Genomic DNA, 56,017 nt, shown 5'->3' with positions numbered 1-56,017 from the left:
GTGCTGGGCAAATGTACGGCCCTTGACCCCATTGAGCAGGGCGATGCGCCGATGCCCCAGATCGAGCAGATGGCTGGTGGCGCGTTCGAGCGCGCTGGTGTTGTCGATGTCGAGCCAGGCCACAGGGTGCCCGATATTTGTCCGTCCATGCAGCACGAAGGGGATCTTGAGGTCCATCAGCAGTTCGGCCCGCTCGTCGCTGATGGTGGGAGAATGCAGGATCACCGCATCCACCTTCTGGCTGGCGGCGAGACGGCGATAGGCGGCCAGCTCCTCTTGATGGCTGGCAACGGTGGAGACCAGCATATCGATTTCCTGGCTGGCCATATAGCTGCCGACGCCAGAGAGAAATTCGGACATGTGCGGGCCCAGCTCGTCGGCGCCGCGCAGCACAAGGCCGACGGCACCGGCCCGTCCGGTGGCCAGGCGCAGGGCGCTGGCATTGGGGCGATAGCCGAGCAGATTGGCGGCCTCGGCAACACGGCGGCGGGTGGCCTCGTTGACTTCAGGATAGCCGTTGAGCGCACGGCTGACCGTGGTTTGCGACAGACCGAGATGCTCGGCGAGGTCTTTCAGTCTCATTGCGGCGTTACGGCCCATAGGGTTTTGAGCTCCGGTCGCTTGTCCGCATTGGTGCGGAAAAGCCGGTCGCTACAGCCATTAGGGCAGGCTAGTCCCTTTGAACAGGGAACTTTGCCATTCTCCTCCCAAAGCCATTCAAAGCGATTTCAAATTTTGAGGCAAGCCCTGGAAATCGTTTCAGAAAGTTGAGGTTCGTACATCAACGTTTCAGGCGGTGATTTTTGCCGTTGGAAAGAGTTGGCTCTGTTAATCCTATGAATCAGAAAGGTATTTTTTGTTACCGACGGAAAAGTTCTGAAAATCAACGAGGGCGACGCTTGACAGTTTTTCAAGCCTCTGTTTCCTTAACTTCCAAAGCGCTTTCAAACTGAACGGCAAAAACGGTTCGGTAAGGTGCTTTTGAGGGGGAGGAGATTTGATCCGGCGCTTTGGCGCGGGGTCGATTCAATGCGCCTCCTTCGCCACATGTTTTTCGGGAGGATTTCCAATGAAGATGAAGTTATTGCTCGCCGGCCTGCTGACGAGCGTGACCTTGGTCGGTGGGGCTGCTCAAGCGGCCGAGCTGTCCATTGTCTCCGGCGACACAGGCAGCGGCCTGGCTTTCCTGCGCAGCCAGCTTGATCGTTTCGAGGCAGACACCGGTCACACTGTTACCGTAGTGCCCATGCCTTCTTCGACTACCGACCAGTTCGGCCAGTATCGCCTCTGGCTCGCAGCGGGCAATTCAGACATCGACGTATATCAGACCGACGTGATCTGGGCGCCGCAACTTGCCGATCAGTTTCTTGATCTGAGCGAGGCTGCGGCTGATGTTGTCGGCAACCACTTCCCCTCGATCATCGAGTCGCAGACGGTAGATGGCAAGCTGGTTGCTCTTCCCGCCTTTACCGATGCTCCAGCGCTCTATTACCGGACGGACCTGCTTGAGAAACATGGCAAGTCGGTCCCGGAGACGTGGGCCGAGCTTGAAACGACTGCCATGGAGATCATGGAAGCCGAACGTGCAGAGGGTAATTCGGAGATCTGGGGCTTCGTGTTCCAAGGCAACGCCTATGAGGGCCTGACATGCGATGCCCTGGAATGGGTCATGTCCAATGGCGGCGGCCAGATCGTCGAGCCTGATGGGACCATTTCGATCAACAACGACCAGGCCGCTGCTGCGATTGATCGTGCCGCCGGCTGGGTCGGAACCATCGCGCCTGAAGGCGTGCTGGCCTATATGGAAGAAGAAAGCCGTGGCGTCTGGCAGCTCGGCAATGCCGTGTTCATGCGCAACTGGCCCTATGCCTACGCACTGGGCAATGGCGACGACTCGGCAGTGAAGGGCAAGTTTGACGTTGCTCCGCTGCCTGCCGGCGACGGCGAGGGTGCCCGCTCTGCCGCTACCCTGGGCGGATGGAACGTCGCGGTGTCGAAATATTCGCCCGATCCAGAAGCTGCGATCGAGCTGGCCAAGTTCCTGGCGTCAGAAGAGGTCCAGAAGGAGCGCGCGATCCAACAGTCAAACCTGCCGACCATCCCCTCGCTTTACGAAGACGCCGATGTGCTCGAAGCGTCGCCGTTCATGGAAAACTGGAAGGCAATCTTCGAGCAGGCCGTGCCACGTCCGTCCGCTCCGACCAAGACCGACTATAACGAGGTTTCCTCGTTATTCTGGAGCGCCGTCCATGACACGCTTTCCGGCAACGGCTCTGCCGCAGAAAACCTCGAAATTCTTGAGGCCGATCTGCAAGACCTGAAGGGCGACGCCTGGTAGTCCTCCCGGCGGCCTGAGCAGGGCGGATGGCTGGGTTCCCGGCCGTCCGCCCTGCACTTTTAGAATTTGTTGTGGGAGGAGAACGAGTATGGCGACCGACGCCATGGCCCCTGTAGGGACGGCGGCCACACCCAAGATCAGGTCGGAGCTGATGCTGCAGCGGGTTCGCGCTGCGCGCTGGTTCCTGGTTCCGATGATGATTGCCCTGGCGATCGTGGCTGGATGGCCGCTGACGCGCTCGATCTGGTTCTCTTTCACCGATGCTACGCTCAACGACCTGTACGGTGCCGAGTGGGTTGGTTTCGGCAACTACCTGCGCTGGCAGGTGCTGGAAAGCGGCACCGTGCGTTATCGTGGCGTGCTCGCCGATCCGGATTGGTGGAATGCCGTCTGGAATACGGTGCGCTTCGCGTTCTGGTCCGTGCTCTGGGAAACCGTTCTCGGCATGATCGTGGCTTTGGTGCTCAACGCCGAGTTCCGTGGCCGTGGCATCGTCCGGGCCGCTATTCTCATTCCCTGGGCCATTCCCACCATTGTTTCTGCCCGCATGTGGGGCTGGATGCTCAATGACCAGTTCGGCATCATCAATGATCTGGGCATGAAACTGGGTTTGCTCTCCGCTCCGGTGGCCTGGACGGCCTCGGCGGATACCGCAATGACGGCGGTGCTAATCGTTGATATCTGGAAGACCACTCCGTTTATGGCGCTCCTGATCCTGGCCGGCCTGCAGATGATCCCCAAGGATATCTATGAAGCCGCCGACATCGACGGTGTGCATCCGGTCAAGCAGTTTTTCAGGATCACACTGCCGTTGGTGCGACCGGCGCTGATGGTGGCGATCATCTTCCGCGTCCTAGACGCGCTGCGCATCTTCGACCTGATCTATGTGCTGACGCCCAATTCGCGCTCGACCAAGACCATGTCGGTACTGGCACAGGAGAACCTGTTCCAGTTCAACAATTTCGCTGAAGGGTCGACCCAGTCGACGCTGTTGTTCCTGCTGATCGCAATCTTCACCATCCTCTATATCTGGATCGGCAAGGTGAACTTCGAGGGGGGAGACCGCTGATGGGCGCGACCTTCGACTATTGGAAACTGACCAAGACGGTGCTGTTTTATGCGCTGGTGCTGGTCATCGTGGTGGTCTCGGTATTCCCGTTCTACTACGCGATCCTGACCAGCCTGAAATCAGGTACGGACTTGTTCCGGGTTACCTATTGGCCGACCTCGATCAGCTTCGATAACTTCCGGCAAGTGTTCAGCCAGGGCGCTTTCCCGCGCAATCTGCTCAATTCGGTCTTCGTGGCTTCGGTCACCGTGATCCTTGCTCTGTTCCTGGCGGTGACGGCCTCGTTCGCCTTAAGCCGGGTTCGCTTCCGTGGCCGTGGCCTGTTGCTGATGACGATCCTGGCCGTTTCCATGTTCCCGCAGATTGCTGTGCTCGCAGGCCTGTTCGAGGTGATCCGGTTCCTGGGCATCTACAACACCCCTTGGGCACTTATCTTCGCCTATACGATCTTTACCCTGCCGTTCACTGTATGGGTACTGACCACCTTCATGCGTGACCTGCCGGTTGAAATCGAAGAGGCCGCTATCGTCGATGGGGCCACGCCCTGGGTCATCATCACGCAGGTGTTCATGCCACTGATGTGGCCAGCACTGGTGACAACCGGCCTACTGGCCTTCATCGCGGCGTGGAATGAGTTCCTCTTCGCGCTAACGTTCACCGTGTCGAACGAGACCCGCACCGTGCCGGTGGCCATCGCGCTGCTTTCGGGCGGCTCACAATATGAAATTCCCTGGGGCATCATCATGGCGGCATCGGTCGTTGTGACCGTTCCGCTGGTTGCCCTGGTGCTGGTGTTCCAGCGTAAGATTGTTTCCGGCCTCACCGCCGGCGGCGTCAAAGGATAAGGAGAAGCCAAAATGGCATCAATCGAACTTCGCAATATCCGTAAGTCCTTCGGCGCTGTGAACGTCATCAAGGGCGTCGACCTGGAAGTACGCAAGGGCGAGTTCATGGTCTTTGTCGGGCCTTCGGGTTGCGGCAAGTCCACATTGCTGCGCCTGATCTCCGGACTTGAGGACATCACGTCGGGCGAAATGCTGTTCGACGGCAAGGTGGTCAACGCCCTGACCCCGTCAAAGCGTGGCATCGCCATGGTGTTTCAGTCCTATGCGCTCTATCCGCATATGACAGTCTATGAAAACATGGCGTTCGGGCTGAAGCTGGAGAAGGGCAACAGCAAGGAAGCTATCCGGGAGCGCGTGGAGAAGGCGGCTGATATGCTGCAGATCCGGCAGTATCTCGATCGGCTGCCCAAGCAGCTTTCGGGCGGTCAGCGGCAACGCGTCGCCATTGGCCGGGCCATTACCCGGGACCCGAAAGTCTTTCTGTTCGACGAGCCACTGTCAAACCTGGATGCTGCCCTGCGTGTGGCGACCCGCATCGAGATTGCCAAACTGCATGAGGGCATGCACGATGTCACCATGATCTATGTGACACATGATCAGGTGGAGGCGATGACGCTGGCCGACCGCATCTGTGTGTTGCGCGATGGCCTTGTCGAGCAAGTGGGAACGCCCATGGAGCTCTACGAGAAACCCGACAGCATCTTTGTTGCCGGCTTTATCGGTTCACCCAAAATGAACTTTCTGACCGGTGAGAAAGCTGAAGCCTTCAAGTGCGCGACATTGGGCGTGCGTGGCGAGCACATGCTGGTCAAGCCTGATGGCATCTGGGAAGGCGAAGTGATCCATACCGAAAATCTTGGCGCGGATACCTATGTCTATCTCGAAATGGGCCAGGAGGAGCCCATCGTGGTTCGTCTCGAAGGCGCCATGCAGCATCCGAGCGGCTCGAAGCTGCGCGTTTCCCCGATGGAAGATCGCGTACACCGCTTCGATGAAGCAGGAAAGCCGATTCGATAGGGGCAATTTCAATGCGTGGCGGCCCCGTTGCCGTCACCTTTTCCCAACACCGTGTCCCTCCTGGCGGGAACCTCAGTTGAGCAAACAGGGGTTCCCGATTTTGCGGGAATGACGCAGAACCCAGAAACACCCGGCGCCTCCCTGCCGGGATATTGATATTAGGAGACTGTCATGCCGATCCGTACCCTGGTGTGGGGCGAAAACGTTCACGAACAGAAGAACAAGGTTGTCGCCGAAAACTACCCAAATGGCATGCATAACCAGATTGCCGCGCTGCTGCGGCAGGATGCCAATCTCGAGGTCAAGACCACTACCTTGCAAGAGCCCGAGCATGGCTGCACTGAAGAGGCGTTGGCCAATACCGATGTGTTGCTGTGGTGGGGCCATGCGGCCCATGACAAGGTCGACGACGCTGTGGTCAAGCGCGTGATGGAGCATGTCTGGCAGGGCATGGGGTTGATCGTGCTGCATTCGGGCCACCACTCCAAGCTGTTCAAGGGCCTGATGGGGGCGCCCGCAAACTTGCACTGGCGTGAAGCAGGCGAACGCGAACGCCTGTGGGTGGTCAACCCCGGGCATCCGATCGCCAAGGGACTGCCAGCATATTTCGAGCTGGAATATGAAGAGATGTATGGCGAGCCCTTCACGGTGCCGGAGCCGCTTGAGACAGTATTCGTCTCCTGGTTCCAGGGTGGCGAAGTGTTCCGCTCGGGCCTCACTTATCGGCGTGGCGCGGGCAATATCTTCTATTTCCGTCCCGGCCATGAAACCTACCCGACCTACCACGACGCCAATGTCGGTCAGGTGTTGCGCAATGCCGTCAACTGGGCCTATCAGGGCGATCGTCACGCGCACCTGATGAAGGCGCCGAACACGCCGGTTGCCGAGGCGATCGAGAAGATCGAGGAACGCGGTGCCAAGCTGAGCGCCGCCGACCATGCGGGTGAAGTGAAGAGCTAACCGACCTGCGGCGCTGGTCCCGCCAAAGCAGGATGCGCCGTTTCAGACACAAAGGCATTCCCGCCGTGAACGGGAGTGACCTGCACAGAAAACAGACGAGCGGCCGTCGGCGACGGCCAAGGATTTGACATATGCGTATCCTCATCCTGGGTACCGGCGGCATGGCCAATACGCATGCCAAGAGTTTTGCGAGCATTGAAGGGGTCACTCTGGCCGGCGGGGTTGATGTCGACCCTTCGCGGGTCGAGGCCTTCTGTGCGGCACACAATATCGAGCGGGGCTTTGGTTCGCTCGATGCGGCCCTGGGCTGGGGGCAGTTCGATGCCGTGGCCAATGTGACGCCCGACAGTGTGCACTATCCCACGACCATGGCTGCTCTGGCTGCAGGCAAGCACGTATTCTGTGAAAAGCCCTTGGCGACCGATCACGCGCGGGCCATGGAAATGACCGAGACGGCTGAACGGCTGGGTCTGGTCAACATGGTCAACCTGACCTATCGCAATGTTGCCCAGCTGCAGAAAGCCCGTGAAATCGTGCAGTCGGGTCAGGTTGGCACGGTCAAGCATTTCGAGGCCAGTTATTTGCAGAGCTGGCTGGTGTCTCGCGCCTGGGGCGACTGGCGGACGGAGAGCCAGTGGCTGTGGCGCCTGTCCAAGAAGCACGGCTCAAACGGCGTGCTCGGCGATATCGGCGTGCACATTCTCGACTTTGCCGCCTATGGCGCCGGCAGTGACTTTTCCAAAGTGTTCTGCCGGCTGGAAACCTTCGACAAGGCACCGGGCAACAAAATTGGCGAATACGACCTGGACGCCAATGACAGCTTCGCCATGACGGCGCAGCTTGAGAACGGCGCGCTGGGGGTGGTGCATGCCTCGCGCTGGGCGACGGGGCACTTCAACGAACTTCGCTTAAGGGTTTATGGCGAACTCGGCTCGATCGAGGTGCAACATCGCCACGATTGGTCAAAGCTCTATACCTGCCTGGGTCAGGATGCCGAAACCGGGACCTGGACCGAGGTCGAAGTCGATCCGGTGCCCACCAATTACCAGCGCTTCGTTGATGCGTGCCGTCAGGGCCAGAACCTGGAGCCAAGCTTCCGGCATGCCACCAACATCCAGAAGGTGCTCGATATGGCGACCGTGACCGAGCGGGAACGCGCTGAGCATGCCGTCTAGCGGCAAGGAAGGGCCCCGGCTGTAGCCGGGGCCCACCAGGGGTTCTCTTCAGTAAACAATCAACCGCGATCGTCGACATAAATGATGACCGAACCGTCAGCCTTTGTCTTTACGCTGACGACGTCCTCGATCGCATGGCCTTCAGCTTCAAGCTTGGCCGAGATCGCCGCATTTCCTTCAAGTCGGGAGTGCAGGCCAGCCTGCGCGTCGGCGTTGGCCGACAGCTCAGCGTCGAGCGAAGCACTTTCAGTGGCTGCATCGCCCTGAAGGGACGAGAGCAGCACGATGCTGATCTGGGACTCATCAGTAATGCTGGAGAGGTCCAGATTAGCTGAACTCTTGATGGACGCCATTACCGAGCCATAGGTGTTGTCGGCCATGTCGCCGGCATTGGCGTTGGCGTTTGCGCCGGCATTGGCGCTCGCCTTGCCATTGGCGCCGGTATTGGTGTCGGCACCTGCATCAACGTTGGTGTCGGTGCTTGCGCCAGCGTCGAGGCTTGGGGCGTCCACAGACGCACCCGCGCCTGCGTCAACGCCGACAGTGGCGTCCTGAGCAATTGCGGTGGAAGCGAGAAGTGCGGTAACTGCAGTTGCGATAATGGTCTTTTTCATTTCAGTACTCCGTTTGTGGGATGTGCCCCCCACTTGGACAGCCACACAACGAAGCTTTTTGCTTTGGGTTGCGCAGTTCCAGATCACAAACGGCGATCAAATTTTTCGCCCCTGTTGCAACCGGCTGAGGTGATGCCAATTTCTTTGTGAAAGCAGGAGCGTGATATGAGCATTGTCTGGGCCGTGGTGGTCGGTTTCTTCGCTGGACTGATCGCAAAATGGATTACGCCGGGGGACCGAAAGCCCTCGGGTTTCATCCTGACGACAGTCCTGGGCATCGTCGGTTCGGTTCTGGCGACCTGGCTCGGACAGCAGATCGGTTGGTTCGGACCCGACGACAATGCCAATTTCATCGGCGCTATCGTTGGTGCGGTCATTATTTTGCTGGCCTGGGGTCAGTTGGCTCGTCGCACCTGATTGAATATGGCAAAGAAAAAGGGCGCCCGAGAGCGCCCTTTGCTGTGGTCTGGCTCTCACACCTACTCGATAACGGTGATGCGGCCATCGGTGTAAGGGGTGTATTCGCCACCAAGGGCGGCGATGTAGTCGGCAACGACCTGTTCCAGCGGCGGGCCGAAATCGTAAGCGTTGTCGCCTTCGGCGAAGGTGCCGTAACCGTCGCCACCGCCACGCATGTAGTTGTTGGTGACGATGGTGTAGGTGGCCTCTTCGTCGATCGGCACCCACTCGTCGCCTTCACCCCTGACCAGCACATCGCTGATGCGATCACCGACCGGGTTGGCGAGGGTATAGGAGTACTTCAGACCGGCAACCTGCGGGAAACGGCCTGCGCCGTTCTCGATGTCGGACACACCATTTTCCAGCGCGTCGATAACATCGGCGCCGGAGATATCAACGGTGGCCAGGGTGTTGGAGAAGGGCAGCACGGTCAGCACTTCACCCATGGTGATTTCACCGGCATCGATGGATGAGCGGAGCCCGCCGCCATTTTGGATGGCGATTGTCGCACCGGAGGAAGACGCGGCATCAAGAATGGCGTCCGCAACCAGGTTGCCCATGGAACACTCGACCACGCGGCAGACTTCACGCGAGCCTTCAATGGCTTCGGTCGCGGTGCCGATGACTTCTTCCATCAGCGCGTTGATCGGCTCCTGAAGCTCAGCCAGGCGGGCAACATAGCCTTCGTCGGGGGTGACCGATGCGTCCATGATGATCGGAGCGCCTTCGGCCGAGATGACATTGCCCTCGTCATCCCAGGTGACAACGAGGTCACCGAGATATTTCGCATAGGCGCCGGCGGTGACGACAGGCACTTCATTGCCGGCGGGCCCATTGACCATTGTGGGGTATGGGCCCACAGCGTTTTCGTCAGTGTTGGAAAGCAGCGAGTGGGAGTGGCCGCCCACGACCACGTCAATGTTGGGAACATTGGCAGCGACCTGCAGGTCCTGCGAGTAGCCAATATGTGTCAGCGCGATGATCTTGTTCACACCGGCCGAGGTCAAGGCTTCGGCCTGAGTGGTGAGGCTGGTGATGGTATCTTCGAACTCGACATTGTCACCGGGAGACGAAGTTTCGTCGGTGTCTTCCGCCAATGCTGAAACAAAACCAATCTTCTCGCCGCCAATCTCCAGAACCAGCGTGCCCGGCACGCGACCGGCCAGCAGGGGTTCGTTCTCGACATTGGTATTGCCCGAAATAATCGGGAAATTCACCGCATCGAGCAGCTTGGCAAGTTCTTCGGGGCCGTCGTCGAACTCGTGGTTGCCCACGGCCATCACTTCAATGCCCAGATCATTGGCGAATTCGGCAATGATCTCGCTACGATACTGGGTGTAGAAAAGTGACCCCTGGAACTGATCACCTGCATCGACCAGTACGACGTTTTCGCCCTCAAGGGCGGCGCGCTTGGCGTCGATTGCGGTCTTGAGACGGGCAATGCCGCCAAAGCACTCGCCAGCGGCATCGTCTTCTGCGCTGCAGTTAGAGTCCGTGCCAGTGATCGGACCAAATCGGGAGTGGAAGTCGTTGATGTGCAGAATGTTCAGGCTGAACTCTGCATGAGCGGCTGTTGAGAAGCCGGCGCAGAGTGTGAGCGCGGTTGCGCCCAGAAGCAGTTTCTTCATCCCTGATGTCCCTTGTACTTGTTGCAGTCGTCAGTGCATCTGCCAATCAGCCCGACGCCTGAAGGGCCGCCAGCAGTGTCATAAAACAACTAATCAGCTAATTGTGACAGTGGAAAGTGGACCTTTTGGTCAAATTTCTGACCGCGTTTCTTCGGGTGGGGTTCGCGGCTGGGACTGTAACGCGGTTGCAAGGGTTTAAATGTAAAGCTGGGTAATCGACCCGCCTGCAAGAACCGCTGCTAATGAGTGTTGCCCTGGAAAGTCTGATGCATGTGAACCCTGAGCAGCGGGCAACGCGCCCGGCCGGTGGTGGGGTCCTGATGTTCTTCGTGATCGGCGCCTGCGCTGCTGCCAGCTTTGTGGTGGCAAGCACGGCTTTGATCTGGGTGCTGCCCATGGTTGAAAGCTGGCTTCTCAGCACGTTCTGCTATGCAGCATGCATCGTCCCGGTCTACCTGCTGCACCGGCGCTTCAGCTTCTGTTCCGAAGCGCCGCATGGGCTGGCGCTCCCGCGATATGCGGCGGTGCAGATAATGGCACTGGCGCTGGCCAGCGTGTTCAGTTTCCTGCTCCATGGGACGTTCGCCCTGCCCAGCCTGATGGCGGCAATCCTGGTGATCGCGCTGACCTCCGGACTCAATTACCTTGTGCTGCGCAAATGGGCCTTCGGCCGAGACCGGCGGCTCGACGTTAAAGCGGCATGAGCATGCAGTCCTGGAGCAAGCGCCTGCTTAACACTGTCCACGGTGCTTTGATCTTCAGGCGGCGCGTCGAGGCGCTGGCGGATAGTCTGGCTATTGCCATTCCGAGCGATGCCATCCGGGTGCTCGATCTCGGGTGCGGCGACGGGCAGGTGGCCAAGGCAGTTATGCGACGGCGCCCTGAGCTCGTGATCGAGGGTGTCGATGTGCTGGTGCGACCGGTGACGCATATTCCAGTCACCGCTTATGACGGGGTCAGGTTGCCATTTGCCGACCGGCAGTTCGATTGTGTCACTATCGTCGATGTCCTGCACCACACTGAAGCCCCCAGCCGCGTGCTTGCAGAGGCGGCGCGGGTGGCTTCCGGCAGCGTGGTGATCAAAGACCATTTGCGTGAGGGCATATTGGCTGGACTTACGTTGCGATTGATGGATTGGGTCGGGAATCGTGGGCACGATGTACGGCTCAACTACAATTATCTCGATGCCAATCAATGGACCGAGCTCTTTGCTATGGCGGCGCTCAAAGAGACGTACAGGCAGGCAAAACTTGGACTTTATGGCCCGCCGTTGAGTTGGGCGTTCGGGCGGCGTCTGCACTTCGTGAACAGGCTTGCCCACATCAATCGCGCCTGATGGGCTTTCAATACCAGCCCAGTCGGGTATTCTCCGCGCCGTTTGATTTGCAGGGGAAATGCTCATGCGCAGTGCTTTGATTGTCTATGGTGGCTGGGAAGGTCACGACCCGGAGGAATGCGCCACCATCTATCGCCGCTGGCTGCATGAGGACGGCTACTCGGTGCGGACTGCGACCGAGACCAGCGCCTTCGCCGATCCTTCGATCGCTGATCTGTCGCTGATCATTCCGATCTACACGATGAGCAAGATCGAGAAGGAGGAGGCCGAGAACCTCGCCAATGCCGTACGCGGTGGCGTCGGTCTCGCCGGTCATCACGGTGGAATGTCCGACGCCTTTCGCGAGTCAGTCGTCTACCAGTTCATGATCGGTGGGCAGTGGGTGGCGCATCCTGGCGACATTCTCGATTATACCGTCGATGTAACCAAGCCAGATGATCCGATCATGGCAGGGATCAAGTCCAGCTTCCCCTATACGTCCGAGCAGTATTACATGCATGTCGATCCGATGATCGATGTGCTGGCAACCACAACGTTTAGTGGTGAGCATGCGCCCTGGATCGAGGGTGCCGTAGTACCCGTGGTGTGGAAACACCGATACGGTCAGGGACGAGTCTTCCACTCGACCTTGGGGCATTCGGCCAAGGAGTTCGAGAACCCCAACTTCGCTACCATCATGCGCCGTGGCATTAACTGGGCAGCGCGGGACGAGTAGTCCCGCCCGCTACCAGCGGAGCAGGTATCGCCCGATGATCGCGCCCAGGAGCGCGGTCAGGGCCACGCCCAGAGAATACCAGGTTGCCATGAACATCATGCTGGTTTCGCCGCAATAGAACGCATAGGTCGCTGCACCAAAGCCCCCCGACAGCAGGCCTGCGGCCAAGCCCGCCATTGTTGGCGAAGAGGGCGCAAAGCGGCGCATCACGCTGAGTAGTACCGCCAGCAACGGCGCCGACGTGACGATAATCAGCCAAGGGCACACCATGGCAGTGCCGCCCATCAGTACGGGCATGGCCCAATCCGACTGCATCCAGCCCAAGGTGCCGACAATCAGGGCCAGCACAGCCAGCGCACTGGCAAGCAGCAGCGGCCAGATGCGATACTGGTCGGGACGGGACAAAGCCGGCACGGCGATCAGCCCAAGACTGCCCAAGCCCATGGTATAGCCCAGCTTGCTCCAGAACATGGAGTTGCCCCAGGCGCCGCCAAAGGGGCGGCCGACCAAGAGGTCGAGCACCAACGGGCCGACGAGGATAGTGGCGAACAGCCCGATGGCCAGAGCCAGCCAAATTCGCTTCTCCAGCGCCCGCAACGGTATCGGCTTGAGGTCGGAGGTCAGGCGGTCGATCAGTTCATTGGTCATTTGCTGCCTCCCGCAAACCTGTTCATCAGGGATTTGAGGCCTCGGTGGATCGAGACCTTTGCAGCAGTTTCACTCATGCCGTGGCGAGCGGCCGCCTCGGCGATGCTGGCACCCTCGATACGGGTCTGGCGGATGAGATCGGCGGTTCGTTCGGGCACCTCGGTCAGCACCGCATCGACATCTCGGCGGTCGGCAGCGTGGGCGCTGTCGTCGAACGCAAATATAGGCGCGTCGTCATCAAGGTGGACGGTGGGACGGATCGCGTGGCGACGGACATGGTCGACAAACTTGTGATGTGCAACAGCGTGCAGCCAGGCGGTGAAGGGCCGGCTGCGGTCGTAGGTCGAGCGTTTGGTGTGCAAGGCTAGTAAAGTTTCCTGCACCAGATCCTCCGCGTGCGAAGCATGGGACGGGCTCAGGCGTCTTGCGAACCAGGGTCGCAAATAGCGCGTGAGTTCGGCCAGCAGCCGGCGATAGGCGGCTGCGTCGCCGTCGAGTGCGGCGAGCATCAACTCGCGCATCCGTTTCTCGGTCGCATCCGCCTGCATTGGTTCTCCATTCGCGCCGCCTGTTCAGGAGGTTACACAGCGGGAACAAAAAAGCGAGCGTCGAACACGGCTGCGTGAACAGGTAACCCGGTATGAGGCTGACGCGAATATGTTGATGTCGGCAGTGCGGGCCTAGAATACTGTGCTGACCACAATAACATCGACGTGATGGCGACCCTCTGCCCGATGCGCTACCGTTACTGAAGGCAGGAATGAATTTTATCCGCCGAGGGGAAAACATGACAGAAGACGAGGGCCTGCCGCCCGCAAAAGGTCCGCTGATCTATCGCCAGTCCATCTGGACGCGGCTGACCCATTGGGTCTGGGCGATATGCCTGTTCTTCCTGCTTCTCTCCGGTCTTCAGATCTTCAATGCCCACCCCACCCTTTATATCGGCAAACAATCCGGCTTCGAATTCGACAATTCAGTGCTCAGCATTGGTGCTGTCAACACGCCAGATGGGCCACGCGGGCAAACCACAGTGTTCGGGCAGACCTTCGACACGACCGGCGTTCTAGGCATGAGCGGACCGGCCGCCAATCCAAGCTTTGTCGGCTTTCCCGGCGCGGTAACGATCCCGTCCTTCCGCGACCTCGCGACAGGGCGGGTCGTGCATTTCTTCTTCGGCTGGATTTTTGTCGCGGCCTTGTTCATCTGGTTTCTGGCCAGTTTCATCAATGGCCATTTGCGGCGGGATATCCTGCCCAAGGGCCGTGACTTTACGGGATTGCCACGGGATGCCCTGGACCATGCGCGGCTGCGTCTGCACCACGGCCGGACCTATTCGCCGCTACAAAAGCTGAGCTATTTCGCGGTCTTCTTTGTTCTGTTTCCGCTGATCATTCTGACGGGTTTGACGATGAGCCCTGGCATGGATGCTGCCTGGCCCTGGCTGCTGGATATTTTCGGGGGGCGGCAGACCGCGCGCACTATCCATTTCGTTGTGATGGTGCTGCTGGTGCTGTTCTTTGTCGTTCACATCATCATGGTGCTGCTGGCAGGACCGCTTAACGAGCTCCGCTCCATGATTACCGGCTGGTATCGCACCAGCCCAGGCACGCCCAGCGAACAGGGAGACAAGCCATGAGCCGCCTGATCGTCAATCGCCGCAAGTTTTTGGTGGGTTCGGTGGCGCTGGGGTCATCCCTGGCCATGTCGGGCTGCAGCCAGTTCGACTTTCTCGGGCAGCGCGGCAATCCGGTGCGCCAGGCGTTGGAGCAGGCCAATGTGCTGACCTATCGGGCGCAGCGTGCGTTGATCGGCGATCAGGTGCTGGCACGCGAATATGCGGAAAGCGAAATCCGCCAGGGACAGCGCCCCAATGGCTCGACTGATCCCACAACCGCAGAATACTTGTTCCTCAAGCAGGCCAATTTCGAGCCTTACCGGCTGACCATCAAGGGCATGGTGGATCGTGAGATCAGCTTCTCACTTGCCGAGTTGCGCAATATGCCGGCGCGCACGCAGATCACCCGGCACGATTGTGTCGAAGGCTGGAGCTGCATTGCCAAGTGGACCGGAACACCCTTGGGGCCGGTCCTCGACCAGGCCGGAGTGAAGCCGGCTGCGCGCTATTGCGTCTATCACTGCTACGACAACATTCAGCGCGGTCTGTCCGGGGACATTCTGTACTATACCAGCTCGGATCTAGTGGATGCCTATCATCCACAGACCATCCTGTCTTATGGGCTTAACGACGCGGTCTTGCCGGTGAGCAATGGTGCCCCGGTTCGCCTGAGGATCGAGCGGGCGCTGGGCTACAAGCAGCCGAAGTATCTGCATACCATCGAGTTGGTGGACGACTTATCCCCATTTGGCGGCGGCAAGGGTGGCTATTGGGAGGACAATGGCTATGACTGGTATGGCGGCATCTGAGAAAGGGCAGCGGCGCAGCACACCACCCATGCGTCCAGCACGCTTGCCTTTTTCCGCCAATTCCCCCATATGAACGCGACGTCACGGCAAAATGGCCGTGGATGGACTTCCCTTCTTACTCAAGCGGTGAGCGGCGAAGTCGACCCGGATACCCCCTGAATGTGCGGTCCGGGTTTGAGCCAGCACCCGCGCGATAATCCCATCGCCCGATTGCAAAGTTGATAGAAGCGCCACCCGCGTTGCGGCTTGGCGCATGCGCGGTTTTGCGCAAGATGAAAGATAAGAGTTTGAACGATTTTACCTCGCTCGGCCTGCCGACACTGATCACCGACAGCCTGACTGCCGGCGGCTTTACCGAGCCCACCAAGATTCAGGCCCAGGCCATTCCCAAGCTGCTTGAGGGCCGGGACATGATGGGCATTGCCCAGACCGGTTCTGGCAAGACGGCAGCCTTTGGCCTGCCGATCCTGGCTGGCCTTCTCGAGCTGACCGGTCGTCCCCGGCCGATGACGACCCGTGCGCTGATCCTGGCACCGACGCGCGAACTGGCCGTGCAGATCGACGAGAATATCCGCAAGTTTGCTGGCTCGAAGATGAAGCTCGATACGGTTCTCGTGCTGGGTGGTGTGTCGCGCTACCACCAAGTGCAGAAGATCGCCAAGGGTGTCGATGTGATCGTGGCCACACCGGGTCGTCTGAAGGATTTGCTAGACGACAATAAGATCCGCCTCAACGAAACGCGCTGGTTGGTTCTGGACGAGGCCGACCGCATGCTCGATATGGGCTTTATCGCGCCGGTGCGGGCTATTGCCAAGGCAATTGGCCTGCGTCGCCAGACCATGCTGTTTTCTGCCACCATGGCGGCGGAGGTCGAGGACCTGGCAAAATCGCTGCTGAAGGAGCCAATCAAGGTCGAGGCAGCGCCGCAGGGCTCTACCGTGGTCAAGATCGACCAGCGGGTGATCATGTCCGGATCCAAGGCCAAGCGCGGCGTGCTCAACGATCTGCTCGGCGATGAAGCTGAAGGTATGGAGCGGGTTATTGTCTTTGCCCGCACCAAGCATGGCGCCGACCGGGTGGCCAAGAACCTTGCCATTGATGGGCATGATGCCGCTGCCATTCACGGTAATAAAAGCCAGAATGCCCGCCAGGCGGCGCTCAAAGGCTTTGCGAGCGGCGGCGTGCGCATCTTGGTTGCGACCGATATCGCGGCGCGCGGCATCGACGTCAAGGACATCACCCATGTGGTCAATTATGACCTGCCGGATGATCCGGAAAACTATGTGCACCGCATTGGCCGAACGGGCCGTAACGGCGCCTCGGGCATTGCCATTACGCTGTGTGATGGTACGGAAAAGTCCAAGCTACGCGATGTCGAACGGCTGATCCGCCGGACACTTCCGGTGTCGGGCGATCTCAACCTGGTTGAAGAAGCGGCAGCGCCGCGTCAGCAGCGCAGCAATGCCGGTGCTCCGGGTGGCGCCCGCACGGCCCGCAACCCGAAGTCCAAGAACCCGCGCAAGTTCAACACGCCGCGTCCGGGAGGCGAGCGCAGCAAGACTGGCGAAGGCATGCCACATTCCGCCCGGCCAGCGGGCAGCAAGCCGGCCGGCGCCAAATCGGGCAAGCCGCGCTGGAACAAGGGTCAGCGCGATGCTGGCCGTGTCCGGCGCGCTTCAGCCAACGCCTGAATTACATTTTTAGGTTAGATAAGTGGGCGGCCTTCGGGCCGCCCACTGCATTTCTGAAGGGATTGCCATGATTTCCATCGCCATTGTCGGGCCGGGCGCCATCGGGGGCACCCTTGCTGCCTGGCTGGCCCAGAACGCAGCCTTTGATGTTTCGGTCTGCGTGCGCACGCCGATCACCGATCTGGAGGTGGAAACGCCGCAGGGTGTGATCACGTCCACACCGAAAATTCTGACAGCCCCCTCACAGGCCCGGCCGGTCGACTGGGTGCTGATCACGACCAAAGCCTATAGTGCCGACGCGACCGCGCCATGGCTCAAGGCTCTAACCGGGCCGGAAACGCGGGTGGCGATCATCCAGAACGGAGTGGAGCAGGTGAGCCTGTTTGCTCACCTTGTGCCGGTAGACCGGCTGGTGCCGGTGATGATCAACCTGCCGGCTTCGCGCAGCGCGCCCGGTCGTATCGTCCAGAGCCGGAATGGCATCATCGCGGTCCCTGCAGGGCACAATGGCGAGACGTTCGCGGATTTATTTACCCAGACGGAAATCGAGGCGGCAGCACATGCCGATTTTGTGTCCCAGCTCTGGGTCAAGTTGACCAGCAATTGTGTGGCCATTGTTCCGGCGCTGACCTTGCGGGCCACCGGGCCGGTCTGGTCCGATGACATGGAGGCCATCGTTCGCGCTCTGGCTGAAGAATGCGCCGCTGTTGGACGGGCAGAGGGCACAGAAGTGCCTCAATCGGTGGTAGAGGACACCGTCGAGAACATGCGGACCATGAAGGAGGGCGCGATAGGCGGCTCGATTCATGCTGACCGGCTGGCGGGCAATCCCATGGAAATCGAAGCCCGCAACGGGGTCATCGTGCGGCTGGGCGAAAAACATGGCATCGCCACCCCGGCCAACCGCATGCTGGTTACACTACTGGCGGCGTCGGGGACCCCATGGCGTTCGGGGGCGTAGCCAACTCGCTCGCGGAGCCGAGATAAAGCACGTCGCGCGTGGCGCTGGGCTTGTCCGGCCCACCCTGAGTCAGATGGTTGAGGAAGCTCACTGCCCAATCATCGACATTGTGCTTCTGCGCGGATTTCATCAGAGCCGCCCAACGCTGCTTGCGCTCATCGAGTGGCATGTCGAGGGCCATGCGCAGGGCCTCGGAGGTTTCGTCCGTATCAAACGGATTGACCAGAAGACCTTCGGGGAAGATCTCGGCCGCACCGGCAAAGCGCGACAAGACCAGCACGCCTGGGTCTTCCGGGTTCTGGGAGCCTACGAATTCATGTGCCACCAAGTTCATGCCGTCGCGCAACGGCGTGACCAAGGCCACACGAGCCATGCGGTAAAGCCCGGCCAGGCTTGGTTGACCATAGGCGCGCTTGACATAGGTCAGGGGCTGCCAGTCGGGTTCGGCGAAACGTCCCATGACCCGGCCGCACATTGCATCCAGCGTATCGCTGGTTTCCTGGTATTCCTTGATGCTGTCGCGCGATGGCGGCGCCACCTGCAACATATGCACGGATCGGCGCAACCGGGCATTGTTGGCGAGCAGCTTTTCATAGGCTTCGACGCGTTGCGGCAGGCCCTTGGAATAGTCGAGCCTGTCCACACCCAGGATCAGCCGCTGATCGCCCAGAACCCGCTTCATACGATTTACCATCTTGGTGGCGGCAGGGCTGACGGAGAGCCTGGCAAAGGCATCCGGGTCCGAACCGATGGGGAAGGCCTCTACCTCGGTGCGGCTGAAGTCGATCGCCTGCACCTTGTGGCCACCAAAGGTGGAGGGCGCTTGGTGTTCGGCAAATTCGGTGAACGCTGCGACGTCGCGCTTGGCCTGCATGCCGACCAGATCATAGCGCGACAGGTCGCGCATGAGTTCTTCATGGTGCGGAATGGCATAGAGCGCGTCAGTCGTGGGAAATGGAATATGCAGATAGAAGCCGATGCGGTTGCGCGCACCGAGCTGGCGCAATTCTGACGCTAAGGGGATCAGGTGATAGTCATGCACCCAGACCACGTCATCGAGCTTGAGTAGCGGCAGCAGGGCTCTCGCAAATTGCTGGTTCACCCGGCGGTACCCCTCATACCAGTGGCTTTCAATCGTTGCCAGGTCGAGGCGCAGGTGGAAACTGGGCCAGAGAATGGAATTGGAGAACCCCGCATAATAGGCGTGGTGATCTTCACGGCTGAGATCGATCTGTGCGACCTCGAGGCCATCGATATCCTCAATGCGGGCTTCGCGGGCGGGTTGCTCCGTCAGCTTGCCAGACCAGCCGAACCAGAAGCCCTCCCTTTCGCTCAGTACCTTGCGCAGCGCGACGGCAAGCCCACCGGCAGCGGGACCCTTGCCGGGCGTACGGTTCGATACGATGACGATGCGGCTCATGTGGCTGGTGCCCCCGTGTCTGGTTGAACATAAATGTGTGCCGGCAGGGCCGACGGTCGTCAGGTCAGTGTGCAGTCGTCTCTGCCAGGATCGGCGTTTCGTCTGCGAGGTTGCTGGTTGCCTGCGGCCCAGTAACGATTTGGGTCAGGCCCTCAAGCAGCGCATATACAGATGCAACGTCGGCGATGCGCATGCGAGCAATCGTCTTGCCTGGCCCGAGCTTGATGCCGATGCCTCCGAGCTCCTGCGCGGCGCGAAAGCCATCCTCATCGGTTGTGTCGTCGCCGATGAATATTGGCGTGCGGCCGGCAAAAGGCTCTTCCTGCATGAAAGCCTTAAGGGCGCTGCCCTTGTCGAAACCAGAGGGCCTGGCCTCGATGACCATTTTGCCCGGCACGAGTGCGAACCCGGGATGGGCTGCAGTGGCCGCCTGCATGGCGAGCAGGCAGTCTTCTTCCAGCTCCGGCGCCTGACGGAAATGCAGCGCAACGGCGCCGTCCTTGGGTTCCAGGATCAATTCGGGATGTTCTTCAAGCAATGGTGCCATTGCTCCGGCGATGGCCTTGGCTGCGCTGGTGATCTCTGCATCAAGCGCCAGAAGCGTGCCATCCGCTTTGCGCCTTTGGGCGCCATGCGCGCCGGCGACTGGCAGGTGCAGTGGGGACAGAAAGCGGTCGATATCGGCAATCTCACGTCCGGTGATCACCGCAAATGCATGATTGAAGTCGCGGGCAGTCCGGTCCAACTGGTCCGCCAGATCGGCGGGGACGTCGACGGCGTCAGGTGTTTCGGCGATTTCAACCAGCGTGCCGTCGAAATCGGTGAAAATGGCGAGCAACGGTGCCGCGCCGCCAGACTGTGCGATCAGTTCGGACATGGCTACCCCTTTGGTTACATTAATGGTCATAGCTTGCAACGCGCGGGGGCGTAAAAAGTTCGGGCCTCATGGCTGGTATGCGCCCGGCGGGATTTATGAATGACACATTAATGGTGCATAGGTCCTGCGTTCAAAGCGGCCTGCGTAGAAGGAACCGAGAGCGGAACGGGGTGAGCCCGGACCGCCACGAATAGAATGAGGGTTCTTCACGTCATGTCACAGCTCTTGCTTACCGCGTTGTTCGCTCTGTCGATCAGCTTCCTGACCTTTGCCGCCTCTTTCGCCGAGGCTCCGCGCAGCGAATACATGCCAGCTGTCACCGTGTCCCTCGACTAGGGCAGCGGGATGCCCTTGCCGCCCTTGTCCTTCTGGTAGCGTTCGGACAATTCGGCATAGAGGGCGTTGAGGTCGTCGATGCGCGCCAATAGCGCCTCACGATTGCTGCGGGCGAGCCCGGCGATCATGTCCTGCAGGCCATGGCTGGTCCAGAAATCATTGCTGCGATTGTATAGGTCGCGCGCGGGGGACACGGTGCCGGTCTCGGGCTCTGGCACCGCATAGACGGACTTGAGGATCTGGATATCGTAGGGGATGGCGAAACCGTCGCGGCTGTCCTGATGGCTGAACAGGTAATAGAAATTATCAAAGCCTGACCAGGTTATGCCGGAAAGGCAAAGCGAGCAGGGCTCGTGAGTCGCCAGAAACAGGCAGTCGCTGGTGGTCGGCCGCTGGTCGGCGGGCAGTTCGAAAAAGCGCTTGATGGCATGCATTTCACCATGCCAAAGCGGATTTTCGATCTCGTTATTGGTTTCGGCCACGATCACCGAAAGATCGGACTTCTTCAGGATGGCTGCGCCGAACAACTTGTTGCCGCGTGCAACACCCTTGGCGGTGACGGGGGCAATGTCCTTCTCGATGACGTCGAGCAGGCGTGAAATCAGTTCAGCAGTCTCCAAGCCAATCTACTCCGTGGTGCGTACAAGCCCGATGAGCGGTACACCGGCCGCATCGAGCAGCCGCAGTCCCTGATCATCGAGTTCATACGATGCCACGGCGGACAGCGCCGTGAAATAGGCGTTCTCTTCACTCATCAAGTCCGGTGCGCAGGCCATGCGGGTTGCCGCAGCTGGACCGAATGTCAGTGCCTCAGTGTCTATGCTGGCTTCGGTGAAGTAATTGTTGCACCCGCCGAACCCACCTGCGCGATGATCCGGCGCAATCGAGAGGGTCGGTGGTCGCGGCGCAGCGACCGGCCGGCCGCCGATGCTGGTGACCGTCCAGAGCGTGTCGAAGAGTTCTGGTGGTGTGACGGGAATGGGGGGCTCCGGGCTGGGAGGCTGGGTTCGCGTTCGATAGACCATGATCGCGGTCGGCGCGCTATCTCCGATGGTTACGGGCACGGGAACAGCCGTGCGAAACAGTACCTGTCCGGCACTTGATATCTCGGCTTGCAGTCCATAGGCACCATTTGACGCTTCGATGTGCGAATGCACATTGAACGCAAAGCCAATTGGCACCTGGCCCTTGGCGGGAATGCCGGCTGACGCCCCCACGACAGGGGCCATCGTCGCCAAATCGACCAGGGTGACGCGGAGCCAGGCGTCAGCCGGCAGGGTCATGCGCTCGCGATAGGTCACGGTACCGTTGAGCGTGGTCGCGGCCATGGCTGGCGCCGACAGGATCATCAGTAGCAGTGCAATGGCCTGGATAAGCCTTGAAAGGTGCATTTCTGCCTCCATCCCTTTGCTGCACAAACTACAGCAAGCGCCTGACGGTTGCGAGACATGGACCGTTTCAAGGTTACTCGCGGCGGTCTGCCACGATGGTCCAGGGATGCTTGAAGTGGTGCTCTTCGAGGTTGTCTCCGTCGCCGCCGCGATCAACCACGAGAAATTCGCTGGTTCTCTCCAGAGGTGTCAGTACGCCGTGCCAGACATTGATGGCGATGTTGACTCCTTGCCCGGCCACAGGACGAAAAGCGCGAAGTCGCGTTGGTTCGCCGCGATTGTCCTGCGCAACAATCACCAGCCAGGGATGACCCGTGAGGGGGAAGAATGCCTGGCTCCCCAGGGGATGCCGTTCCATCATTAGCAAGTCGAGCGGCAGGGCGTATGGGCGTCCGCGGAATATCGAGATCAGGGGCCGGGCTCCGTCGCCTTCCAGTTCAATCCGGGCCAGGTCGTGAAAACGCTCCGTCATGCCCAGATTGATCGGATAGTGATCGGCGTTCTCGGTCTGGATAACCTGGCCGAAGGGTGCGAAGGCTTCTGCGGTCAGGGGCTCGGTGAAGATCGTGTTGTGGGCTGGCATGGCTCAAAACGGCAGTTTGGCGTGGCGGTTGACGTCCTTGTAAAGCAGGTAGCGGAACCGTTCGGGACCGGCGTAGCAGGCTTGGGGGCAGAAGGCGCGCAGCCACATGAAATCGCCTGCTTCCACTTCCACCCAGTCGCGGTTGAGACGATAGACCGCCTTGCCTTCGAGCACGTAGAGACCATGCTCCATAACATGGGTTTCTTCGAAAGGAATGACCGCGCCGGGTTCGAGCGTAACAATGTTGACATGCATGTCGTGCCGGACGTCATCCGGCTCGACAAAACGCGTGGTGCCCCAACGTTCATTGGTGTCGGGCATCCAGCGGATCGGCTGGTCGTTGTCGCTGGAGACAAAGGCTGCGGGCGTGGCGATACCCTCGACCGCTTCATAGCGCTTGCGCACCCAATGGAAGCGCACAGTTTCGGTGGATTTGTTCACAAGGCTCCAGGCGCAGCCCGGGGGCAGGAACGCATAGCCGCCCGCTTCGAGCAAATGGGTCTTGCCTTCGATGGTGACGGTCATCTGTCCTGACACCACGAACAGGACGCCTTCGGCCCCGGGATTGTCTTCTGGCCGCTCGCTCCCACCGCCGGGCGACACTTCCACAATGTACTGGGAGAACGTCTCGGCAAAGCCGCTCATGGGGCGGGCAATGACCCAGAGCCGCGTATCGCGCCAATGGGGCAGGCAGGAGGTGACAATGTCGCGCATCACCCCGCGTGGAATAAGGGCGTAGGCCTCGGTGAAGGTGGCGCGGCCCGTGTGCAGGTCCATCTGACCGGGCAGGCCGGCACTGGGAGAGGCGTAGGAAGAGACCATGACTTGCTTCAAATTGTGTCGTGCTGGCTCGAGTTTAGAGGTTTGCGAAGGCCGAGGCTATGGGGTGGCGCCTCGGGCGTCGACCCTGTGCTTGAGTTTGCTCAGCATGGCGGCGGCATAAGCCGCATAAGGCCCGATCCAGCGTTCGTGAATCGCGTGGACGGGCAGGGCGTCGAGATGGTTCCAGCGCTCGCGCCCTCGCTTTTCAGCGACGACCAGCCCGGCTTCTTCCAGCACGCGCAGATGTTGCATCACCGTGCAGCGGTCGATCTCGGGTATGAGGTCGCACAGCATACCGGTGGTGCGGGATTCCGCTTTGAGCAGGTCGAGAATGCGCCTGCGCACCCGGTGCCCTAGGGCCTTGAAAATTAGGTCATATGCATCGTCGTTTGACATGTTATATAATTATAACATATGATCTCAGACGTCAAGCAGATGGAGGGTCTGATGGCCTATGAATTTACCGTTCGAGGGCGCATTTCGCGCCCGGTGCATGAGGTGTTCGACGCTGTCGCCGATCCGACGCAGCTCTCGCTTTATTTCACCACCGGTGGTGCCAAGGGGCGGCTGGAAACTGGCGCAACGGTAACCTGGGATTTCCTCGATTTTCCCGGCGCGTTTCCGGTGAATGTCGTGGAAGTCGTGCCCAACAAGAAGATCGTGCTGACCTGGGACGCACCGCCGGATGACGACCCGGCTGGCAACTACCAGACAACGGTTACAATGGGTTTTGAGTCACTCGAAGACGGGCGGACCTTGGTTCCGATCCATGAGGCAGGTTGGCGCGAGAACGAGGCCGGGCAGAAGGCGTCATATGGCAATTGTGAGGGCTGGACCGGCATGCTCTGTGCCATGCGCGTGTGGGTGGAGCACGGCATCAATCTGCGCGAGGGGTTCTACAAATGACGTGCATTGCTGGCGGCGTGAATATCGCCATGAAAGTGCCCGCGCATCAGTACGACGGGGTTGTCGCTTTTTACCGCGAGACTCTGGAATGCGAGGAGATTGAGGGGGGAGCAGATGTGTCGTTCAGGTTCGGCCCGAACCGGCTTTGGATCGATCGCGTCCCCCAGCTCAGTCGTGCGGAAATCTGGCTCGAACTGGTGAGCAAAGACTTCGGGGCGGCGGCGCAGAAGTTGGAGCAGGCGGGTATTGTCCGCGATGATGGCATTGAGCCACTGCCCGAGACAATGACGGCCGGCTGGTTCTTCAACCCAGCTGGTATTGTTCACTTGCTGCGTTTGGATACAACACCCTAGGGCAGGATGGCCTGCAGGCGCAGCAGCGCGATGCGCTCGACTTGCGCGCAGGCCGTGGCGAATTCTTCGGCGGCCGTATTGGCGATGCGCTTCTCGAAGTTCTCCAGAATTGACTGCTTGCTGTGGTCCCGGACGGCAATGATGAACGGGAAGCCGAATTTTTCGACATAGGCGTTGTTGAGCGTGGTGAACTTGTTGCGCTCGTCATCGGTCAGGGCGTCGAGACCTGCCGAAGCTTGTTCGGCGGTAGATTCGGCGGTCAGGTGCTTGGCGGCGGCAAGCTTGCCGGCAAGGTCCGGGTGGGCTTTGAGGACAGCCAGGCGCTCTTCGGGTGTGGCCATGCGGAACTGGGTTCGCAAAGCAAAATGCAGGCCAATTGCCGTGTCATTTGCCGGCCCCATTTCGGCCTCCCAGGCCCGCTCGGCAATCCAGGGCGAGTGTTCGAAGATCGAGCCATAGCGGGCAATGAACTCAGCGCGGTCAAGTTGGCTGGGGATCACTTCAGGCGCCTTATAGGGGTGCTCCTTGGCCCAGTGCCGGGCGATGTCGAGGCGGGTGGGGATCCAGACCTTGTCGAAGCCCGTGATGTAGTCGATGAATTTCTTGAGGCCCTGATAGCGGCCGGGTTGACCGATCAGTCGGCAGTGCAGACCAATCGACATCATTTTGGGTGACCCTGCCTGGCCTTCGGCATAGAGGCAATCGAAACTGTCCTTGAGGAAGGTGAAATACTCCTCCCCATTGTCGAAGCCGGGCGCCGTGACAAAGCGCATGTCGTTGGCGCTGAGCGTATAGGGAATGATGAGCTGAGGCTTGCCGCCGATCACCTTCCAATAGGGCAGGTCATCGTCATAGGTGTCCGAAATATAGGCGAAGCCACCGTGGTCGGCCACGAGGTCAACCGTGTTGAGGCTGGAGCGGCCGGTGTACCAGCCGAGCGGGCGCGAGCCGGTGGCGATGGTGTGCAGCCGGACCGCTTCGGCGATCTGGGCGCTTTCTTCGGCGGCCGGCATGTCCTTGTGCTGCACCCATTTCAGGCCATGGCTGGCAATTTCCCAGCCCGCTTCCTGCATGGCTGCAAGCTGGGCCGGCGCGCGCATCAGGGCCGTCGCAACGCCATAGATTGTCAGGGGCAGGTTCGCTTCGGTGAACAGCCGATGCAGCCGCCAAAAACCGGCGCGGGCCCCATATTCATACATGGATTCCACATTGGCATGGCGCTGGTCCGGCCAGGGTGCCGCGCCCAGCACGTCGACCAGGAAAGCCTCCGACGCATCGTCGCCATGCAGGATGTTGTTCTCCCCACCTTCCTCGTAGTTGAGGACGAACTGCACCGCGACATGGGCGCCACCAGGCCAATTGGCATGGGGCGGGGTTTGGCCGTAGCCATGCATGTCGCGGGGATATCGGTTCATGGATGAGTCTCTTCTGCGTCAGGCGGGAGGCTCAATGGTAAGCAGAAGCGCCGCCCCTGCGCTAGACTGAAGCGGCGCTTGTCTCCACAGAGGGACGTCAACCGCCGATCGCTGCAACCGCTTCCAGCTTCTCGAGGAATTGCTTCCAGCCGGCATGGGCACCGCCATAGGCCTGCTTCTGCTCGGTGCGGAATCCAGCCCGCTCCACGCGCAGAAGGGTGCCGGTATCGGTCGGGGTCAGGGTGTAGGTAACCACGCTTTTGAGTGCGTAAAGTGGGTCGTCATTATCGTGATCCCAGGCGTATGAAAGAGAGCGTTCCGGCTCGAAGGAAAGTACCTCGCAATCGAGAACGCCGCCCCATACGCCGCGGAGCTTGAATTGGTGGCCGACCCTGAGATCAAAATCATTGGCCATCAGCCATTCCGAGATCAGGTGTGACCGGGTCAACGCCTTCCAGACTTTGGATAGTGGCTGGGGGATTTCGCGCTCGACGATGACGGAGCGGGTTTGGGTTGCGGTGGTCATGCCAGAGATCCTATTTCCGGGCACGTTTGGAGGCAGCTTCGCCATTGGCCATAGCGGCGGCCTGAATCAGTGCCTTGAAGGCGGGTTCGTCGATGGCCTCGCTCTCGAAGAAATCGATGGCACGGCGAACATTGCCTTCGAGGCTGGCATTGAACAGGTGATCTGGATCCTCAAGCGAGGCACCCTTGGGGAAAGTGGATTTCACCGCCGCCTTGTAGACTTCGCCCGTGCACAGGATCCCATTGTGAGACCAGACGGGCTTGCCCCATTTCCATTCTTCTTCCACATCAGGCAGGGCCTCGTGGATCAGCTTGCGAATCTGGGCCAATTTGCCGCCCCGCCAATCCGGCAGGTCGGCAATGCGCTTGTCGATCAGCTCGCTTGGCGTTGCGCCGGTGGCAAGATCTGCGGCGCTGTTCTTGAAGAATGTCACAATCCAACTCCTTACACCTTTTCGCCGGGCAGCTTGCTGGCCTGTCTCACCCAGTCGGCGAACTGATCTTCGTCCAGAGTGTCGTTCTCATAGATGTCGAGATAGCGCACCTTGGCCTGTTTCGAAGTACCTGGCGGCAATGGGCGCAGTTCCGCGCCATTGTGGAAGGCCACTTTCACGTACTTGGTCATGCAGTGGTAGCTGACGAAGTAGATGTCCTGCTCCAACCCGTAGAAAGGCGTGTTCCATTTGACCGCCTTCTGGATGCCGGGAACTGTCTGCTCGATGATGGCGTCCAGTTTACGGCCGACATCGCTCTGCCAGCCGGACATGGCGTCGATGTATTTCTGAACCACTTCGTTGCCATAGCCCTTGGCGATCTGGGGATTGCCGCCGGAGAGCCGGACGATGCCGTCAGGCCCAGGCTTGAGCGGCGGACGCTTGGGTTTGGCATCAGACATGGTTCAGGCCTGCGCGGCGGTGCGCATAGTGCTGGACGAACATGAACAGGCCCGAGAACAGCAGGAGGAAGAGCGGCAGTAGCGGCGAGAAGGTCACAAGCGGGGGCACGCCGGCCTGACCCAGGAAGCCGATGGCGACGAAATTGGCGATCACCGTCAGGGTAAAGATCATCGAGGTCCAACGGTGAAACGCACGGATGAAACGGGTCATTGATCCATCCTTGTGAGCAAATTTTCGAGGGCATCGAGCCGTGCCTCCCAGAAGTTTGTCATTTCCTTGGTCCAGTCCATCAGCGGCGCGAGCGCCTGGACCTGCGCGGAATAATGGGTCTGACGGCCTTCGTGGCGATCACGCACCAGACCGGCCTGCTTGAGCACGGCTAAATGTTTCGAAACGGTCGGCTGAGCGACGCCGGCAAAACCGGTCAACGTGCCAACAGTTTGCTCGCCTTGCTTGCAGAGCTGTTCGAAAATGGCGCGCCTGGTGGGGTCGGCCAGCGATCGGAACAAGGCATCCTGATGGTTGTTCATTTCAATCCATTCATGAACGGCTATGGATTAAACCAATAGCTCATTGGCTATGGATGTCAATCCCGACTGCATTCAAATGGCGCCTGGGAGCGAAAGGCCTTCGAAGAAGGTCTTGGCGTGTTCAAAGAAAATCGCCGGTGCGAGGTGGAGGGCGCTGCCTGAGCGCACCAGAATCCCAAAACGGTTCGTGGGCAGACCATCATCGTGCAGTGGCCGGAACAGGAGCCGGCCAGCCGCGATCTCGTTCTGCGCGCCGATCGGGGTCATGATTGAGGCGTAATGGCCACCCAGGGCGAGTTCGACCAGCAAGCGGATGGAGTTTACTTCCACCAAAGGCGGTGTGATGTTTGCCGAGGAATGGAGGAAGGGTTCAATCACTTCGCGGATCGAAATTTCTGGCTTTCCGACGGCGAGGGGATGCTCGAGGCACTGCGCCATTGTCAGGTTTCTGACGCCCGCCAGGGGATGATCGGGCGCCATCACGGCGCCGATGGAAACATCGCGGCGAAAGGCCACGTCCACCTGCCGGGGCGGCTTGGCGATGAAGCCAAAGCCGATATCGATACGCTCCTCGACCAGGCGCTCGACCACTTCGGCCGAGGAAATGATGGAGACATCGAGATTGAGACGCGGGTAGCGCTTGCCGAAATCGCTTATGAGTTGGGGCAGGAAGGACAGACCAACGCTTTCGGCCGTTGCGATGCGGACCGAGCCGGCCCTGACACCGCGGAGCAATTCGATCTCCGATACAGCCGCTTCCATTGGGGCGGCAAGGCGGCGCGAATGGCGGAACAGGATTTCGCCGGCGGGTGAGAGGCGCAGGCGCCGCTTTTCGCGCAGGAACAGTTCGATGCCCAGCGCATCCTCGAGTTGCGCGACCTGCCGAGTGACGGCCGATGAGGCTATGTTGAGCCGCCGCGCGGCCTCGCGGATGGACAGATGGGTGGCGACGGCGTTGAAATAGATCAGCGATGGCTGGTGGAAAACCCGCGCCAGCAGGCTTGCCGACAAAGCATGCTCGCGCGGTCTTTCCGGTGGTGTGCGCGGGTCCATGTCATTGTCCTCTTGTTGCCAAATTGGCAGCATAATGCTCCCAATTTGAGAGTATCAAGAGCAAGTGCCCGTGCTATTGTGGCTGTCGGGGAACCAATACGGAGCAGCAAGATGGGCGGAGCCCTCACCACCCATGTCCTTGATACCATGCATGGTCGCCCAGCGCGCGGTATGCGTTTGGAGCTGCATTATGTGCATGGCGATCACACCCATCACCTGCTGGACAGCTATACCAACGCGGATGGGCGGGTGGATCAACCGCTGCTGAGTGAGGAGTTTCAGCACGGCGAGTACGAAATCCGTTTCCATGTGGGGCAATATTTTGAACGTGTCGGCGTAGAGATCGAAACTCCATTCCTGGATGTGGTGCCGATCCGCTTTACCATTTCCGAAGACAAGCACTATCACGTGCCGCTGCTGGTCAGCCCCTTCGCCTATTCTACCTATCGGGGGAGCTAAGCCATGGTCGAAGTCGCCAATGCCTTGAAATTCCTGCTCAATGGGGAAGAGGTGACACTGACCGATGTGCCGCCTGACCTGACCCTGCTTGACTGGCTTCGGCTGGAGCGGCGGCTGCGTGGCTCCAAGGAAGGCTGTGCCGAGGGAGATTGTGGCGCCTGCACGGTGCTGGTTGGACGGCTGATGGATGACGAAGTCATCTATGACTCAGTGACTGCCTGCATCCGCTTTGTCGGCAGCCTGCATGGTACTCATGTGGTGACCATCGAGCATCTGCGCGGCGAGAACGGTGCACTTCATCCGGTGCAGCAGGCCATGGTGGATCATCATGGTTCGCAATGCGGCTTCTGCACGCCGGGTTTCGTGATGAGCCTTTACGGCCTCTGGATGCGCAATCCCGAACCGTCGCGGGCGGCCATCGAGAGGGCGTTGCAAGGCAATCTTTGCCGCTGTACCGGCTATGCGCCAATCATCCGCGCTGGCGAGAAGATGGGCACCTACGGCGGACCGGAGGGCGATCCGCTCTTGGCCGAACGCATCGCGGTCAAGGAAACGCTCCAGGCAATGCACGATGGTCGCCGCGTCGAAATCGGCGAGGGCAGCAATCGCGTCATCATACCGGCTTCGCTCGATGATTTCGCGGCCGTATACGAGGCAAATCCGGAAGCTCGTATCGTTGCGGGATCGACCGATGTGGGCTTGTGGGTCACCAAGTTCATGCGCGACATCGGGCCGGTGATCTTTATCGGGCATCTGCAGGAGTTGAAGCGCATCGCCGAGAATGACAGCGAAGTGCGATTCTATGCCGGGGTATCCTATACGGAGGCGCTACCGGTCATCGCGTCAAGATTTCCCGAACTGGTGGAGTTGTGGGACCGTATTGCAGGCGAACAGATACGCAATATGGGGACAATTGGGGGTAATATCGCCAATGGTTCGCCCATCGGTGACACGCCGCCGCCCTTCATTGCCCTGGGTGCCAAGCTGCATTTGCGCAAGGGTGTGCACCGGCGCGAAATCAAGCTCGAAGATTATTTTCTGGCCTATGGCAAACAGGATCGCCAGCCGGGTGAATTCGTCGAGAGCATAACTTTGCCCTTGTTGCCCGCCGGGGAGAAGTTTGCCACCTACAAGCTCTCCAAGCGGCGCGAGGAGGATATTTCGGCGCTATGCGGTGCGTTTCGGGTCTTCGTCAATGATGCCGGCCGGGTGGGTATGGCGCGCATTGCGTTCGGCGGTATGGCGGCGACGCCCAAGCGTGCCCGGGCGGTAGAAGCGGCACTGATTGGTCAGGCCTGGTCGATGGAGACCATCGAGGCGGCCATAGCTGCCTTCGCCGAAGATTATCAGCCGATCAGCGACATGCGCGCATCGGCCGATTATCGCATGCTTGCAGCACAGAACCTGCTCAAGCGTTTCTTCCTGTGGACACAGGAGCGGAGTGAGCGTCTGGCGAGGGAGGTGGCGTGATGAACAAGCAGAGCGATATCTCTCTCGCCACACTCCATGTGCCTACGCGACACGACAGTGGTCCGAAACATGTAACCGGCACGGCTGAATATATCGACGATATGGTCGAGCCGGTGGGCACGATGCATGCTTATCTGGGGCTTTCGACCAGGCCGCATGCCGAGATCCTCGGTATGGACTTCTCCGAGGTATTGGCAGCGCCCGGTGTGATCGGCGTGCTGACCAATGACGACGTGCCAGGCGAACTCGATATCAGCTCGGCGCATGTGCATGACGAGCCGTTGTTTGCCAATGGCGAAGTGCACTTCTGGGGACAGCCCATATTCGCGGTGATCGCCGAAACGCGTGACCAGGCGCGCCGCGCCGCGCACCTGGCCAAAGTTGACTACCAGGATTTGCCTTTTTTCACGGACGTTCGTTCGGCCCAGGCGGCCGGTGGGCAGCAGGTGACCAAGCCGCTCAAGCTCGAACGGGGCGACGTCGAGGCAGGCCTGGCTGCCGCGCCGCACCGCGCCAAGGGTGCCGTCGCCATTGGCGGGCAGGACCACTTCTATCTGGAAGGCCAGATCGCGCTCGCAGTACCGGGCGAGGATGAAGACGTTACGGTGCATTCCTCGACCCAGCATCCGAGCGAAGTGCAGTTGATCGTGGCCCATGCGCTGGGTATCCGGCAGAACGCCGTGACCATCAATGTGCGCCGCATGGGCGGCGGCTTTGGCGGCAAGGAAACCCAGGGCAACCTGTTTGCCGTGGTGGCTGCGCTGGCGGCCAAGAAATGGAACCGGGCCTGCAAGATCCGTCCTGACCGCGATGACGATATGAGCGCGACCGGCAAGCGGCACGATTTCGTGGTCGACTATGATGTCGGCTATGACGAGGACGGCAAGATCCTTGCCGTCGACGCTGTCTATGGCGCGCGAGGCGGGTTCTCGGCCGATCTGACCGGTCCGGTGACCGATCGGGCGCTATTTCATTGCGACAATGCCTATTGGTATCCGGCAGTGCGGGCGCGGTCCGAACCGCTCTATACCAATACGGTGTCCAATACCGCCTTTCGCGGATTTGGCGGCCCGCAGGGCATGGTGGCGGCCGAGCGCTGGGTAGAAGACATCGCCTATGCGCTGGGTAAAGATCCGCTGGAAATCCGCAAGGCGAATTTCTACGGCACGGATACCAACAATGTGACGCCCTACCACCAGAGGGTGGAGGACAACATCATCCATCGGGTGGTGGAAGAGCTGGAGGCGTCTTCTGACTATCAGGCCCGGCGCCAAGCCGTGCTGGACTTCAACAAGTCGAGTGCCGTGCTCAAGAAAGGTATTGCGCTGACGCCGGTGAAGTTCGGCATCTCCTTTACCGCCACCTGGTACAACCAGGCAGGCGCGCTGGTGCATGTCTACAGGGACGGTTCGATCCATTTGAGTCATGGCGGCACCGAGATGGGGCAGGGGCTCTATATCAAGGTGGCGCAGGTGGTGGCCGAGGCATTCGGGGTCAACCTCGATACCGTCAAGATCATGGCAACCTCGACCGGCAAGGTGCCCAATACGTCTGCTACGGCCGCCTCGTCCGGCTCGGATCTCAACGGCATGGCGGCCTGGGATGCCTGCGAGCAGATCAAGGCACGCATGCTGACCCATGCGGCAAAGCTGTATGACGCAGAGGAAGCCGACTGTCGCTGGGTCACCGGTGGGCTGGATGTCGGCGAGAGACACGTTCCCTTCGCCGAACTGGCAGCCTCTGCCTATATGAACCGGGTGCAGCTTTCCGCAGCCGGCTTTTACAAGACGCCGAAAATCCACTGGGATCGGGCAACCGGGCGCGGCCACCCGTTCTATTATTTTGCCTATGGTGCATCAGTCAGCGAGGTTACCATCGATACGCTGACCGGAGAATATACGGTGGACCGCGTCGATATTCTGCACGATGTGGGCAAATCGCTGAACCCGGCCATTGATATCGGCCAGGTAGAAGGCGGGTTCATCCAGGGCATGGGGTGGCTGACCACAGAAGAGCTGGTGTGGGATGACGAGGGCCAATTGCGCACCCATGCGCCATCGACCTACAAGATCCCACTAGCCTCCGATGTTCCTCCGATTTTTAATGTGCAACTGGCCGAATGGTCGGTGAATAGAGAGCCGACCATCGGCCGTTCCAAGGCGGTTGGAGAGCCGCCTTTGATGCTGGCAATCAGCGTTGTCGAGGCATTGGGCATGGCGGTTGCAAGTGTGGCCGACTATGCCATAGCGCCCCGGCTCGATATGCCGGTGACGCCAGAGCGGGTGCTGATGGGCGTTGAGCGCATGAGAAAGGCCCGGATCAGCTGACATGACCGCTTCCGCCGCCCTTGAAGTCTTTTTCGCTGCCAATCCTGATGCGATTGCGTGCGAACTGACTTCGGTGCGTGGGTCCTCGCCCCGGGAGCAGGGCACTTTCATGCTGGTAGGGACAGGGGCGATCTTCGGTACCATCGGGGGTGGTGCGCTCGAATATATGGTCATCGAGCACGCACGGCGCTTGATTGCTGAGGGGCGGGCCGGGGAGGCCATGGATGTGCCGTTGGGGCCCGAGATCGGCCAATGTTGCGGCGGACGGGTGACGGTCACGCTTCGCTATGTGGACGATGCCGTCCGGCGCAATGCAATAGCCAGGGTAGTGGACGAAGACGCCTCTGCTGCTTCAGTCTATGTGTTCGGTGCCGGCCATGTCGGACGGGTGCTAGCGCAAATCCTTTCGCTACTGCCGGTCAAGGTCGAGGTGATCGACACGCGACAGGACGAGTTGGATGCGTTGCCGCCCGGCATCCCCCATAGGCGAGTGGCCATGCCGGAGGCGGTGGTTAGGTCCGCGCCAGCGGGCAGCGCCTATGTCATCCTGACCCATGATCATGCGCTGGATTTCCTGATTGCCAATGAAGCGCTGGCGCGCCCCGATTGTCCTTATATTGGCATGGTGGGCTCACGGACCAAGCGCGCAAAATTCGCGAGTTGGTATGTCGAGCAGGGGGGCGGTCGGCAGAATCTGGAACGTCTAATTTTACCTATTGGCGCGCAAGGGCTTGGGGATAAACGGCCTTCGGTTATTGCGGCACTGGCGGCGGCTGAAATTATGGTCCACATTGGGGCAAGGGAAGTTTCTGTCGGGCAGGTGTCCACCCCCAAAGGTTTGGGGGTGACGAGTGGATTTTGATATGCCCAACCGGCTCGAGTTGCGCGGCATCACCAAGCAGTTTCCCGGCGTTCTGGCCAATGACCATGTGTCGTTCGCGGTCAAGCCTGGTGAAATTCATGCTCTGCTGGGCGAGAATGGCGCGGGCAAATCCACCCTGGTCAAGATGATCTACGGCATCATGCAGCCCGATAGCGGGGAGATCCGCTGGAATGGCGAGCCGGTCCTGGTGCCGAACCCCAAGGCGGCCCGCCGACTGGGCATCGGCATGGTTTTCCAGCATTTTTCGCTATTCGAAGCCCTGACCGTACTAGAAAATATCGCTCTGGGGATGGACGCGAAAATCCCGTCTCGTGAGCTTGAAGCCCGCATTCGCGAGGTCATGCAGACCTATGGCCTGCTACTCGATCCGCATCGGACGGTAGCCACTCTCTCAGTCGGCGAGCGGCAGCGCATCGAGATCGTGCGGGCGCTGTTATTGAACCCGAAATTGCTGATCATGGATGAGCCAACCTCGGTGCTCACGCCGCAGGAGGTGGATCAGTTGTTCACCGTGCTGCGCCAGCTCGCCAGCGAAGGCTGTTCGATCCTCTACATTTCCCACAAGCTGCATGAAATCAAAGCCTTGTGCGATACCGCCACGATTTTGCGGGGCGGCAAGCTGGTCGATACCTGCGATCCGAAGGCCGAAACTAGCCGCTCCATGGCCGAGAAGATGATCGGCACGGGGTTGAAGGATATCATCAAGCCTGAGGGGCGCCGCTTTGGCGAACCGAAACTGGTGGTGAACGGGCTGACCACCAGAAAAACCGGCGATTTCGACGTGCCGGTGACGGATGTCAGCTTCACCGTGCGATCGGGGGAAATTCTTGGGATTGCCGGGGTGGCAGGCAATGGGCAGAACGCCCTGCTCGATGCGCTTTCGGGCGAACTCAAGGGTGAGGAGCGTGAAGCCATTTCCATCGACGGGCGCGCCATTGGTCTGATGGACACCACGGAGCGCCGCCGGCACGGATTGTGTGCCGTGCCAGAGGAACGAAACGGTCATGCCGCGGTGGGCGATTTCTCCCTATCGGACAATTCAGTGCTGACCGCGCGCGATCGGCTCGGCATGGTGATGCTGGGATTGATCAACTCTGGCGCTGCCAATACCTATACCGGCAAGGTCATCGCCGATTTTGCCGTCAAGGCGCTGGGTCCGGCGGCGACCGCCGGGTCGCTTTCGGGCGGTAATCTCCAGAAGTACATCATGGGTCGGGAAATCCTGCAGAAGCCGACTGTGCTGGTGGTCAGCCAGCCGACCTGGGGGGTCGATGCGGGTGCAGCGGCTGCCATTCACCAGGCGCTAGTTAATCTGGCCACAGCTGGTTCGGCCATCGTGGTAATCAGCCAGGACCTCGACGAATTGCGGGCGCTCAGCGACACACTGGCCGTCATCAATATGGGGCGCTTGAGCGCAAGCCGGCCGCTTGGCGACTTCAGCGTCGAGGAGATCGGTTTGCTGATGGGCGGTGTTCACGGCGAGGAGGCCGCATGATGCAATTCCGCCTGGAAAAACGCCGTGAGCCGTCGCGCTTCATGCTCTATGCCACGCCCGTCGCGGCAGTTTTTCTGACGATGGTCATAGGGGCCATCATCTTTTCCGCGATTGGCTTTGACGGGATCGGCGCGGTACGGGAAATATTCCTGACGCCGCTGACGAATAGCTACAAGTGGCAAGACCTTGGTGTGAAAGCGGCGCCGCTGATCATCATCGGGGTGGGGCTTTCCATCGCCTACCGCGCCAATGTGTGGAACATCGGTGCCGAGGGCCAGTACATCATGGGCGGGTTGGCTGCGACCTGGGTGGCGCTGGCCAGCCATGGATCTGGCGGCTGGTGGACCTTGCCTGCAATGATGCTGGCCGGGATGGCCGGTGGCGCTGCCTATGGCGCTATTCCGGCGCTGCTCAAGACCCGGCTCAATGTTAATGAAATCCTGACCTCGCTGATGCTGACCTATGCATCGGTGCAATTGATCTATTATCTGGTCCGTGCGCCCTGGAAGGACCCTATGGGCATGGGCTTTCCGCAGACGCGGCGTTTTGCCAGCGAGGCGCTGTTGCCCAACATCTTCCCCGGAACAATCGTCCACGCGGGTGTTCCAATCGCCGTCATCGTTGCGCTGATCGCCTGGTTCATCATGTCGCGCTCGGTATTTGGCTACCAGATGCGCGTTGTCGGGGCGGCGCCGCATGCGGCCCGCTATGGCGGGTTCTCGGAGAACAAGACGATCTGGCTGGCCTTGCTCGTCAGTGGTGGATTGGCAGGGCTAGCGGGCATGCTCGAGGTGGCCGGACCTTTTCAGCGCATGGTGCCGGGGTTCCCGACCAACTATGGCTTCACCGCAATTATCGTTGCGTTCCTAGGCCGGTTGAATCCGCTGGGCGTAATCTTTGCCGGTATCGTCATGGCCATCACCTTCGTAGGTGGTGAAGTGGCTCAAACCACAATCGGACTGTCGAACTCGGCAACAGGCGTGTTCCAGGCCATGATGCTGTTCTTCTTGCTCGCGGGGGACATTCTGGTGCGCTATCGCCTCAAGCGGGTGGTGCCGCAGACGGAGGCGCGAGTATGACTCTGGAATTGACCATTGCCATCATTATCACCGTGGTCGGCGCATCAACCCCGATCCTGATTGCGGCCCTGGGCGAACTTGTTGTCGAAAAATCCGGCGTGCTTAACCTGGGCGTCGAGGGCATGATGCTGGTGGGTGCCATTACCGGCTTCGTCGTGGTTTTCACTACCGGCAACCACTACCTGGCTATCCTGCTTGCGGCCGGAGCTGGACTGGCAACGTCCATGATCTTTGCCTTTCTCACGCTCAGCCTCTCGGCTAACCAGACCGCAACGGGTCTCGCCCTGACCATCTTCGGCACAGGGTTTTCCGCTTTGGCGGGACAGGGCTATTCCGCTCGGCCGGTGACGTTGCTAGGGCCACTATTTCCTTCGGAACTGGCGACGCATCCGATCTGGCGGGTGCTCTTTGGCTATTCCGCACTTGTCTACTTTTCGCTCGCCATGGTCTTTGCGGTCTGGTGGTTTCTGAAGAAGTCGCGCGCTGGCCTGATCCTGCGTGCGGTGGGGGAGAATGACCATTCTGCCCATTCCATCGGCTATTCCGTGGTCGCGGTGCGCTATGGTGCAGTAGCCTTTGGGGGCGCCATGGCTGGAATTGCCGGGGCTTGTTTCCCCTTGCTTCTGACCCCGCAATGGGCGGAGCGCATGACTGCCGGGCGGGGCTGGATTGCCGTGGCGCTGGTTGTGTTTGCCAGCTGGAAGCCGTTCCGGCTGCTGGCCGGCGCCTATCTGTTCGGACTGGTGATGACCATGGAGCTTTATGCCAAGGCTGGCGGTGGGCCACTGTCCGCCATACCGGCCGAGCTCTGGGCTGCCATGCCCTATCTTGCCACCGTCATCGTGCTGGTGCTGATATCGATCCGGCGTGATGCTTCTTCCAATGCACCGGCCTGTCTCGGCAGGCCATTCTTGCCCAGCAATTGAAATGGCGAACAATGACCGTTTCGATGAATAAATGACGTCAATCAGGAGAGAACAGATGACCCTAAACCGTCGTAACCTGCTCAAGATCGGTGGTGCCGCTGCGGCCCTGCCGCTGCTGGGCTCTAAGGCCTTTGCCCAGACTGAGCCGCTCAAGGTCGGTTTCGTGCTGGTCGGCACAATCAACGACAATGGCTGGAACTACGCGCACAACCAGGGCCGGCTCTATCTTGAAGAGCAACTCGGCGATGCGGTCGAGACGGTTTATGTCGAGAACGTGCCGGAGGGCCCTGACTGCGAACGCGTGCTGCGCGAATTGGCTCAGCAGGGTTGCAAGCTCATCTTTGCCACCAGCTTCGGATTTGGTGACTCGGTGATCAAGGTGGCCGAGCAGTTCCCCGACATCACCTTCGAACACGCCACCGGCTATATGCGCGCGGATAATGTGGGCACTTACAATGCCCGTTTCCATGAAGGCCGCGCTGTTTGCGGCACCATTGCGGGGCATATGTCGCAGACCGGCAAGGCCGGCTATATCGGTTCGTTCCCGATCCCCGAAGTGGTAATGGGTATCAACTCATTCGTGCTCGCCGCGCGCAAGATCAATCCCGATTTTACCATCACGCCGGTCTATATCTCGACCTGGAACGACCCGGCCAAGGAAGCCGACGCGGCGCGTGCCATGATCGACCAAGGCATCGACATTATCGCCCAGCACACCGACGGACCGGCCGCGCTGCAGGTCGCTGAAGAGCGCGGCATTGTCGGCGGTTTCGGCCAGGGTGCCGATATGAGCGCTTTTGCACCGCAGGCGCAGCTCACCTCGATCATCGACAATTGGGGCCCGCACTACGTCAAGACCGCACAGGCCGTTCTCGACGGCACGTGGGAAAGCAAGGATAGCTGGCCGGGGCTGGCCGAAGGCGAAGTGCAGATCGGGCCTTATGGTCCGAAGGTACCCGAAGCTGTGATTGCCGCCGCTGAGGCCGTCAAGAACGGCCAGATCGACGGATCGTTCAACATCTTCACCGGTCCGATCAACGACCATACCGGGGCCGAAAAGGTCGCCGCCGGCGTCACGCTGACGGATGCCGAACTGCTCAGCATGGACTGGTATGTCGAAGGCGTCATTCCGCCAGCTTGATCGAAGCGCTTGTCGGGCCGGCGGAAGCGCCGGCCCATTCTTCTCCCCATAGGAGAGAAGGTGGCGCGTAGCGCCGGATGAGGGGGATGCTGCCATGGGTCTAGCGCGCGTGGAAACATCCCCCTCGCCGACTCGGCCTATGGCCGAGCCACCTCTCCCCGAGGGGGAGAGGTGCTAAGGGGATTTGGACATGGGCGATCTGGCGATATTCTACGAGTGGACAATGTTTGCGGCGCGCTGGCTGCATGTTGTGACGGCCATCGCCTGGATCGGATCGTCCTTCTATTTCATTGCGCTTGATCTGGGGCTGCGCAAGACTCCGAGCCTGCCGCCACTGGCCCATGGCGAGGAATGGCAGGTGCATGGCGGGGGCTTCTATCACATCCAGAAATATATTGTGGCGCCCGAATTCCTGCCCGAGCATCTGACCTGGTTCAAATGGGAAAGCTACGCGACTTGGCTATCGGGCGCGATGCTGATGGCGCTGCTCTATTATGTCGGGGCCGACCTGTTTCTGATCGACCGCAACGTGCTGGACGTTCCGAGCTGGGTGGCGATCCTGCTTTCGGCCGGCTCGATCGTGCTGGGCTGGCTGCTCTATGATGCGCTTTGCAAGTCGCCGATCGGGCAGTCCACGACCGGGTTGATGCTGGTGCTGTTCGCCATTTTGGTGGCGATGAGCTGGGGCTATACGCAGCTTTTTACCGGCCGGGCGGCCCTGCTGCATATGGGCGCATTCACCGCGACCATCATGACGGCCAACGTCGCCATGATCATCATTCCAAACCAGAAAATCGTTGTGGGGGATCTCAAGGCAGGCCGAGTGCCCGACGCCAAATATGGCAAGATCGCCAAGCAGCGCAGCCTGCATAACAACTACCTGACGCTGCCCGTCATCTTCTTCATGCTTTCGAGCCACTACCCGTTGGCGTTCGCCACGCAGTGGAACTGGATCATTGCCAGCCTGATCTTCCTCGTCGGTGTAGTCATCCGGCACTATTTCAACACCCGCCATGCGCGCAAAGGCAATCCGCACTGGACCTGGGCGATCGCCGTGGTGCTGATGCTGATTATTGCCTGGTTGTCGACGTCGCCAAAGCTGCCGGGAGCCGATAGCGAGATGCTGGTGACCGCGAGCGGTGAAAAGTTCATGGCGACCGAGCATTTCGCGTCGGCCAGCCTGGCAGTCCAGACGCGTTGCGCCATGTGTCATACCGCCGAGCCCGTTTGGGAGGGCGTCTATGGAGCGCCCAAGGACGTTATTCTCGATAATGATATCTCCATTGCCAACAACGCCCACCAGATCGCCATTCAGGCTGGTTGGAGCCACGCGATGCCTCCGGGCAACGTTACCGAAATGACCGAGGCAGAGCGGGCCTTGGTGGTTGAGTGGTATCGTGAAGGATCGGGGTCATGACGCGCACCATTTTGCGCGGGCGCGTACTGAGCTTTCTGCGTACCCCGCGAGCCGTGGGCGATGTCGAAAGCTATCTTTATCTTGAGGATGGTGCCGTCAGCATGAAAGACGGACTGGTCGAGGCTGTCGGCGATTTCGCCGCAGCCGAGACCGCAGGGGCCGTCATTATCGACCATCGTCCAAACCTGATCATGCCCGGTTTCATCGATCTGCATCTGCACTATGTGCAGAGCCAGATCATGGCTGCCTATGCCGGATCTCTGCTGGAATGGCTCAATACCTATACATTTATCGAGGAGCAGAAATTCGCCCAGCAGGGGCATGCCGACGCTGTTGCGGTGGATTTCTATGACGCGCTGATCCGGCATGGGACGACAACGGCGGTGGCATATTGTTCAAGCCACCCACGCTCTGTGGATGCGTTTTTCGCGGAAGCCCAGCGCCGCAACATGCTGATGATTGGCGGCAAGGTTTTGATGGATCGCAATGCCCCGGAGGGGCTGTGTGATACGGCCCAGTCCGGGTACGACGATACCAAGGCCTTGATCGCGCGCTGGCACGGACGAGGGCGGGCCCTTTATGCGATCTCGCCGCGTTTCGCAATTACCTCCTCTCCTGAGCAGATGGAGATGGCACGTACCTTGGTGCAGGAGCACCCCGAGTGCTATCTGCAAACACACCTCAGCGAAAACGACGCCGAAATCAGCCTTTCAATGGAGCTCTATCCTGGCTCGCCGGACTATACCGGCATTTACGAGGACTACGGGCTGCTTGGGCCCAAGACTCTCTTGGGCCATAGTATCCATCTCAATCATCGCGAAACCGGGGTTCTGGCCGAGACCGGCTCGGTCGCGGTGTTCTGCCCTACGTCAAATCTGTTTCTGGGTTCCGGGTTGTTTGACCGCGAACGGCTGACGAACAATGGCGTGCGGGTCGGCATTGCAACCGATATCGGCGGTGGTACGAGCCTGTCCATGCTGCGCACGCTGGACGAAGGCTACAAGGTGCTGCAATTGCGCGGTCAGCGGCTCAATCCGCTTGCCTCGTTCTACATGGCGACGCGTGGCAATGCCGAGGCGCTGGGGTTGGCTGATACCATCGGCTCGATTGCGCCGGGCCGGGCAGCGGACCTGATTGTGCTCGATGCCGGGGCAACGCCCACGATGCGGATGCGCCACGCAACGATCACCACGCTGGCCGAGGAGCTGTTCCTGCTCCAAACCATGGGCGACGATCGGTCCATTGCCGAGGTCTATGTGGCTGGCGCAAGGGCGAAGTCCACTTTGGTCGGGTTGTAAGCCAAGGCCGCTATGGCCTACACCTTCATCACAATTGCGATTGGAGAGCCTTCCGCCATGAGTGACTACCTGACCAAATCCGGCCTGTCCGTTCATCCGCTTCTCGTTGACTTCGTCGAGAAAGAAGCGTTGGCGGGGCTGTCGGTAACGGCGGATCAGTTTTGGGAAGGGCTGGCAGGTCTGGTGCGCGAGCACGCGCCGACCAATATCAAGCTTCTGGCCAAGCGCGACGATATTCAGGCCAAGATCGATGAGTGGCATCGCAAATATGGGCCGGTGTCCAATAATGCGCAGGGCTATGAATTCTTCCTCAGGGAGATCGGCTATCTGGTCGAAGAGCCCGCCGACTTTTCCATCGAAACCGAGGGACTGGATCCCGAAATTTCCAGCATTTGCGGGCCGCAACTCGTGGTCCCGGTGTCCAATGCTCGCTATGCGCTCAACGCCGCCAATGCGCGCTGGGGTAGCCTGTATGATGCGCTCTATGGCACAGACGTCGTCAGCCGCGACGGTGATCTGGCGCCGGGCAAGGCCTATAATCCGGCGCGGGGCGCAGCCGTGGTGGCGCGCGCCGCGCAATTCCTGGATGAGGCCTTCCCGCTGACCACCGGCAGCCATGCCGATGTCACGTCCTATGTGGTGGCCGAGCAGGGCGGTCTGGCTAACCTCGTGATCGATACCAAGGCCGGTCCGGCGACGCTCAAGGATGGCTCGGCTTTTGTCGGATATGCCGGGGAGGGCGAGAAGGCCGAGATCGTGCTGCGGCACAATGGGCTACATGCGGTGCTGGTGATCGACAAGTCGAGCCCAATTGGCAGCACCCATGCTGCGGGGCTCAGCGACGTCGTCGTCGAATCGGCGCTGACCACCATTCAGGATTGCGAGGACTCCGTCGCGGCAGTGGATGCCGAGGACAAGGTAGGTGTCTACCGCAACTGGCTCGGGTTGATGCTGGGTAATCTTGAGGACACTTTCGAAAAAGGCGGCAAGACGGTCACCCGCAAGCTCAAGGCGGACCGGGTCTATCGGAGTGCCAATGGCAGTGAACTCGTGCTCAAGGGGCGGTCTTTGCTGCTGGTGCGCAATGTGGGTCACCTGATGACCACGGACGCCGTGCTGCTCGATGGCAAGCCGGTGGGCGAGGGGCTGATGGATGCGGCGGTCACCGCTCTTTGTGCCATGCACGACAAGGGTAACAATTCGCGCAATGGCTCGATCTATGTTGTCAAACCCAAGATGCACGGCCCAGAGGAAGTGGCGTTCGCCTGCGCGATCTTTGCGTCGGTAGAACACTTCCTGGGCCTGAAGCCCAATACCATCAAGATCGGCATCATGGATGAGGAGCGGCGGACCTCGGCCAATCTCAAGGCCGCGATCTATGAAGCGCGGCAACGCGTGTTCTTCATCAATACCGGGTTCCTCGACCGCACGGGTGATGAAATCCACACTTCGATGGAAGCGGGCCCGGTGCTGCGCAAGGACGAGATCAAGTCCGAAAAGTGGATCAACTCCTACGAAGACCGTAATGTGCTGATCGGCCTTAGCTGCGGGCTCTCCGGCAAGGCACAGATCGGCAAGGGCATGTGGGCGCGACCGGACGACATGGCTGCGATGATGGACGCCAAGATAGGTCACCCGAATGCCGGCGCCAATACGGCCTGGGTGCCCTCACCAACGGCAGCGACACTGCATGCGCTGCACTATCATCAGGTGGACGTGTTCGAGGCCCAGAAACGCCGGCACAATCAGGCGCTGCCGGGGCTGTCCGACCTGTTCTCGATGCCGGTGCAGGCCCCCTATTCATTGAGCCGCGAGGAAATTACGCGCGAGCTGGAAAACAACGCGCAGGGCATTCTGGGCTATGTGGTTCGCTGGGTGCAGCAGGGGGTTGGCTGTTCCAAGGTTCCGGACATCAACGATGTCGGGCTGATGGAAGACCGTGCGACCTGTCGTATCTCGAGCCAGGCGGTGGCCAATTGGCTGCGTCATGGCCTGGTCAGCCGCGATGAGGTGACCTCGGTGTTCGAGCGCATGGCCAGTGTCGTGGATGCCCAGAATGCAGGTGATCCGCTCTACCGTCCGATGGCCGAGAACTTCCAGTCGGTCGCCTTCCAAGCGGCGCTGGACCTGGCATTGCATGGTGCCGATCAACCCAGCGGCTATACCGAGCCATTGCTGCACGCCGCGCGCCGCAAGGTGAAGGCGCGCGACGCCCGATAGAGATGTGAGGCCCCGCCGATGGCGGGGCCCTTCTTCTACTGGCACACGAAGCTGTCGTGGTCCATTTCGTCGCCGCCCTGATAGCGGGCAATGGCAGGATAAGGGCAGAGCTTGCGTGTGGCGTCGGCAAGCTCGGGCAGATAGGGGTTGTCAGGCGTCGTGGTGGCAACCAAGTAGTCCGGCTGTTCGCCATTCTCGACCCAGTCGACCAGGGCGTCGAATGCTGCAAATTTGTCGGTGGCCGGCCCGCCAAAGCCATGGTTCATCCCCGGCACGGTGTAGAACATGACGAAGTCCTTGGCATTGCCGCCATTGTTGGCGTCGAGCTTTTCGTACCATTCGATCGTGTCGAGAGCCGAGAACACCGGATCGCTCATGCCATGGAAGACGATCATCTTGCCCCCGGCTTCCCGGAAGTCAGCCATCTCGGGATCCTCGACATCCGTCGGGGTCATGAACTCCATGGGCGCTTCGGGAAACTCGGCGGTGCTGGCGTCGATGGTGACGTCAGTATCGAAGTCATAATCGAGCAGGAAGCTCACCAGCGAGTCCGGATCGCCCCCGACGTCTTGGGGCGGGTTGGAGAAGACCATGGCCAGCGACGAAGCCCCCAGAGTTGCGATCCGCGGCAGGTTGTTCATGCGCTCCGATCCGCTATTGAGCTTCCAGGCGGTCCAGCCGCGACCTTCAATGCCGCGGTCCCATGCCCAGTCCGAATAGAGTTCTTCCCCTGCCGAATTGACTGGTCCTGCATGAATCCGGCGGAGTGCGTCTACCTGTGTGGAAGTGAGGCAGTTGTTCGAAGTTTCGCCGCAAGTGAGCGATGAAATGTCAAACGTCTGCTGACAGGCCTGGCTATCAGCGACAATGCCATCGGCCAGTCCGTCCAGTGCATCGCAGGCCTCCAGCACGGCCTCTGCAACCAGCTTGAGCTCGTCATTGCTGAAAGCCTGAGTCACATCATCGGACACTGCCTTGAAGCTCTGGATGTCCCAAGCGTGCTGGACCGCCGCCTTGGGCAGGTTCAGGCCGGGGTAGCCGGCAAGGATGCCATCGAAGGCCTCGGGAGAGCGCGTCGCCTGTACAAGCCCATGGCGACCACCATTCGAGGTCCCAACGCCGTAACTGTATGCGATCCCTTTTCCGTAATAGTCTTCCACGATCTGGGTGGCCACCGGATTGAGCTTCATGACGGCGCTGTAGCCGTAGTCGCTTCGGGCTTCCGGGTCGAACCCGAACTTGGTGCCGCCGGCGAAGCCGGCGTCGGGATGCGCGGAGCCGTCGTGCCCGGCATCGCTCGAGACCACTGCATAATTGCGGGACAGGGCATTGTCGCTGTCATCCGCGTTGAGCAACGACCCCATCGCGGGGACGACCCGGCCATCGTTGCCGCCGTTGAACTGGTGCACGAAACGCTCGTTCCATTCATCAGGCAGGCGCAATTCGAAGCTGATCCTGTAGGTGTTGCCGTCGGCGCCTGTGCGCTCGCCAATGTGTCCCTGCACGAGGCAGTGCGGCACCGGTGACCCTTCGCCCTCTGGCTCGGCGCTGGCTGACCCGATCACCAACCCGTCGATGCCGAATTCATGAGTGGTGAGTTCGGCGCAGTCCAGTTGTCCGGCGCTAGCAGAACTGGCCCAGCCAGTCGCAATCATCACCGCGCTCAGGGCTACGGCGTTCTTCCATTGCAGTCGCATCTCATCTCCTCCGTTGAGCATCAAGCTGCGTGCTAATTGTTATGCAGGATAACTAAAGTTGCAATAGGCAATCTTGGCTTTGTCAACCGGATGGAGCTCTGAAGGGGGATTCTCTCTTATTATTCAGGAGCTTAAGGGCGAGGCTGATCGCGGCTTCAGCCTCACTCCAGATGATAGGTTGGCAAAGTGATATTGAGCGAGGATCGGACAATATCAATGTCATTGGCGACCATGGTGGTTGCCGTGTTGATTGGCTCATCGGTGCCCAGATTGCGGGCATAGCGCGGATGCGCTCCTGAGGCGATGAGCAGGCGCAGGCAGTGACCGGAGCGGAAACTGTGCGCAGTGGCATGCAGGGGGATGGTCAGGCGCCAGCTCCCATCTGATTGCCTTGGGGTGTCTGGCGTTACCCGGACGAAACCGTCACAGATGTTTCTGGAGATGCCGTTCGGGTCAACGTCGTTGAGCCGAACGAAGACGTCGGTATGCGGCACGCGTGCGTGGGCTTCGAGCGTGACGGTGCACTGGCCGATGATAGACAGACCGCTAGTCAGAACGCGGCTGGTATAGGTCAGAACGTCGGGGCGGGCCTCAAGGGGAGTGTTGTCGACGGCTCCGGCGCCGGTAAAGGCAAAGATCGCGCCGCCCAGATTGGGCGTCGGGTCTGCGGGGTCGTAGTGATAGCGGTCCATACCCTTGGCGCGTTGGCCGGTCTGACTGAGCTTTCCTTCGGCTGAGATATGCCAGTTGGAGGGTTGGGATGGACCCGGCGGATAGGCATCGAATTCATGCCATTCTTCCAGCCCCGATATGTGTATTCGGACCGGCCGTTGCCGCAGACCGGATTTGTCGCCCATCAACCATGCTCGCATCCAGGTCAGAGTTTCGCGCAGATTGTCGCGTTGCAGTTCCTCGGCTACGTGGAACCAGGTTCCAATGGTCAGATAGGGTTTGTGGCCGAGGGAAACCAACTTCTGATAGTCGGCCAGCAGCGGGTCGAGCATGAAATCGTACCAGCCCGAAATGAAGTGCACCGGTGGGGTCTTTTCGGTCAGACGGTGGCGGTGATCCAACTCGGCCCAGAAGGCGTCGTTGCCGATGGCATGGTCAAACCAGTGACGCCAGAACGCGACCTTGTGGCGGACGGCCATCTTGTCAGCGTCGATCAAAGGCAAAGCGGCGGCTGCCTTTTCGGTACGGCGCTCGATGTCGCCCGAAAACATGCGCGCGGCGGTGGTCAGCGGCTTGTTGCGCAGACCTTCAATGACCTGAAGCCAACTCAGCCAGAGATTGAGATGAAAGGCGCCGGATGGAAAGACAACGGGACGAAAGTTTGCCGTTGTTACCTTGGTGGCCATTGCGGCGGTTGGGGGCAGGGCATCGCTGATCGCCCATTGCGCATAGCCCAGATAGCTTGGACCGGTGAGCCCGATACAGCCGTCAAACCAGTCCTGTTGCCTGATCCATTTGAGTGTGGCCAGACCGTCGGCGCGCTCATTGGCAAATGGATCGAAATCACCCCCCGATTTTTCGGTGCCACGGCAGGCCTGGATGACGACATGAAAGCCGCGTTCGGCATAGGCTTCGGCAATGCCGCCAAAGCCGCGCCGGCCGTAGGGCAGTCGCATCAGGATGGTCGGATGCGGCCCCGGCGTGTCCGGGGCGTAGTGGTCGGTCTTGAGGATCACCCCGTCATCCATGGCAAGGGAAAGACCGCGACGCCGGCGCACCCCATTGAGGCGCGGCGGCAAGTCTTCCACCCAAGCCAGGTAGAGAGATGAGAGGCTCATTGCCTCAACTCACGAAGTCGAATTTGTCGACGTCGAAAAGGCCTCTATCGGTCATTTTAAGATGCGGGATCACTGGTAGGGCGAGAAAAGCCACCTGCAGGAAAGGTTCGGGCAGCACGCAGTCGAGCGCCTTGGCGGCGTCGCGCAGGTGGTGCAAATCTTCAGCAACTTCCTCGAAGCTCTTGAGGCTCATCAGGCCGGCAATGGGCAGTGCCAGTTCCGCCGTCACCTTGCCGCCGTCCGAGACGACGAAGCCTCCCCCCAGTTCGATCAGCCGGTTGACCGCAATGGCCATGTCGGCATCGGTGGCGCCGACCACCGTGATGTTGTGGCTGTCGTGCCCGACAGAGGAGGCAATGGCGCCGCGCTTCAGGCCAAAGCCGGTAACGAAGGAGCGGCCAATATTGCCGTTCTTGCCGTGGCGCTCGATGACGGCAACCTTGATCACATCGGCATCGACATCGGGCTGTAGTCCCTGATCGGTCGAAGCGAGGCTGGCTTCTTCCCGGAAGGTCAGGATCAGACCCGGACGAACGCCAATGACTGGCACACGGTTCTGGCCCGGCCTGGGTTCGGTGATGAAGGCGTCGGACGTGACCTGCTTTGCCTTGACGGAGTGGATCCCGACCGGAGCGACATCACCCCGTCTCTCGAACAATTCGGGCGTCACCAGGCGGCCGGCCGCGATGACATCGGAGACGCGGCAGTCTTCAAGGCTATCAAGAATGGCAATATCGGCCCGCCAGCCGGGTGCGACAAGGCCGCGATCCTTCAGCCCGAAAATGCGGGCGGCGGATTGGCTGGCGGCGCGATAGACATGGTGCAGTGGCCGGCCCATGGCGATGAGGCGACGAATCGAGCTGTCCAGATGGCCTTCTTCGGCAATATCGAGCGGATTGCGGTCATCGGTGCACAGGGCCACGAAGCTTGAGCTGTTTTCGTCAAGGATTTCGGCCAGGGCGTTAAGGTCCTTCGACACCGAGCCTTCGCGGATAAGGATGGCCATGCCTTTGGCGAGTTTTTCGCGCGCTTCAGCGGCGCTGGTGGCCTCGTGGTCGGTGCGGATGCCGGCAGCCAGATAGCCATTAAGCGCTTCGCCCATCACCAGCGGGGCGTGACCATCGATATGACCGTCCTGAAAGGCGACAAGCTTGGCGATGATGCCCGGATCGGCGTTCAGCACGCCGGGGAAATTCATCATCTCGGCCAGGCCGACGACCTTAGGGTGGCTGCGGAAGGGCAGGAGGTCGTCGATTTCGAGCTGTGCGCCCGCTGTTTCGAACGGGGTCGCCGGCACGCATGACGAGAGATTGACGCGTACATCCATGACGGTGCGCTCGGCGCTGTCGAGAAAATAGCGAATGCCCTCGGCGCCCAGCACATTGGCGATTTCATGCGGGTCGCACAACACAGTGGTCACGCCATGGGGCAGTACGCAGCGGTCGAATTCCAGCGGCGTCACAAGCGAGGATTCGATGTGCAGATGGGTATCGATAAAGCCTGGTACGGCAAACCGGCCGGTGCCGTCGATGACTTGCGCGCCCTCGTAGGATGCATGGGTGCCCACGATGCGGTCGGCGACAATGGCAATATCGGTGGTAGCTACCGCTCCGGTGATGACGTCGAGCAGGCCGATATTGCGGATGACCAGGTCCGCCGGCGCCTTCCCCTGTCCGGCCAAGATCATATGGGTGAGCAGGGCGGCACTGGTCATGGAATTGTTCTCGTTATTGTTCATGCCGAAAAGTCGGCCTCACGGCAGGCGCCGTCAAGTCCCTGTGAAGACAGAATAAGGAACCGCATTGCCCGGCGTTCGTTGGTCTTGATCGAACAATAATAGGAGCGTCACATGGAAACCTATGATCCGGACAAGAACACCACCGAAGTGCGCCAGGCCAACCCCCGCAAGATGAACCTGCGCGTGCTGGTCGTCTCGCTAATCGGAATCGTGGTGCTATTTGCCATTGTCTACCTGGTACTGGGCATGATGCAGCCGGCGCCGACCCCGGCCAGCTAGAACGGCGTCATAGTTTCCACGCTTTCGCCTGGGAACCGCCGCAGGCCCAAGGTGTTGTGACACAAGCGTTACAAGTCCGGACAGGGTCTCATGGATGTCGGTAATTCAATTGGTTGGGTGGACAGCCATCTTCCCGCCCATATCATGGCGATCCGCTTGGCCATTGCAGCCATTCTTGGAGCGCTCATCGGCTTTGAGCGGGAGGTTAATACTGCAGAGGCGGGACTGCGAACGCACATCTTGGTGTCCGTGGCGGCGGCCCTCTTCACCATTCTGGCCTTCGAGATATTCCACACCATACAAGGCGCCAGCCAGACCAATCCCGATCCGATCCGCGCCGTCGAAGCGGTGACGGCCGGCATCGCTTTCCTCGGGGCAGGCGCCATTTTTCGGAGTGGCGCCGGAGTGCAGGGGCTCACGACCGGGGCCGGCATGTGGCTGGCCGGGGCGGTAGGGGTCGCAACCTCGCTGGGATACTACCTGATCGCGGCTGGGGTGGCCCTTTTGGCCGTCATCGTCATGGCCGCACTGCGCGCCTTCGCGCATCACATCGTGCGGGGCGACGAACCCAAGTCGGACTGAACCTGAAGAGGGGCGCGGGGAGAAGCAACAGGCGTGCCTTCTGACGCTGAGGGACATGCGTCTCCGGCAATTTGCTTCTCCCCCCGTGCGGATGTGACCGGGAGGTGTCACATCCGCGCCCAGGCGTCGGGTCCACAAAAGGCAGGGACCGCGCGTGAGGGTTGGCAGTGGTGCAGACCGCCAACCTTTGAGGTCGGCGGAGAGGATACTTGGGAATGCATGCCGGTCCGGGGACCTGCGCGCAGCATCACTCTCCGCCTAAAGGCATGCAACCTGTGGACGCAGGAGTTACATGCCAACCGCATCCAGGCGCTGATTGCGCGCCCAGAAACTGACAATGGCCGCCGCCTCGCGCCGATAGGCTTCGAGTTCGGCTTGCCGGAAAAACACTACCGCGGCGCCTGCATCCTGCATCGCCTGACGGTCGGCCCGGTCGGTGGTCTGCATCATCACGGCAAGGGGAATGCCCTTTTGCCGCAGCAGAGCCTGGTGGCGGGTGACAAACTCCAGATTTGCCCCGCTATGGGCCTTGAGATCCACGATCACCAAGCCCGGCCATTCGCGTTCAATGTCGGAAAGGCACTCGAGGAGGAACGCTTCTCCCGCCTCGGACGAGTCGACATGTATGACCTGCGGAGACCCGTTTGCCGTCAGCATACGGGTCAGCAAATGCGCGGAATGGCCGTCATCATCAACCAACGCGATGAAGGGCATATCGTCGGTTACAACGTTCAAAGGTCACCTCTTCCCCGCCGCAAAGTGGGTGTTACGCAACAAAGCGCCAACGCTGTCCGAGGGCCGCTGAGGAACTCGGGCAGGTGGTGTATTCGATTTGTAGAACTGGTCTGGCGGGGCCTGACCGCCTGGTAAACATGTCGAGATAGTGACGTCGACGGAGGGGCGTATGCTTGATGTCGGCCAAGTCCGGGAGGCAAAATCGGGTAAAACAGGGGTAAGCCGCCCTTGTGTTTTACATGTAAAGCGCGTCACAATAACGAAGGTAGCACTGGAGGTTTTGTGTGTGGCGGAGAATCCGGACCGGCAGGGGGTAAATCGGGCGCTGGCCCGCTTACTTGACTGGCCCGAGATTGCGCGTTCGCCACAACTGGCCCGATTCCTGTCATATATCGTTGAACGGCAACTGGCCGGCGAAGGGCAATCGATCAAGGCTTATGCCATCGCCGTTGATGTTTTTGGCCGCCCGTCCGACTTCGACCCGCAGGCAGACCCGATCGTCCGTGTGCAGGCCAGACGGCTGCGATCCTTGCTCGACCAGTACTATCGCGGCCCTGGGGCCGATGACGAGATTCAGATTCAATTGCCGATTGGGCGCTATGTCCCCGAATTTGTCACGGCAGAGAGGGCGATTTCGTTCGAGGCTGCGACTGAGGCTCCCGATGCGAGCTCGACAGCGGTGGCGGGAGAAGAAGATCTCACCCAAGCAGCCAAGGCGCCGGCACCGCGCGGGCATGTCACAGTGTCATGGTTTGTCCTCCTGGTGCTGGCCGTTGGCGCAGCGGCGCTCGCCTATTCCCTCTCCACTGTCGACACGCGGCGCGAGCAGACAGTCGTGGCAAGTGGTGCCCTGCAGCCGCCGCGCCTGAGGGTCATGGAGTTTCAGAACCTGACCGGGGATAGCAGCATCACTCCGGCCATTTCAGCTCTCGCCGTCGAGTTGGTGACAGATTTCGAGTCCTTGCTGATCGTGGATGGTTCTCTGGGCAGCCGGTCTGGTGGAGAGGGTACGGCGGACTTCTCGCTGACCGGAATTGTGCGTGGCGATCCCCTCTCGCCGCAGAACTACCAGGTGGGGGCGATTCTGATCGAGGTGGCGACAAACTCGATAGTCTGGAACTGGTCGATGTCGGTTCCGCGCGATCAATTGACGCGCAGGGGTGGTGTTGATGCGATCTCGCGGGAGTTGATCCTGCTGCTGGGTGGAACGCGTGGACCGCTGCATGACCGGGCCAGGGAATTGCTGAGCCAAGGCAGTATCGAGGGGCGGGAGAATTTCTATCTGTGCGGCGTGCTGTTCAGCATGTACCGCACCACGGGATCGGTTGGGCTGGCTGAACGGGTTCGTTCCTGTGTTTCGGGGTTGCCGGAGAGTGAGCGCGACAATGGCAATGTGATCGCCGGGTTGGCCAGCCTGATTGCCGAGGGCGTGGGCGAAGGTGACAATGCCCTGCTGACACTGGATGACCGGCTGGCCGAAGCCGATGAACTGATGGACCGGGCGGTGCTGGCTGATCCGACCAGCAGCTTTGTCTGGGAGCAGCGGGCGCGGCTCGACGAGATGCTGGGCCTGCACGATATTGCAGAATCGTCCTATGGCACGGCTCTGCAGATCAACCCGTCCAATATCGATGCAATGGCGGCCCATGCGCGACATTTGGCGCTGATCGGGCGACTGGACGCGGCAACTCGGGCGGCCCAGCGAGCCATATCGTCGGTGCCGCAGACGCAAATTCCGGATTGGTACTACTGCGTGCCTTCAATGGCGGCGCTGTACGAGGCCGAATATCGCCGGGCGTTATCCTATGCCGAACGATGTGCAAGCAGCGATGTGGAGCTGGGGAGCATTCTCGCACTGCTGGCGGCGCAGGGGACAGGCGATGCGGGCCTGGTCGACCGGCAATTGCCGCGGGTTCTCGAAGTGCCGTCGTTCCGGCAGGCCGGGATCCTGTCGCGGATGCGGGAGCGGGCCACCGATCTTGCGCTGATCGAGCGGATCGCGACGGGCCTCCGGCAGGCCGGGGTTCCGGAAAGCTCGCTGGGCTCCCCCTATTGACGCGGGCGCCAGTCGCCACGTGAGTCGGCATGGACCAGCCGGGCGCGGCACAATTGGACGAAATGGGCGCCGCGTTCCTCGAAATTCTTGAACTGATTGTAGGAGGGCGCGCCGGGCGAGAGGATCAGCGTGTCAAATCGCGTTCTCTGCGCGGAAAGCGTGCTGATCGCGTGATCGAGGTCTGGCGACTCGATGACCAGAATGTCGGAGCTGACGGCGCGGGTGGCCTGGGCCAGGCGCGAACCGGTGACCGGCAGGGTGACAAGGGTCGTCACGCCGCGGGAGGCCAATAGGCCGGCCAGCTCAGTATAGTCCTGTTCCCGCTCGTGCCCACCGGCAATCAGAGCGATGCGGTGGCCGGGATAGGCCGCGAGGGCCGCCTTGGTCGCCTCGGGGGTAGTAGAGATGGAGTCGTTGACGACGACATGATCGCCAATGCGGTGCTCTTCAAGGCGATGGGGCAGGGGGCGGAACGCGGCGATGCCCTGCATGATACCATCAAGCGAGCCGCCAACACCCAGGGTGATCTGTGCGGCGAGCAGGGCATTGTCGAGATTGTGCGCGCCACGGAGGCGCGAGCGGGCCACGGCATTTTCGACCGCGATGCTCACCTCGGCAGTGAGGTCGGGTAGCAGGCGGCGGTGATCGCGCACGGCGCGCGCTACAAGGGCATTGCCCTTTGCGGCGGTGCCCAGCGCCACGGCAAAGCCGCCATCGCGATCGATCAGATGGAGCTTGTCGGCGTAATAGCGCTCGACCGAGCCATGCCAGTCGACATGTTCGGGATAGAGGTTGGTCAGTGCCGCGACGTCGGGCAAGAAATTCATGTCCGCGGTCTGGTAGCTGGAGAGTTCGAAGACCACGACGGCATGTTTGTCGGCGATTTCGAGAGGAGCCAGGCCCACATTGCCCGCTAGGCCCGCATCGATGCCCGAGCGGGTGAGCATGAGATGGGTGAGCGTAGCGGTGGTCGACTTGCCCTTGGTGCCGGTGATGGCAATGACGGTGCGGTCATGCCGGAAACTGGCGCCCCAGAGATTGAGATTCGAGGTGACCGGAATGGCCGCGTTCCGTGCCGTTTCGAAGATGGGCTTGTAGCGCGAAACGCCGGGGCTCTTGATGATGAGGCCAAAGCGGCGCGCGGCGATGGCGGCGGGCAGGTCCGTGGCGGCAATCAGCTCGGTATCAGGGATGTCGGCGGTGCCGCTATCGACAGTGACATAAACCTTGAGGCCTGGCTGCCGCGCCTTGAGAAAAGCCCGAGAGGACAGCGCTTCGCGCCCGGCGCCGTAGAGCAGGACAGGTTCGTCAAACCGCATAGGCGGCCACCTTGGCGGCGAGCGCCGGGGGAATATGGTGGTCATGGCTGTCGGTGAGGCATTCGGCCATGGCGCGCTGCAGCTTTTCCTCGCCATATTGGGCAAACAGATCCGCCTTGATGGCGCGCACAATGGCGTCCTCATGCCAGTCTGCATGACGGGTTAGGGTGTAGAAGCAGGCCGCGGCCTCGAGGATTTCGCCAACGCATTCCCAGGGCTTCTGGCCAGTCAGGCCCGCCAGCTCGCGGAAGGATTGCTCATTGGCCGGATCGTTGAGCAGGTTGCGGCCGAATATCCGCAGCATCCGGTCCTTGGCCATGAAGGGCGCGAAGATCAGGAAGACGAAGTGGCATTTGGGGCATTCGCCGCACCAGAGCGGGCCGTCATTGCCATTGAGGCGGAAATTGCGATTGCAGCTGGAAAACACGGCATCGAATTTGTGCTCCTTGGTGAAGAGCGAAGCGATGCGTGCTTCTGAATAGGGGCGTAGCAATGAGAAATATTTCAACGCGCCGCCCGTGGCATTGGCAAGAGTGTCGGCAATCAGCAGTTCGAAGCCGAGAGACTTGGAATATTGATGATTGGTCTCGCGCCCGTCGAACATGACATTGCCCTCGCTGGCGGAGCGCTCGTTGGAGAGCACGATCTGATCGTAGCCGAAGAGCAGGGCACAGAGGGACGCGATCATCGAATTGATGGCGGTGGAGGGCACGTGGCCGTTGTAGTAGCCGGTCTCCTGCCCGAGGCGGATCATTTCCGGGTCGAGCGTGCGGAAGACATAAAGCGGCGGTGTGCCGATGGCCTCGACCGAAGTAAGGATCGGCCCCTTGGGGTTGACCGCAAAGGGTGTGAAGGCCTCATTGGTATGGGTCAGCAGATCAACGCTGACCAGGGAATCCTTGCCCCCGCCAATGGGCAGCAAGGTGCGGCTGGGCAGGTCTGGGGCGGGCTTGCGCTCTGCTGGGTCATGCGGCGCGGTCAGCTCCAGCTTGCCGAAACGGGCGAGTTCATTGCGGGCGTAGAATTCGCCCAGGCCATTTTCATAGACATCGATGACGAAGGCGCGCTCGGCGGCAGTCAGCGCAATACCGGGTGCCTGGATGGCGAAGGGCGCGCGCAGCTTGAAGTAAGAGACGCCGAGCACGATTGCGGTGAGGCCAAGCAGCTTTTCGAACGCGGGCGAGGCGGCGGCGCTCTCGCTGGCGCCAGCGGGCAGAACCAGCTTTTCGGTGAAGGCGAGATCGTTCAGCCTGTAGGCAAAAACGGCCTCGCCACTGGCCGGGTCGAAGGTGGGGCGCTCTATGCGGAAGAATTCGGTCACGGGCAACTCGCTGGCTTTGATGCCACATATAGGTGATTTGCGCGCGTGGTGGGAGTGTGGCGCTCAGGATGAAATGCTCCCGCTATCCGGACCTTGTTCGCTTATATTGTGCCGCTGGTGCGATCTGCCCGGCAGGCATGGCTTGAAGCCGGTCGGCCGCTGGGCCTCCGGTTTTGCAATGGACGTATCCCGAGGCGCGTGCGTCTCAGTAGACTTAGATAAATAGAGACGTCGCCGCCTCGGGACGCCGGGTTTCTCCTGCCGTCGCGGCCCCTATTGATCGCTCGTCGCAAGGTGGCCCGACCGGCAGGCGAGATCTGGAGCGAATCCAGTCTCACCGGCTCCTCCCGCAACTGTTCGCTGCAGTCCGCCCATCGCGGGAGAGATGGGGGGAGGATAAGGGAGGATTTGGCTGCGGGGATTACTTTTGAGTTGATTTTTTTATGGGGGGATACCCCCACCTAACTTGCCATTCGCGCACAGCGCTCATGGCCTTCTTCCCACAAATCGCGTCACCGGCGCAATTTGGCCTGCGGCACTGCGCGAAGCCCCTGATAGGGGGAGGGACCGATCCCGTTTGAATTGGTTTTAGCGATACACCTCTTCTCCTCCCCCTATCAGGGGGAGGCCGGGTGGGGGTAATGCGAGACGAGTTGGATGGCAGATGTCGACCCCATGCACGAACCCGCTTCGCGGGAGGGTGCGCGCGGTCAGTTCAGCGTGATCGTTTAGGTCTTTGAGCGGCTGAGGTCGCAGTTGGACCATGGAGTTTCTTTCAACGAGAGGAACTCCCCATGG

General features: G+C 60.4%; 56 protein-coding genes (1 of these 56 cut by a window edge). 31 read left to right on the top strand and 25 right to left on the bottom strand.

Annotated features, from left to right (window positions below):
* Nucleotides 1-582, bottom strand: the 5' portion of a protein-coding gene (locus GO014_RS11260; RefSeq protein ID WP_157290428.1) for a substrate-binding domain-containing protein. The gene continues 438 nt to the left of window position 1, outside the view; 582 of the gene's 1,020 nt are visible here — the first part of the coding sequence; it begins with the start codon at nucleotides 580-582; the stop codon falls past the left edge of the window.
* 487 nt (nucleotides 583-1,069) lie between these two features.
* Here GO014_RS11260 and GO014_RS11255 point away from each other — a divergent pair, with 487 nt between their 5' ends.
* From GO014_RS11255 to GO014_RS11230, 6 genes are all read left to right on the top strand, one after another.
* On the top strand, nucleotides 1,070-2,338 hold the full coding sequence (locus tag GO014_RS11255; protein WP_179952960.1) for an ABC transporter substrate-binding protein: 1,269 nt from the start codon (nucleotides 1,070-1,072) through the stop codon (nucleotides 2,336-2,338).
* Nucleotides 2,339-2,426: 88 nt separating this feature from the next.
* On the top strand, nucleotides 2,427-3,407 hold the full coding sequence (locus GO014_RS11250) for a carbohydrate ABC transporter permease (protein ID WP_179952959.1): 981 nt from the start codon (nucleotides 2,427-2,429) through the stop codon (nucleotides 3,405-3,407).
* Nucleotides 3,407-4,252, top strand: a complete 846-nt coding sequence (locus GO014_RS11245; protein WP_157290427.1) for a carbohydrate ABC transporter permease — start codon at nucleotides 3,407-3,409, stop codon at nucleotides 4,250-4,252. The genes GO014_RS11250 and GO014_RS11245 overlap by 1 nt, the downstream gene beginning before the upstream one ends.
* Before the next feature lie 12 nt (nucleotides 4,253-4,264).
* Nucleotides 4,265-5,269, top strand: coding sequence for an ABC transporter ATP-binding protein (locus GO014_RS11240; RefSeq protein WP_157290426.1), 1,005 nt, complete (start codon nucleotides 4,265-4,267; stop codon nucleotides 5,267-5,269).
* A gap of 171 nt (nucleotides 5,270-5,440) precedes the next feature.
* Nucleotides 5,441-6,229: a ThuA domain-containing protein gene (locus tag GO014_RS11235; protein ID WP_157290425.1), complete on the top strand. Its 789-nt coding sequence runs from the start codon at nucleotides 5,441-5,443 to the stop codon at nucleotides 6,227-6,229.
* A 131-nt stretch (nucleotides 6,230-6,360) separates the two neighbouring features.
* A complete protein-coding gene (locus GO014_RS11230) occupies nucleotides 6,361-7,404 on the top strand; it encodes a Gfo/Idh/MocA family protein (protein WP_116588923.1) in 1,044 nt (347 codons plus the stop codon).
* Between the two features lie 59 nt (nucleotides 7,405-7,463).
* Here the strand turns inward: GO014_RS11230 and GO014_RS11225 are convergent, their stop codons facing one another.
* On the bottom strand, nucleotides 7,464-8,018 hold the full coding sequence (locus GO014_RS11225; protein ID WP_157290424.1) for a hypothetical protein: 555 nt from the start codon (nucleotides 8,016-8,018) through the stop codon (nucleotides 7,464-7,466).
* A gap of 165 nt (nucleotides 8,019-8,183) precedes the next feature.
* Here GO014_RS11225 and GO014_RS11220 point away from each other — a divergent pair, with 165 nt between their 5' ends.
* Nucleotides 8,184-8,435, top strand: a complete 252-nt coding sequence (locus GO014_RS11220) for a GlsB/YeaQ/YmgE family stress response membrane protein (protein WP_116588925.1) — start codon at nucleotides 8,184-8,186, stop codon at nucleotides 8,433-8,435.
* A 62-nt stretch (nucleotides 8,436-8,497) separates the two neighbouring features.
* On the opposite strand, the gene GO014_RS11215 is transcribed toward GO014_RS11220, so the two are convergent.
* Nucleotides 8,498-10,105: a bifunctional metallophosphatase/5'-nucleotidase gene (locus GO014_RS11215; RefSeq protein ID WP_157290423.1), complete on the bottom strand. Its 1,608-nt coding sequence runs from the start codon at nucleotides 10,103-10,105 to the stop codon at nucleotides 8,498-8,500.
* A gap of 242 nt (nucleotides 10,106-10,347) precedes the next feature.
* On the opposite strand from GO014_RS11215, the gene GO014_RS11210 reads away from it, so the two are divergent.
* From GO014_RS11210 to GO014_RS11200, 3 genes are all read left to right on the top strand, one after another.
* Nucleotides 10,348-10,809 (top strand): GtrA family protein, encoded by a 462-nt coding sequence (locus GO014_RS11210; protein WP_157290422.1) that lies wholly within the window; start codon nucleotides 10,348-10,350, stop codon nucleotides 10,807-10,809.
* Nucleotides 10,806-11,441: a class I SAM-dependent methyltransferase gene (locus GO014_RS11205; RefSeq protein WP_210252444.1), complete on the top strand. Its 636-nt coding sequence runs from the start codon at nucleotides 10,806-10,808 to the stop codon at nucleotides 11,439-11,441. Before GO014_RS11210 ends, GO014_RS11205 begins: the two co-directional genes overlap by 4 nt.
* Before the next feature lie 64 nt (nucleotides 11,442-11,505).
* A complete protein-coding gene (locus GO014_RS11200) occupies nucleotides 11,506-12,156 on the top strand; it encodes a ThuA domain-containing protein (protein WP_157290421.1) in 651 nt (216 codons plus the stop codon).
* Between the two features lie 9 nt (nucleotides 12,157-12,165).
* Here the strand turns inward: GO014_RS11200 and GO014_RS11195 are convergent, their stop codons facing one another.
* A complete protein-coding gene (locus GO014_RS11195; protein WP_157290420.1) occupies nucleotides 12,166-12,804 on the bottom strand; it encodes an NrsF family protein in 639 nt (212 codons plus the stop codon).
* The gene (locus GO014_RS11190; RefSeq protein ID WP_157290818.1) at nucleotides 12,801-13,325 is read right to left on the bottom strand and encodes a sigma-70 family RNA polymerase sigma factor; all 525 of its coding nucleotides are present in this window, start codon (nucleotides 13,323-13,325) and stop codon (nucleotides 12,801-12,803) included. Before GO014_RS11190 ends, GO014_RS11195 begins: the two co-directional genes overlap by 4 nt.
* A gap of 266 nt (nucleotides 13,326-13,591) precedes the next feature.
* Between GO014_RS11190 and GO014_RS11185 the strand changes: the two genes are divergently transcribed.
* The 4 genes from GO014_RS11185 to GO014_RS11170 all read left to right on the top strand — a co-directional run bounded on the left by GO014_RS11185 (nucleotide 13,592) and on the right by GO014_RS11170 (nucleotide 17,880).
* The gene (locus GO014_RS11185) at nucleotides 13,592-14,440 is read left to right on the top strand and encodes a cytochrome b/b6 domain-containing protein (RefSeq protein WP_157290419.1); all 849 of its coding nucleotides are present in this window, start codon (nucleotides 13,592-13,594) and stop codon (nucleotides 14,438-14,440) included.
* Complete coding sequence (locus GO014_RS11180; protein WP_157290418.1) at nucleotides 14,437-15,228, top strand: molybdopterin-dependent oxidoreductase; 792 nt, start codon at nucleotides 14,437-14,439, stop codon at nucleotides 15,226-15,228. Before GO014_RS11185 ends, GO014_RS11180 begins: the two co-directional genes overlap by 4 nt.
* Nucleotides 15,229-15,515: 287 nt before the next feature.
* The gene (locus tag GO014_RS11175; RefSeq protein ID WP_246204588.1) at nucleotides 15,516-16,919 is read left to right on the top strand and encodes a DEAD/DEAH box helicase; all 1,404 of its coding nucleotides are present in this window, start codon (nucleotides 15,516-15,518) and stop codon (nucleotides 16,917-16,919) included.
* 67 nt (nucleotides 16,920-16,986) lie between these two features.
* Nucleotides 16,987-17,880, top strand: coding sequence for a 2-dehydropantoate 2-reductase (locus tag GO014_RS11170; protein WP_157290416.1), 894 nt, complete (start codon nucleotides 16,987-16,989; stop codon nucleotides 17,878-17,880).
* Here GO014_RS11170 and GO014_RS11165 read toward each other — a convergent pair.
* Both GO014_RS11165 and otsB read right to left on the bottom strand, forming a co-directional pair.
* Complete coding sequence (locus GO014_RS11165) at nucleotides 17,834-19,300, bottom strand: alpha,alpha-trehalose-phosphate synthase (UDP-forming) (protein WP_157290415.1); 1,467 nt, start codon at nucleotides 19,298-19,300, stop codon at nucleotides 17,834-17,836. The genes GO014_RS11170 and GO014_RS11165 overlap by 47 nt on opposite strands.
* Before the next feature lie 64 nt (nucleotides 19,301-19,364).
* Nucleotides 19,365-20,177 (bottom strand): trehalose-phosphatase, encoded by an 813-nt coding sequence (gene otsB, locus GO014_RS11160; RefSeq protein ID WP_157290414.1) that lies wholly within the window; start codon nucleotides 20,175-20,177, stop codon nucleotides 19,365-19,367.
* 213 nt (nucleotides 20,178-20,390) lie between these two features.
* Here otsB and GO014_RS19425 point away from each other — a divergent pair, with 213 nt between their 5' ends.
* Entirely contained in the window at nucleotides 20,391-20,513 is a 123-nt protein-coding gene (locus GO014_RS19425; protein WP_281351199.1) for a hypothetical protein, read from the top strand.
* Here the strand turns inward: GO014_RS19425 and GO014_RS11155 are convergent.
* From GO014_RS11155 to GO014_RS11135, 5 genes are all read right to left on the bottom strand, one after another.
* Nucleotides 20,510-21,139 (bottom strand): nucleoside deaminase, encoded by a 630-nt coding sequence (locus GO014_RS11155; RefSeq protein WP_425482080.1) that lies wholly within the window; start codon nucleotides 21,137-21,139, stop codon nucleotides 20,510-20,512. The two genes, GO014_RS19425 and GO014_RS11155, sit on opposite strands and share 4 nt — an antisense overlap.
* Entirely contained in the window at nucleotides 21,140-21,904 is a 765-nt protein-coding gene (locus GO014_RS11150) for an META domain-containing protein (protein ID WP_179952958.1), read from the bottom strand. It abuts the gene before it with no gap.
* A 73-nt stretch (nucleotides 21,905-21,977) separates the two neighbouring features.
* Nucleotides 21,978-22,487 carry an ureidoglycolate lyase gene (locus GO014_RS11145; RefSeq protein WP_157290411.1) on the bottom strand — a complete coding sequence of 170 codons (510 nt, stop codon included), beginning with the start codon at nucleotides 22,485-22,487 and terminating at the stop codon, nucleotides 21,978-21,980.
* A 3-nt stretch (nucleotides 22,488-22,490) separates the two neighbouring features.
* A complete protein-coding gene (locus tag GO014_RS11140; RefSeq protein ID WP_157290410.1) occupies nucleotides 22,491-23,309 on the bottom strand; it encodes a bifunctional allantoicase/(S)-ureidoglycine aminohydrolase in 819 nt (272 codons plus the stop codon).
* A gap of 57 nt (nucleotides 23,310-23,366) precedes the next feature.
* The gene (locus tag GO014_RS11135; protein WP_116588939.1) at nucleotides 23,367-23,705 is read right to left on the bottom strand and encodes an ArsR/SmtB family transcription factor; all 339 of its coding nucleotides are present in this window, start codon (nucleotides 23,703-23,705) and stop codon (nucleotides 23,367-23,369) included.
* A 51-nt stretch (nucleotides 23,706-23,756) separates the two neighbouring features.
* Here GO014_RS11135 and GO014_RS11130 point away from each other — a divergent pair, with 51 nt between their 5' ends.
* Together GO014_RS11130 and GO014_RS11125 are read left to right on the top strand one after the other, a co-directional pair.
* The gene (locus GO014_RS11130; RefSeq protein WP_157290409.1) at nucleotides 23,757-24,215 is read left to right on the top strand and encodes an SRPBCC domain-containing protein; all 459 of its coding nucleotides are present in this window, start codon (nucleotides 23,757-23,759) and stop codon (nucleotides 24,213-24,215) included.
* A complete protein-coding gene (locus GO014_RS11125) occupies nucleotides 24,212-24,568 on the top strand; it encodes a hypothetical protein (protein WP_157290408.1) in 357 nt (118 codons plus the stop codon). Before GO014_RS11130 ends, GO014_RS11125 begins: the two co-directional genes overlap by 4 nt.
* On the opposite strand, the gene puuE is transcribed toward GO014_RS11125, so the two are convergent.
* The 7 genes from puuE to GO014_RS11090 form a co-directional block, all read right to left on the bottom strand.
* The gene (puuE, locus tag GO014_RS11120; protein ID WP_157290407.1) at nucleotides 24,565-25,983 is read right to left on the bottom strand and encodes an allantoinase PuuE; all 1,419 of its coding nucleotides are present in this window, start codon (nucleotides 25,981-25,983) and stop codon (nucleotides 24,565-24,567) included. The two genes, GO014_RS11125 and puuE, sit on opposite strands and share 4 nt — an antisense overlap.
* A gap of 97 nt (nucleotides 25,984-26,080) precedes the next feature.
* The gene (locus GO014_RS11115) at nucleotides 26,081-26,509 is read right to left on the bottom strand and encodes an SRPBCC family protein (RefSeq protein ID WP_157290406.1); all 429 of its coding nucleotides are present in this window, start codon (nucleotides 26,507-26,509) and stop codon (nucleotides 26,081-26,083) included.
* Nucleotides 26,510-26,519: 10 nt separating this feature from the next.
* On the bottom strand, nucleotides 26,520-26,942 hold the full coding sequence (locus GO014_RS11110; RefSeq protein WP_343030918.1) for a DUF1801 domain-containing protein: 423 nt from the start codon (nucleotides 26,940-26,942) through the stop codon (nucleotides 26,520-26,522).
* A gap of 11 nt (nucleotides 26,943-26,953) precedes the next feature.
* The gene (locus GO014_RS11105) at nucleotides 26,954-27,403 is read right to left on the bottom strand and encodes a DUF1801 domain-containing protein (protein ID WP_157290405.1); all 450 of its coding nucleotides are present in this window, start codon (nucleotides 27,401-27,403) and stop codon (nucleotides 26,954-26,956) included.
* Complete coding sequence (locus GO014_RS11100) at nucleotides 27,396-27,614, bottom strand: hypothetical protein (protein WP_116588945.1); 219 nt, start codon at nucleotides 27,612-27,614, stop codon at nucleotides 27,396-27,398. The genes GO014_RS11105 and GO014_RS11100 overlap by 8 nt, the downstream gene beginning before the upstream one ends.
* On the bottom strand, nucleotides 27,611-27,934 hold the full coding sequence (locus GO014_RS11095) for an ArsR/SmtB family transcription factor (RefSeq protein WP_157290404.1): 324 nt from the start codon (nucleotides 27,932-27,934) through the stop codon (nucleotides 27,611-27,613). Before GO014_RS11095 ends, GO014_RS11100 begins: the two co-directional genes overlap by 4 nt.
* A gap of 72 nt (nucleotides 27,935-28,006) precedes the next feature.
* Nucleotides 28,007-28,987, bottom strand: a complete 981-nt coding sequence (locus GO014_RS11090) for a LysR family transcriptional regulator (RefSeq protein WP_179952957.1) — start codon at nucleotides 28,985-28,987, stop codon at nucleotides 28,007-28,009.
* 111 nt (nucleotides 28,988-29,098) lie between these two features.
* Here GO014_RS11090 and uraH point away from each other — a divergent pair, with 111 nt between their 5' ends.
* The 11 genes from uraH (at nucleotide 29,099) to GO014_RS11035 (ending at nucleotide 43,702) form a co-directional block, all read left to right on the top strand.
* Nucleotides 29,099-29,446, top strand: a complete 348-nt coding sequence (gene uraH / locus GO014_RS11085; protein WP_157290402.1) for a hydroxyisourate hydrolase — start codon at nucleotides 29,099-29,101, stop codon at nucleotides 29,444-29,446.
* Nucleotides 29,447-29,449: 3 nt separating this feature from the next.
* On the top strand, nucleotides 29,450-30,916 hold the full coding sequence (xdhA, locus tag GO014_RS11080; RefSeq protein WP_157290401.1) for a xanthine dehydrogenase small subunit: 1,467 nt from the start codon (nucleotides 29,450-29,452) through the stop codon (nucleotides 30,914-30,916).
* On the top strand, nucleotides 30,916-33,243 hold the full coding sequence (gene xdhB / locus GO014_RS11075) for a xanthine dehydrogenase molybdopterin binding subunit (protein ID WP_157290400.1): 2,328 nt from the start codon (nucleotides 30,916-30,918) through the stop codon (nucleotides 33,241-33,243). The genes xdhA and xdhB overlap by 1 nt, the downstream gene beginning before the upstream one ends.
* Before the next feature lies 1 nt (nucleotide 33,244).
* Nucleotides 33,245-34,105: a xanthine dehydrogenase accessory protein XdhC gene (xdhC, locus tag GO014_RS11070; protein ID WP_157290399.1), complete on the top strand. Its 861-nt coding sequence runs from the start codon at nucleotides 33,245-33,247 to the stop codon at nucleotides 34,103-34,105.
* A gap of 1 nt (nucleotide 34,106) precedes the next feature.
* Entirely contained in the window at nucleotides 34,107-35,621 is a 1,515-nt protein-coding gene (locus GO014_RS11065) for an ABC transporter ATP-binding protein (protein WP_157290398.1), read from the top strand.
* Complete coding sequence (locus GO014_RS11060; protein WP_246204586.1) at nucleotides 35,618-36,700, top strand: ABC transporter permease; 1,083 nt, start codon at nucleotides 35,618-35,620, stop codon at nucleotides 36,698-36,700. The genes GO014_RS11065 and GO014_RS11060 overlap by 4 nt, the downstream gene beginning before the upstream one ends.
* A 2-nt stretch (nucleotides 36,701-36,702) precedes the next feature.
* Complete coding sequence (locus GO014_RS11055; RefSeq protein WP_210252451.1) at nucleotides 36,703-37,626, top strand: ABC transporter permease; 924 nt, start codon at nucleotides 36,703-36,705, stop codon at nucleotides 37,624-37,626.
* Nucleotides 37,627-37,681: 55 nt separating this feature from the next.
* Nucleotides 37,682-38,767 carry a BMP family ABC transporter substrate-binding protein gene (locus tag GO014_RS11050; protein ID WP_157290396.1) on the top strand — a complete coding sequence of 362 codons (1,086 nt, stop codon included), beginning with the start codon at nucleotides 37,682-37,684 and terminating at the stop codon, nucleotides 38,765-38,767.
* 190 nt (nucleotides 38,768-38,957) lie between these two features.
* Nucleotides 38,958-40,184: a urate hydroxylase PuuD gene (locus tag GO014_RS11045; RefSeq protein ID WP_157290395.1), complete on the top strand. Its 1,227-nt coding sequence runs from the start codon at nucleotides 38,958-38,960 to the stop codon at nucleotides 40,182-40,184.
* A complete protein-coding gene (gene guaD / locus GO014_RS11040) occupies nucleotides 40,181-41,482 on the top strand; it encodes a guanine deaminase (protein ID WP_157290394.1) in 1,302 nt (433 codons plus the stop codon). Before GO014_RS11045 ends, guaD begins: the two co-directional genes overlap by 4 nt.
* A gap of 57 nt (nucleotides 41,483-41,539) precedes the next feature.
* On the top strand, nucleotides 41,540-43,702 hold the full coding sequence (locus GO014_RS11035) for a malate synthase G (protein WP_157290393.1): 2,163 nt from the start codon (nucleotides 41,540-41,542) through the stop codon (nucleotides 43,700-43,702).
* A 35-nt stretch (nucleotides 43,703-43,737) separates the two neighbouring features.
* On the opposite strand, the gene GO014_RS11030 is transcribed toward GO014_RS11035, so the two are convergent.
* The 3 genes from GO014_RS11030 to ade form a co-directional block, all read right to left on the bottom strand.
* On the bottom strand, nucleotides 43,738-45,399 hold the full coding sequence (locus GO014_RS11030; protein WP_210252443.1) for a tannase/feruloyl esterase family alpha/beta hydrolase: 1,662 nt from the start codon (nucleotides 45,397-45,399) through the stop codon (nucleotides 43,738-43,740).
* A 161-nt stretch (nucleotides 45,400-45,560) separates the two neighbouring features.
* A complete protein-coding gene (locus tag GO014_RS11025) occupies nucleotides 45,561-47,189 on the bottom strand; it encodes a CocE/NonD family hydrolase (RefSeq protein ID WP_157290392.1) in 1,629 nt (542 codons plus the stop codon).
* Nucleotides 47,190-47,193: 4 nt separating this feature from the next.
* Complete coding sequence (ade, locus tag GO014_RS11020) at nucleotides 47,194-48,903, bottom strand: adenine deaminase (protein WP_157290391.1); 1,710 nt, start codon at nucleotides 48,901-48,903, stop codon at nucleotides 47,194-47,196.
* A gap of 135 nt (nucleotides 48,904-49,038) precedes the next feature.
* Between ade and GO014_RS11015 the strand changes: the two genes are divergently transcribed.
* The gene (locus GO014_RS11015; protein ID WP_157290390.1) at nucleotides 49,039-49,206 is read left to right on the top strand and encodes a hypothetical protein; all 168 of its coding nucleotides are present in this window, start codon (nucleotides 49,039-49,041) and stop codon (nucleotides 49,204-49,206) included.
* 90 nt (nucleotides 49,207-49,296) lie between these two features.
* Nucleotides 49,297-49,788, top strand: coding sequence for an MgtC/SapB family protein (locus GO014_RS11010; protein ID WP_157290389.1), 492 nt, complete (start codon nucleotides 49,297-49,299; stop codon nucleotides 49,786-49,788).
* Between the two features lie 288 nt (nucleotides 49,789-50,076).
* Here the strand turns inward: GO014_RS11010 and GO014_RS11005 are convergent, their stop codons facing one another.
* The gene (locus GO014_RS11005) at nucleotides 50,077-50,523 is read right to left on the bottom strand and encodes a response regulator (RefSeq protein WP_157290388.1); all 447 of its coding nucleotides are present in this window, start codon (nucleotides 50,521-50,523) and stop codon (nucleotides 50,077-50,079) included.
* 286 nt (nucleotides 50,524-50,809) lie between these two features.
* Here GO014_RS11005 and GO014_RS11000 point away from each other — a divergent pair, with 286 nt between their 5' ends.
* A complete protein-coding gene (locus GO014_RS11000; RefSeq protein WP_157290387.1) occupies nucleotides 50,810-52,579 on the top strand; it encodes a tetratricopeptide repeat protein in 1,770 nt (589 codons plus the stop codon).
* Here GO014_RS11000 and murD read toward each other — a convergent pair.
* Together murD and GO014_RS10990 are read right to left on the bottom strand one after the other, a co-directional pair.
* Entirely contained in the window at nucleotides 52,573-53,898 is a 1,326-nt protein-coding gene (murD, locus tag GO014_RS10995) for a UDP-N-acetylmuramoyl-L-alanine--D-glutamate ligase (protein ID WP_157290386.1), read from the bottom strand. The two genes, GO014_RS11000 and murD, sit on opposite strands and share 7 nt — an antisense overlap.
* Complete coding sequence (locus tag GO014_RS10990) at nucleotides 53,888-55,219, bottom strand: MurL-like N-terminal domain-containing (RefSeq protein ID WP_157290385.1); 1,332 nt, start codon at nucleotides 55,217-55,219, stop codon at nucleotides 53,888-53,890. Before GO014_RS10990 ends, murD begins: the two co-directional genes overlap by 11 nt.
* Between the last annotated feature and the right edge of the window lie 798 nt (nucleotides 55,220-56,017).

This window comes from Devosia marina, from assembly GCF_009758415.1.
Lineage (GTDB): Bacteria > Pseudomonadota > Alphaproteobacteria > Rhizobiales > Devosiaceae > Devosia > Devosia marina.
This window is presented reverse-complemented; position numbering and strand designations above follow the sequence as displayed.

Bases quoted from the DNA above. Each gene is read 5' to 3' on its own strand.
- GO014_RS11180 (WP_157290418.1), top strand. From the start codon at position 14,437: ATGAGCCGCCTGATCGTCAATCGCCGCAAGTTTTTGGTGGGTTCGGTG.
- GO014_RS11060 (WP_246204586.1), top strand. From the start codon at position 35,618: ATGATGCAATTCCGCCTGGAAAAACGCCGTGAGCCGTCGCGCTTCATG.
- GO014_RS11210 (WP_157290422.1), top strand. From the start codon at position 10,348: ATGAGTGTTGCCCTGGAAAGTCTGATGCATGTGAACCCTGAGCAGCGG.
- GO014_RS11115 (WP_157290406.1), bottom strand. From the start codon at position 26,509: ATGACCACCGCAACCCAAACCCGCTCCGTCATCGTCGAGCGCGAAATC.
- GO014_RS19425 (WP_281351199.1), top strand. From the start codon at position 20,391: ATGTCACAGCTCTTGCTTACCGCGTTGTTCGCTCTGTCGATCAGCTTC.
- GO014_RS11235 (WP_157290425.1), top strand. From the start codon at position 5,441: ATGCCGATCCGTACCCTGGTGTGGGGCGAAAACGTTCACGAACAGAAG.
- GO014_RS11220 (WP_116588925.1), top strand. From the start codon at position 8,184: ATGAGCATTGTCTGGGCCGTGGTGGTCGGTTTCTTCGCTGGACTGATC.
- GO014_RS11150 (WP_179952958.1), bottom strand. From the start codon at position 21,904: ATGCACCTTTCAAGGCTTATCCAGGCCATTGCACTGCTACTGATGATC.
- xdhA (WP_157290401.1), top strand. From the start codon at position 29,450: ATGGTCGAAGTCGCCAATGCCTTGAAATTCCTGCTCAATGGGGAAGAG.
- GO014_RS11225 (WP_157290424.1), bottom strand. From the start codon at position 8,018: ATGAAAAAGACCATTATCGCAACTGCAGTTACCGCACTTCTCGCTTCC.
- GO014_RS11045 (WP_157290395.1), top strand. From the start codon at position 38,958: ATGGGCGATCTGGCGATATTCTACGAGTGGACAATGTTTGCGGCGCGC.
- GO014_RS11090 (WP_179952957.1), bottom strand. From the start codon at position 28,987: ATGGACCCGCGCACACCACCGGAAAGACCGCGCGAGCATGCTTTGTCG.
- GO014_RS11145 (WP_157290411.1), bottom strand. From the start codon at position 22,487: ATGCCAGCCCACAACACGATCTTCACCGAGCCCCTGACCGCAGAAGCC.
- GO014_RS11050 (WP_157290396.1), top strand. From the start codon at position 37,682: ATGACCCTAAACCGTCGTAACCTGCTCAAGATCGGTGGTGCCGCTGCG.
- GO014_RS11105 (WP_157290405.1), bottom strand. From the start codon at position 27,403: ATGTCTGATGCCAAACCCAAGCGTCCGCCGCTCAAGCCTGGGCCTGAC.
- GO014_RS11245 (WP_157290427.1), top strand. From the start codon at position 3,407: ATGGGCGCGACCTTCGACTATTGGAAACTGACCAAGACGGTGCTGTTT.
- GO014_RS11215 (WP_157290423.1), bottom strand. From the start codon at position 10,105: ATGAAGAAACTGCTTCTGGGCGCAACCGCGCTCACACTCTGCGCCGGC.
- GO014_RS11035 (WP_157290393.1), top strand. From the start codon at position 41,540: ATGAGTGACTACCTGACCAAATCCGGCCTGTCCGTTCATCCGCTTCTC.
- GO014_RS11135 (WP_116588939.1), bottom strand. From the start codon at position 23,705: ATGTCAAACGACGATGCATATGACCTAATTTTCAAGGCCCTAGGGCAC.
- GO014_RS11185 (WP_157290419.1), top strand. From the start codon at position 13,592: ATGACAGAAGACGAGGGCCTGCCGCCCGCAAAAGGTCCGCTGATCTAT.
- ade (WP_157290391.1), bottom strand. From the start codon at position 48,903: ATGACCAGTGCCGCCCTGCTCACCCATATGATCTTGGCCGGACAGGGG.
- GO014_RS11200 (WP_157290421.1), top strand. From the start codon at position 11,506: ATGCGCAGTGCTTTGATTGTCTATGGTGGCTGGGAAGGTCACGACCCG.
- guaD (WP_157290394.1), top strand. From the start codon at position 40,181: ATGACGCGCACCATTTTGCGCGGGCGCGTACTGAGCTTTCTGCGTACC.
- GO014_RS11030 (WP_210252443.1), bottom strand. From the start codon at position 45,399: ATGCGACTGCAATGGAAGAACGCCGTAGCCCTGAGCGCGGTGATGATT.
- GO014_RS11095 (WP_157290404.1), bottom strand. From the start codon at position 27,934: ATGAACAACCATCAGGATGCCTTGTTCCGATCGCTGGCCGACCCCACC.
- murD (WP_157290386.1), bottom strand. From the start codon at position 53,898: ATGCGGTTTGACGAACCTGTCCTGCTCTACGGCGCCGGGCGCGAAGCG.
- GO014_RS11165 (WP_157290415.1), bottom strand. From the start codon at position 19,300: ATGAGCCGCATCGTCATCGTATCGAACCGTACGCCCGGCAAGGGTCCC.
- GO014_RS11240 (WP_157290426.1), top strand. From the start codon at position 4,265: ATGGCATCAATCGAACTTCGCAATATCCGTAAGTCCTTCGGCGCTGTG.
- GO014_RS11025 (WP_157290392.1), bottom strand. From the start codon at position 47,189: ATGAGCCTCTCATCTCTCTACCTGGCTTGGGTGGAAGACTTGCCGCCG.
- GO014_RS11130 (WP_157290409.1), top strand. From the start codon at position 23,757: ATGGCCTATGAATTTACCGTTCGAGGGCGCATTTCGCGCCCGGTGCAT.
- GO014_RS11015 (WP_157290390.1), top strand. From the start codon at position 49,039: ATGGAAACCTATGATCCGGACAAGAACACCACCGAAGTGCGCCAGGCC.
- GO014_RS11125 (WP_157290408.1), top strand. From the start codon at position 24,212: ATGACGTGCATTGCTGGCGGCGTGAATATCGCCATGAAAGTGCCCGCG.
- GO014_RS11100 (WP_116588945.1), bottom strand. From the start codon at position 27,614: ATGACCCGTTTCATCCGTGCGTTTCACCGTTGGACCTCGATGATCTTT.
- GO014_RS11195 (WP_157290420.1), bottom strand. From the start codon at position 12,804: ATGACCAATGAACTGATCGACCGCCTGACCTCCGACCTCAAGCCGATA.
- GO014_RS11010 (WP_157290389.1), top strand. From the start codon at position 49,297: ATGGATGTCGGTAATTCAATTGGTTGGGTGGACAGCCATCTTCCCGCC.
- xdhB (WP_157290400.1), top strand. From the start codon at position 30,916: ATGAACAAGCAGAGCGATATCTCTCTCGCCACACTCCATGTGCCTACG.
- puuE (WP_157290407.1), bottom strand. From the start codon at position 25,983: ATGAACCGATATCCCCGCGACATGCATGGCTACGGCCAAACCCCGCCC.
- GO014_RS11140 (WP_157290410.1), bottom strand. From the start codon at position 23,309: ATGGTCTCTTCCTACGCCTCTCCCAGTGCCGGCCTGCCCGGTCAGATG.
- GO014_RS11230 (WP_116588923.1), top strand. From the start codon at position 6,361: ATGCGTATCCTCATCCTGGGTACCGGCGGCATGGCCAATACGCATGCC.
- GO014_RS11255 (WP_179952960.1), top strand. From the start codon at position 1,070: ATGAAGATGAAGTTATTGCTCGCCGGCCTGCTGACGAGCGTGACCTTG.
- GO014_RS11250 (WP_179952959.1), top strand. From the start codon at position 2,427: ATGGCGACCGACGCCATGGCCCCTGTAGGGACGGCGGCCACACCCAAG.
- GO014_RS11205 (WP_210252444.1), top strand. From the start codon at position 10,806: ATGAGCATGCAGTCCTGGAGCAAGCGCCTGCTTAACACTGTCCACGGT.
- GO014_RS11190 (WP_157290818.1), bottom strand. From the start codon at position 13,325: ATGCGCGAGTTGATGCTCGCCGCACTCGACGGCGACGCAGCCGCCTAT.
- uraH (WP_157290402.1), top strand. From the start codon at position 29,099: ATGGGCGGAGCCCTCACCACCCATGTCCTTGATACCATGCATGGTCGC.
- xdhC (WP_157290399.1), top strand. From the start codon at position 33,245: ATGACCGCTTCCGCCGCCCTTGAAGTCTTTTTCGCTGCCAATCCTGAT.
- GO014_RS11170 (WP_157290416.1), top strand. From the start codon at position 16,987: ATGATTTCCATCGCCATTGTCGGGCCGGGCGCCATCGGGGGCACCCTT.
- otsB (WP_157290414.1), bottom strand. From the start codon at position 20,177: ATGTCCGAACTGATCGCACAGTCTGGCGGCGCGGCACCGTTGCTCGCC.
- GO014_RS11065 (WP_157290398.1), top strand. From the start codon at position 34,107: ATGCCCAACCGGCTCGAGTTGCGCGGCATCACCAAGCAGTTTCCCGGC.